Source organism: Paraburkholderia domus, from assembly GCF_905220705.1.
Classification (GTDB): Bacteria; Pseudomonadota; Gammaproteobacteria; order Burkholderiales; family Burkholderiaceae; genus Paraburkholderia; species Paraburkholderia domus.
In genome coordinates this window covers 1-46669 of sequence record NZ_CAJNAT010000044.1, presented here as the reverse complement: position 1 = coordinate 46669, position 46669 = coordinate 1, and the positions used below count along the sequence as shown (strand labels likewise).

At 62.5% G+C, this 46669-nt stretch carries 37 protein-coding genes, 2 pseudogenes and 2 riboswitches; of the genes and pseudogenes, 22 read left to right on the top strand and 17 right to left on the bottom strand.

What is annotated here, in order from left to right; all coding sequences use genetic code 11:
* Window positions 1–279 (bottom strand): annotated as a pseudogene (locus KHO31_RS36485) (ABC transporter substrate-binding protein); the annotation flags it as partial.
* 551 nt (window positions 280–830) lie between these two features.
* On the opposite strand from KHO31_RS36485, the gene KHO31_RS36480 reads away from it, so the two are divergent.
* On the top strand, window positions 831–1724 hold the full coding sequence (locus tag KHO31_RS36480; RefSeq protein ID WP_201078311.1) for a LysR substrate-binding domain-containing protein: 894 nt from the start codon (window positions 831–833) through the stop codon (window positions 1722–1724).
* A gap of 55 nt (window positions 1725–1779) precedes the next feature.
* Here the strand turns inward: KHO31_RS36480 and KHO31_RS36475 are convergent, their stop codons facing one another.
* Entirely contained in the window at window positions 1780–2862 is a 1083-nt protein-coding gene (locus KHO31_RS36475) for a calcium:proton antiporter (protein ID WP_211625717.1), read from the bottom strand.
* Between the two features lie 437 nt (window positions 2863–3299).
* A complete protein-coding gene (locus KHO31_RS36470) occupies window positions 3300–3668 on the bottom strand; it encodes a BON domain-containing protein (RefSeq protein ID WP_201078315.1) in 369 nt (122 codons plus the stop codon).
* 386 nt (window positions 3669–4054) lie between these two features.
* Between KHO31_RS36470 and KHO31_RS36465 the strand changes: the two genes are divergently transcribed.
* Entirely contained in the window at window positions 4055–4702 is a 648-nt protein-coding gene (locus KHO31_RS36465; protein WP_201078426.1) for a DNA-3-methyladenine glycosylase, read from the top strand.
* Between the two features lie 273 nt (window positions 4703–4975).
* Window positions 4976–5320: a DUF4148 domain-containing protein gene (locus tag KHO31_RS36460; RefSeq protein ID WP_201085422.1), complete on the top strand. Its 345-nt coding sequence runs from the start codon at window positions 4976–4978 to the stop codon at window positions 5318–5320.
* A 344-nt stretch (window positions 5321–5664) separates the two neighbouring features.
* Here KHO31_RS36460 and KHO31_RS36455 read toward each other — a convergent pair whose 3' ends face one another.
* Window positions 5665–6108 (bottom strand): CBS domain-containing protein, encoded by a 444-nt coding sequence (locus KHO31_RS36455; RefSeq protein WP_201078319.1) that lies wholly within the window; start codon window positions 6106–6108, stop codon window positions 5665–5667.
* Between the two features lie 280 nt (window positions 6109–6388).
* Between KHO31_RS36455 and ribA the strand changes: the two genes are divergently transcribed.
* Window positions 6389–7039 (top strand): GTP cyclohydrolase II, encoded by a 651-nt coding sequence (gene ribA, locus KHO31_RS36450; protein WP_201078428.1) that lies wholly within the window; start codon window positions 6389–6391, stop codon window positions 7037–7039.
* A gap of 79 nt (window positions 7040–7118) precedes the next feature.
* Here the strand turns inward: ribA and KHO31_RS36445 are convergent, their stop codons facing one another.
* A complete protein-coding gene (locus tag KHO31_RS36445; protein WP_201078326.1) occupies window positions 7119–7532 on the bottom strand; it encodes an SRPBCC domain-containing protein in 414 nt (137 codons plus the stop codon).
* Between the two features lie 339 nt (window positions 7533–7871).
* A complete protein-coding gene (locus tag KHO31_RS36440) occupies window positions 7872–8798 on the bottom strand; it encodes an NAD(P)H-binding protein (RefSeq protein ID WP_211625715.1) in 927 nt (308 codons plus the stop codon).
* 207 nt (window positions 8799–9005) lie between these two features.
* Here KHO31_RS36440 and KHO31_RS36435 point away from each other — a divergent pair, with 207 nt between their 5' ends.
* The 3 genes from KHO31_RS36435 (at window position 9006) to KHO31_RS36425 (ending at window position 12204) form a co-directional block, all read left to right on the top strand.
* The gene (locus KHO31_RS36435) at window positions 9006–9941 is read left to right on the top strand and encodes an AraC family transcriptional regulator (protein ID WP_201108692.1); all 936 of its coding nucleotides are present in this window, start codon (window positions 9006–9008) and stop codon (window positions 9939–9941) included.
* Window positions 9942–10046: 105 nt separating this feature from the next.
* A complete protein-coding gene (locus KHO31_RS36430) occupies window positions 10047–11141 on the top strand; it encodes a triacylglycerol lipase (protein WP_201108691.1) in 1095 nt (364 codons plus the stop codon).
* A 4-nt stretch (window positions 11142–11145) separates the two neighbouring features.
* Complete coding sequence (locus KHO31_RS36425) at window positions 11146–12204, top strand: lipase secretion chaperone (protein ID WP_201085425.1); 1059 nt, start codon at window positions 11146–11148, stop codon at window positions 12202–12204.
* Between the two features lie 28 nt (window positions 12205–12232).
* Here the strand turns inward: KHO31_RS36425 and KHO31_RS36420 are convergent, their stop codons facing one another.
* The 3 genes from KHO31_RS36420 to KHO31_RS36410 form a co-directional block, all read right to left on the bottom strand.
* Window positions 12233–13060 (bottom strand): anti-sigma factor family protein, encoded by an 828-nt coding sequence (locus tag KHO31_RS36420; RefSeq protein ID WP_211625713.1) that lies wholly within the window; start codon window positions 13058–13060, stop codon window positions 12233–12235.
* Window positions 13057–13575, bottom strand: coding sequence for a sigma-70 family RNA polymerase sigma factor (locus KHO31_RS36415; RefSeq protein ID WP_054036380.1), 519 nt, complete (start codon window positions 13573–13575; stop codon window positions 13057–13059). The genes KHO31_RS36420 and KHO31_RS36415 overlap by 4 nt, the downstream gene beginning before the upstream one ends.
* Window positions 13576–13718: 143 nt before the next feature.
* Window positions 13719–14444, bottom strand: a complete 726-nt coding sequence (locus KHO31_RS36410) for an anti-sigma factor family protein (protein ID WP_201078338.1) — start codon at window positions 14442–14444, stop codon at window positions 13719–13721.
* A 258-nt stretch (window positions 14445–14702) separates the two neighbouring features.
* Between KHO31_RS36410 and KHO31_RS36405 the strand changes: the two genes are divergently transcribed.
* The 3 genes from KHO31_RS36405 to KHO31_RS36395 all read left to right on the top strand — a co-directional run bounded on the left by KHO31_RS36405 (window position 14703) and on the right by KHO31_RS36395 (window position 16715).
* On the top strand, window positions 14703–14972 hold the full coding sequence (locus tag KHO31_RS36405) for a DUF4148 domain-containing protein (protein WP_201078340.1): 270 nt from the start codon (window positions 14703–14705) through the stop codon (window positions 14970–14972).
* Between the two features lie 115 nt (window positions 14973–15087).
* Window positions 15088–16179: a catalase family peroxidase gene (locus KHO31_RS36400; protein ID WP_201078342.1), complete on the top strand. Its 1092-nt coding sequence runs from the start codon at window positions 15088–15090 to the stop codon at window positions 16177–16179.
* On the top strand, window positions 16176–16715 hold the full coding sequence (locus KHO31_RS36395) for a cytochrome b (RefSeq protein ID WP_201078344.1): 540 nt from the start codon (window positions 16176–16178) through the stop codon (window positions 16713–16715). Before KHO31_RS36400 ends, KHO31_RS36395 begins: the two co-directional genes overlap by 4 nt.
* Here the strand turns inward: KHO31_RS36395 and KHO31_RS36390 are convergent.
* The gene (locus KHO31_RS36390) at window positions 16712–19207 is read right to left on the bottom strand and encodes a GcvT family protein (RefSeq protein ID WP_201078346.1); all 2496 of its coding nucleotides are present in this window, start codon (window positions 19205–19207) and stop codon (window positions 16712–16714) included. The genes KHO31_RS36395 and KHO31_RS36390 overlap by 4 nt on opposite strands.
* A 152-nt stretch (window positions 19208–19359) precedes the next feature.
* On the opposite strand from KHO31_RS36390, the gene KHO31_RS36385 reads away from it, so the two are divergent.
* The 3 genes from KHO31_RS36385 to KHO31_RS36375 all read left to right on the top strand — a co-directional run bounded on the left by KHO31_RS36385 (window position 19360) and on the right by KHO31_RS36375 (window position 24345).
* Window positions 19360–19761 (top strand): type II toxin-antitoxin system MqsA family antitoxin, encoded by a 402-nt coding sequence (locus KHO31_RS36385; RefSeq protein ID WP_211625711.1) that lies wholly within the window; start codon window positions 19360–19362, stop codon window positions 19759–19761.
* Between the two features lie 104 nt (window positions 19762–19865).
* Window positions 19866–20645: a DeoR/GlpR family DNA-binding transcription regulator gene (locus KHO31_RS36380; RefSeq protein WP_201078350.1), complete on the top strand. Its 780-nt coding sequence runs from the start codon at window positions 19866–19868 to the stop codon at window positions 20643–20645.
* Between the two features lie 241 nt (window positions 20646–20886).
* Window positions 20887–24345 carry a DEAD/DEAH box helicase gene (locus tag KHO31_RS36375; RefSeq protein ID WP_211625708.1) on the top strand — a complete coding sequence of 1153 codons (3459 nt, stop codon included), beginning with the start codon at window positions 20887–20889 and terminating at the stop codon, window positions 24343–24345.
* Between the two features lie 17 nt (window positions 24346–24362).
* Here the strand turns inward: KHO31_RS36375 and KHO31_RS36370 are convergent.
* Window positions 24363–24566 (bottom strand): annotated as a pseudogene (locus KHO31_RS36370) (RcnB family protein); the annotation flags it as partial.
* Between the two features lie 132 nt (window positions 24567–24698).
* Between KHO31_RS36370 and KHO31_RS36365 the strand changes: the two are divergent.
* The 5 genes from KHO31_RS36365 to KHO31_RS36345 all read left to right on the top strand — a co-directional run bounded on the left by KHO31_RS36365 (window position 24699) and on the right by KHO31_RS36345 (window position 33169).
* Window positions 24699–26903: an OsmC domain/YcaO domain-containing protein gene (locus KHO31_RS36365; RefSeq protein WP_201078354.1), complete on the top strand. Its 2205-nt coding sequence runs from the start codon at window positions 24699–24701 to the stop codon at window positions 26901–26903.
* An 848-nt stretch (window positions 26904–27751) separates the two neighbouring features.
* Window positions 27752–28489, top strand: a complete 738-nt coding sequence (locus KHO31_RS36360) for a response regulator transcription factor (RefSeq protein WP_201078356.1) — start codon at window positions 27752–27754, stop codon at window positions 28487–28489.
* The gene (locus tag KHO31_RS36355; protein WP_201078358.1) at window positions 28486–29940 is read left to right on the top strand and encodes a FecR family protein; all 1455 of its coding nucleotides are present in this window, start codon (window positions 28486–28488) and stop codon (window positions 29938–29940) included. The genes KHO31_RS36360 and KHO31_RS36355 overlap by 4 nt, the downstream gene beginning before the upstream one ends.
* A 65-nt stretch (window positions 29941–30005) precedes the next feature.
* Entirely contained in the window at window positions 30006–32537 is a 2532-nt protein-coding gene (locus tag KHO31_RS36350; protein ID WP_211625701.1) for a CHASE2 domain-containing protein, read from the top strand.
* Between the two features lie 32 nt (window positions 32538–32569).
* Window positions 32570–33169 carry a DUF4136 domain-containing protein gene (locus KHO31_RS36345; RefSeq protein WP_236060916.1) on the top strand — a complete coding sequence of 200 codons (600 nt, stop codon included), beginning with the start codon at window positions 32570–32572 and terminating at the stop codon, window positions 33167–33169.
* 22 nt (window positions 33170–33191) lie between these two features.
* Here KHO31_RS36345 and bluB read toward each other — a convergent pair whose 3' ends face one another.
* The 5 genes from bluB to cobA are packed head-to-tail and all read right to left on the bottom strand — an operon-like array spanning window position 33192 to window position 37093.
* Window positions 33192–33851, bottom strand: coding sequence for a 5,6-dimethylbenzimidazole synthase (gene bluB, locus KHO31_RS36340; protein WP_211625699.1), 660 nt, complete (start codon window positions 33849–33851; stop codon window positions 33192–33194).
* On the bottom strand, window positions 33835–35130 hold the full coding sequence (locus KHO31_RS36335) for a cobyrinate a,c-diamide synthase (RefSeq protein WP_211625697.1): 1296 nt from the start codon (window positions 35128–35130) through the stop codon (window positions 33835–33837). The genes bluB and KHO31_RS36335 overlap by 17 nt, the downstream gene beginning before the upstream one ends.
* A gap of 3 nt (window positions 35131–35133) precedes the next feature.
* Window positions 35134–35736 carry a cob(I)yrinic acid a,c-diamide adenosyltransferase gene (gene cobO, locus KHO31_RS36330; protein ID WP_074287655.1) on the bottom strand — a complete coding sequence of 201 codons (603 nt, stop codon included), beginning with the start codon at window positions 35734–35736 and terminating at the stop codon, window positions 35134–35136.
* Window positions 35733–36236 (bottom strand): cobalamin biosynthesis protein, encoded by a 504-nt coding sequence (locus KHO31_RS36325; protein WP_201078392.1) that lies wholly within the window; start codon window positions 36234–36236, stop codon window positions 35733–35735. Before KHO31_RS36325 ends, cobO begins: the two co-directional genes overlap by 4 nt.
* Window positions 36233–37093, bottom strand: coding sequence for a uroporphyrinogen-III C-methyltransferase (cobA, locus tag KHO31_RS36320; RefSeq protein ID WP_201139038.1), 861 nt, complete (start codon window positions 37091–37093; stop codon window positions 36233–36235). Before cobA ends, KHO31_RS36325 begins: the two co-directional genes overlap by 4 nt.
* Window positions 37094–37317: 224 nt before the next feature.
* Window positions 37318–37545, bottom strand: a riboswitch (cobalamin riboswitch).
* Window positions 37546–37624: 79 nt separating this feature from the next.
* Window positions 37625–37905, top strand: a riboswitch (cobalamin riboswitch).
* 185 nt (window positions 37906–38090) lie between these two features.
* Here cobA and cobW point away from each other — a divergent pair.
* The 4 genes from cobW to KHO31_RS36300 all read left to right on the top strand — a co-directional run bounded on the left by cobW (window position 38091) and on the right by KHO31_RS36300 (window position 44739).
* On the top strand, window positions 38091–39200 hold the full coding sequence (gene cobW, locus KHO31_RS36315) for a cobalamin biosynthesis protein CobW (RefSeq protein ID WP_201078394.1): 1110 nt from the start codon (window positions 38091–38093) through the stop codon (window positions 39198–39200).
* A gap of 6 nt (window positions 39201–39206) precedes the next feature.
* Window positions 39207–43007, top strand: a complete 3801-nt coding sequence (cobN, locus tag KHO31_RS36310; protein ID WP_211625695.1) for a cobaltochelatase subunit CobN — start codon at window positions 39207–39209, stop codon at window positions 43005–43007.
* Window positions 43004–44068 carry an ATP-binding protein gene (locus KHO31_RS36305; RefSeq protein WP_201078398.1) on the top strand — a complete coding sequence of 355 codons (1065 nt, stop codon included), beginning with the start codon at window positions 43004–43006 and terminating at the stop codon, window positions 44066–44068. The genes cobN and KHO31_RS36305 overlap by 4 nt, the downstream gene beginning before the upstream one ends.
* A gap of 131 nt (window positions 44069–44199) precedes the next feature.
* A complete protein-coding gene (locus KHO31_RS36300; protein ID WP_201078430.1) occupies window positions 44200–44739 on the top strand; it encodes a vWA domain-containing protein in 540 nt (179 codons plus the stop codon).
* A gap of 35 nt (window positions 44740–44774) precedes the next feature.
* Here KHO31_RS36300 and KHO31_RS36295 read toward each other — a convergent pair whose 3' ends face one another.
* Window positions 44775–45743, bottom strand: coding sequence for a flagellar brake protein (locus tag KHO31_RS36295; protein WP_201078400.1), 969 nt, complete (start codon window positions 45741–45743; stop codon window positions 44775–44777).
* Between the last annotated feature and the right edge of the window lie 926 nt (window positions 45744–46669).

Genomic DNA, 46669 nt, shown 5'->3' with positions numbered 1-46669 from the left:
GCGGTCGCCCGCGGCCTTGACCTTGGCGACCATGCCGGACGTGCCGTCGGCGCGGTCGGCGATCACCTTCGCGCCGGTTTTCGCCGTGAACGTGGCGGCGATGTTGCGCAACGCGGCGGCGCCGGTGTCATCGGACCACGTCAACAGACGCAGGGTCTTGCCGGAGAAATTGTGCTCCTGTGCTCGCAGATTGATAAACGGCATCGGCAATGCGGACGCCGCGAGTGCCGCGCCGATTGTCTTGATGGCCTGCCTTCTACCCCGTTTGATCTCTTGCATGGCGGTCTCCTGTGTTGAACGCCTGTTGCCTGGTGATATTCGCTCTGACCGCTGCCGCTGCATCGCCCATTTGCGCTGCACGTTGCACCCAACCTCATGCGATAGCGGATGCGTTGCGTGTTGATGCACTCTAGGTTTGCCAAAATCCATCAACAAACGAAATATGCGCATGGAGCGCATGACGGAATCTCATGGGCTGGCTGTCGCGCGATGCTAGCGGCGGCTTCGCTGCGATCCGTGGGAACCCCAATCCAGTAGCGTATCGGGGTTAACGTCCATGATTTTTTTGGCGCGGGTCGGCCAGGAGGCGGTATGAGGAAAGCTCGGTTCTGGTGCGGTGTCCGGCAGGATTTGCCCTGAGTCGGTGCAAGCGGGTGCGTTCAGGACGGAATTGGCGGATGATCATGAGCCCAATGCATGCATGTTTGCGCCGCTGGCAACTCGTGCTGGGCGTTCTGATCGCGTATCCTGTGGGCACAGCAGGCGTGACGGCACACAACGCCGCATACCCGTGCAATGATTTTTTCTGATTCCAGACTGGACTCTTCCCGATGCGACGTCTCCCGCCGCTCAACGCGTTGCAGATTTTCGAAACCGTCGCGCGGCATCGCAGCTTTACGCGCGCCGCTGACCACCTATGTCTGACGCAAGGCGCGGTGAGCCGGCAAATCATCGCGCTCGAGGACTACTACAAGTTTCCGCTCTTCAAACGCCATGCGAAAGGTCTGACACTGACCGCCGAAGGCGAATTGCTGCTGCCGGCCGTGAAGGAGAGCTTCGCGCGTATCGAAGAGATATCGCTGCGCCTCACGCGTCAACGTACCGATCTCGCGCTGAAAGTGCCGACCTGCGTGATGCGCTGGATGTTGCCGAAGATCATGCGCTTCCAGGCCGAGTATCCCGATCTGCATGTGCAGATCACGACCACCTGGCAACACGACGTCGATTTCCAACTCGAGCCCTTCGATGCGGCAATCATCTATGGCTCGTCGCCGGGCGTGGACGTGCAGGCGGTGCCGTTGTTCGAGGAGCGTCTGACGCCGGTATGCGCGCCCGATCTGCTGAAAGACAAACCGCTGGACGAGGTTGCGGATCTGGTGCGCCACACGCTGCTGCATCCGACACGTGATCATCGCGACTGGAAGATGTGGCTCGCCAAGGTGACCGAGGCGGATGCAGCGGATACACACGGTATCGACGCTGAACATGGGCCGAGCTTCGACACGCTCGACATGGCGACCAACGCCGCTTTGCAGGGCTTCGGCGTCGCCATCAGCGACCTTGCCTTGATCGACGAAGACGTCGCGGCCAAGCGCCTCGTGCGGCCGTTCGATACGGTGCTCAAGACCGGCTGGCGCTATTACTTCGTCTATCCGGATTCAGTCGCGCATCAGCAGAAACTGAATCTGTTTCGCGACTGGATTACGGATCATTGGGAAGAATAGGAGAGGAGCCCGTTGTCTGCGTTGTCTGGATAGCGCGCGGGCCTCAAACCTGGTGTCAGGGCGCGAAAGACAGAAACAGATACGCCGCGAAGAGTGACAGATGCACGGCGCCTTGCAGAATCGTCGTGCGCCCACCACTCAGCGTCAGGGTGCCGACGACCAGCGTGAGCATCAGCAGCACGGTTTCCTTGCCGTCGATACCGAGTATGAGCGGCTGGGCGGTCCACAAAAACACCACGGCAACGGTCGGAATGGTCAGCCCGATGCTGGCCAGCGCCGAGCCAAGCGCGAGATTCAGGCTGTTCTGCAAGCGATCGGCGCGCGCTGCGCGCACGGCCGCGAGTCCTTCTGGCAACAGCACCAGCGCGGCAATGAAAATGCCGACCACCGCCGGCGGCGCGCCCGCGTTTTTCACCGCGGTTTCGACCACCGGCGAGAGCACCTTCGCCAGCAATACGACGGCGACCAGGCACACCACCAGCAAGCCGCCGCTTGCCAGCGCGACACCCGTGCTCGGTGGGGCTGCATGAACGTCCTCGTCGGGAACCCCGGCAAGGAAGTAGTCGCGATGACGCACGGTCTGGACGAACACGAATACCCCATACAGCACCAGCGACGACACCCCCGCGAACGCCAGTTGCGACGATGACAGAACCGGGCCGACCTTGGTCGTCGTGTAGTTCGGCATCACCAACGTCAACACAGACAACGAGGCGAGGACCGCCAGCGACGCCGCCGCGCCGCGACTCTGAAAGTCCTGCTCGCGATGCCGGATGCCGCCCACCAGCAGGCAAATGCCGACGATCCCATTGCAGACGATCATCACCGCAGCGAACACGGTGTCGCGCGCGAGGCCGGCCTTTTCAGGGCCGGACGTCAGCATCACCGAAACGATCAGCGCGACCTCGATCACCGTCACGGCCACCGCCAGCACCAGCGTGCCGAATGGCTCGCCGACGCGATGCGCGACCACTTCCGCATGGTGCACCGCTGTGAACACGGCTGCGCACAGTGCGACGCCGATCAGTGCGAGCAGCAATCCGTTGCCCGGCAGGGCATATGCCACGCCCAGCACGATCCACGCGACAAAGGGTGCGGCAATGGTCCAGCGGGGTAAAACGGTCGCGGGCGTGGTCATTCTGGGCTTCCTTTTGTTGCTTGATCTCGTTGCTTATATTGGACTGACGCGGCGCGCACGGATGGGCCCCGACGAGATATGGGGCGAGCGCGGGAGCGAGCGAGAATGCTAATCCATTTCGTCAACAACGCCCCCTAAAGCATTAAATTATAAAGGATAGTTCACGGCGAACGAGGCTTTGTCTGTCGGCGGGACGGGTTGTGCCGACGCAGTGGCGAAGGCGGTAATACAACCGACGGTTGTTCGGCTTCTGAAGGATTGAGCCAAGCAGGATTGCGCGGAAAAAGCGGCGCGGTTTCGATGGATGAAACACCATCGGTCCAGAACTGCGGCGTTAGCAGCTTCAGGAAAAAAGAACCCGGATGTGTCGGGCCGGACGCGCCGCCTCGTGAGGAAGCGTTGCGTCCGGATGTGGCGCTACAACTGACTAACGCGGGTTACTGTCCGACCGGACGGATCGACAGTGCGTTCTTGACCGACGTCACGCCCGGCACGGCTTGCGCGGCCTGGGTTGCGAGGTCGACTTGCGGCTGCTCAGGCACCGTGCCGGCCAGCGTCACTGCACCGCCACGCGCACGCACGGTGATGTTGGTCACGCTCAGGCCCTTGGTCTTCGACAGGGCGCTGCGCACTTTGCGTCCCAGCGCACGGTCGGCTGCCTTGACGGACTTGGCGCTAGGCGCCGACGAAGCCGCCATCGGGGCTGCCGGCGTGGCCGCCGCATCGCTGCTTTGCGCGTAGGCACTGACGGACGCCAGAACGATCAGTGCGCCGCCTACCATCTTGATTGCCTGGAATGCTTTCATTCAACTCTCTCCTATTGTCATAAACACGACGGCCCCGGGTGGGGTCGGTGTACTGCACCAGCGGGTACTTCGGGATCAAATCTGAATGGAACGCTGTTGCGGGCCTTGCGATTTTTTCAATCTGTAAGCTGATGGGGCGGGCCTAAGCACACGCATACCGGCAAAGGCTGTCCTGCGGGCCGGAAACACACGATACTCCAATTAGTGCCATGGTGAATGCGCAGCTGCCCGGAAATGAGGTTTTGATACAACGAATGGGCTGATGAAGGCAGGCCCATGGCGCGCTACCGCTTGGTGCGGCGCGGATGGCATGCCCGTCGGAGTGTCTGCTACGCGTTCGCGTCCCTTGAACCCCAGCTTTGTCCTTCACGACCAGTCCGGACCGCATGCCGAATCAGCCGCTGCCCATCCTCCCATTGCTTCGTGACGATTTGCCGCTCGACACGGTCGCGCTAGCGCGCTTCATGGTCGGCAAATACCTCGTGCACGATCTGCCCGAAGGCCGCATCAGCGGCCGGATCGTCGAAACTGAAGCGTATCCGCTCGGCGATTCGACCAGTCACGCGTTTCAAGGTCGTCGCCCGTACAACGGGTCGATGTTTCTCGCGCCGGGCCACGCCTATGTCCGGCTCACGTATGGGCTTTCGTACATGCTGAACATGTCCGCGGAAGCGGAGGAGGTCGGCGCCGGCATTCTGCTTCGTGCTATCGAGCCACTGGAAGGCTTACCCCTGATGGAAGCCCGGCGCCCTGGCGTGCCGCTGCGCGACCTCGCGCGCGGTCCCGGCCGGCTCACCATTGCCTTAGGCATCGATCAGTCATTCGATGGCCGTGATCTTTGCACTGGGCGCGACCTGTGGATCGGCGTGATCGAGACGGGTGATGTGCCGATTGGCGTGACGACGCGCATCGGTTTGTCGCGCGAGATGCATCGGCCGCTGCGGTTTTTCGAACCCGGCAGCGCGTTCGTCAGCGGGCCCCGAAAACTGTTGCTGCCGCCGCATGCCGGCGCTTTGGCGGGCGCGCAGAATTGACCACAAGCCACACGTAAAGCGGCAAAACACACCCAGTGTGGGCGCATTGTCGAAACGTCAGACGCAAAAGGTTACGATCCCGACAATTATTACGGTAAAGCTATGACTTTGAGCGCACGCGGCGGTAAATTTCACCGCATTCTTGCGATTTGAGCAATTGTATATCTCTTAATTAAGGGTTTTCCCTTGATGACCGGATGACTAGACTGAAGTTAATCGCTTCTCACATGGTGTGGCAGGCGAAACAAAAAACAAGTCTGGAGGTAAGTCATCATGAAATCGCTCATCAAGGTATTCGCTATTGCAGCTGTTCTCGCAGCCCCGGTCGCTTCGTTTGCTCAATCGAGCGACCAGCCTGTCACCCGCGCGGAAGTTCGCGGTCAATTGATCCAGTTGGAACAAGCTGGCTACAACCCGGCGACGACCAACGACACGACCTATCCATCCGACATTCAAGCCGCCGAAAGCCGCGTGCAGGCGCAAAACCCGGCCGTCGCGCAAACGCAGGAACCCGTCGCGAATACCAGTGGCTACGGTGGCGCGGTGAGCGGTTCGTCACAGTCGGGTGGCGTTGTACAGCAGATGTCCGGCCCGAAGTCGGTTTATTTCGGTAACTGATTTCTTTAGCAGCCGGCTGCTCTGGCCGGCAGTTGATCGAAGCTGAGCGTGCGTGAATCAGCAGAGCGCACGTGATGCGATCGGCAAGTAGTCAGCAGTTTGATGTGGTTAGGGAAATGCGCGCCTTATGCGGCGCGCATTGAAGAACATTGTGTTTTGCCGTAAGTGGTATGCGCGGCGGTTTGCGCCGTCAGACCAGGAATCCGCCGCGCAGTGTCGCGATCCACCATTCAAGAACCTCCGCTGCCGCAAGGTAGCTTCGCCCAACCTTTTTCGAGGATTGGGCTTTTTTTGCGCCCTGTTTCGACAGCGTTCGTCGCGCGACGTGCGATAGGCGGCGAACCTCAAGGCCGTTCGCCGTGGATATAGAACTCGAGCTGCTGAATCGTGAACTGCTGCTCGGCGATGATGTTCTTCACCAGGTCGCCGATCGATACCATGCCCACCAGGCGGTCGTTTTCGATTACCGGCAAGTGGCGCATGCGCCGTTCGGTCATCAGAGCCATGCAGTCTTCGGTGGTCTGGTCGGGACGCACGAAGCGCACGGCTTTGCTCATGATGTCGCGCACCGGCGTGGCTTTCGACGAGCGGTCCATCAGAACGACTTTGCGTGCGTAGTCGCGCTCCGTAATGATCCCGGCGATGCTGTCGCCGTCCGTCACGACCAGTGCGCCGATGCCCTTTTCAGCCATCAGCTTGATCGCCTCGTAGACGGAATCGTCGGCCCCGACTGTGTAGACGATGGTGTTGTTCGGTTTCGTTTTAAGAAGTTGTGCAACGCTTGTCATGGAGCGGCTCCGTTTCGCAGTGCAGCACGCCGGTGCGGCGCGCTGTCGTGAGGGACAGGCCATTCAAGTATAGGCGCGACGCGCGGCCGAAGTACCTCGGGAATACCTGTGGCGCGCAGCACGGTAAGCCTGGTTTAGCCTTGCGAGTAGCGTGGCGGCACCGTGGTTCCTTGTGCGGCGCATGGACATCCGGGTGCGTTGCGCCGATTAGCGGTAAACTCCCAGTCCATACCTCATCCCCGGTTTGATCGGGTTCATGTCAGCACCATTGTCCAACGCCATGCTCACGTCTCACGATCCGTCGCCAGCACCAGACGGCGCAATCAACGGCGAATGCGTCGTTCTCGACGCTACCGCCACGCTCCCCACGCGCTACGGCACGTTCACGTCCTATGTGTTTCGCGTGTCCGAAAGCGGCGCCGAACATCTCGCGCTCGTGATGGGCGATGTCGCAAACCAGTCATCCGTGTTGACACGCCTGCACTCCGAGTGCCTGACGGGCGACGTGCTCGGCTCGTATCGCTGCGATTGCGGCGAGCAGCTCGATCTGGCGCTGCGTTATATCGCGGCCGAAGGCTGCGGCGTGCTGCTGTATCTGCGCGGCCACGAAGGGCGCGGCATCGGCCTGTCGAACAAGATTCGTGCGTATGCGCTGCAGGAGCAGGGCCGCGACACCGTCGAGGCCAATCTCGATCTCGGCTTGCCCGACGACTCGCGCGAATACGATTCGGCGGCGGGCATTTTGCGCACGCTCAAGGTCACCTCGGTGCGCCTGATGAGCAACAATCCGGAGAAATTCGACACGCTGTCGAAACACGGCATTCCGGTATGCGAGCGGGTCGCGCTGGCGATTCCGATGCGCGAGGAAAATGAGCGCTATATCCGCACCAAGCAGTTGAAGTTTGGGCATTACTTCGACGAGAACGAATAAGCGGCGCATGCGCGCCGGCCGCCTTTTGCAAACGGCGGCCGGTGGTATGGCGTCGATTTTGTCAATCTATTGCGTCTCTTTACTGCCTCGCTTGAACGAACTTTGCAAAATTGTTCAAGATGGCTTGCCACCCTTGTTTCTGCTGTTCGATGGGATTTTCCAATTCAGCATCAAACGCAACACGAACCGTCACGCCTTTTGCTCCCGTGATGAACTCCACCGATGCAGTGCGGTCGCCAAACGAGAACTCGAGCAGTTCCTGAGGGACCACCTTGGTGTAGGTTCCTTCGAAATCAAAGCCGAAGCTACCGTCCTTGGCCTCCATGCGTGAAGAGAAAATGCCGCCGACGCGTAGATCGACAGTCGATTGGGTTGTGTGCCAATCGTCAGACGCCGTGTTCCACTGCTTGATATCGCTCGGCGTCGTGTAAGCACTCCAGACTCTGGCGACAGGAGCATTGACGAACGTTTCGACGGTGATTTTCGTGACCATGATTTTGTCTTTCGTTTGCTGTTGTGAATAGAGTTTCCAGATAATGCCGCAAATGTGCGGCGCTTGAACCGAGATGCCTCAATCCGAGCCGAGTTGCGGCGAATCAGAATAAGCCAAAATCGTCGTTGCTATCGGGAATAGCGTTGAGCGTATCCCGAAGCGCTCGCCAGCCGACCAGTCCCGCAAGATATTCCGAGATCGCAAGGATCGCTGTCCAGTTACGAGTGCTCGTAGTTTCGCGCGCTTGCAGGGGGCGATGCGCCGCGATTTTCCGCGATGCCATAGACGCGCGCAGCAAAGGGCAGGTATGCATGCCGTTTCTCCTATTGCCAGTGCCGTTCAGCGCGCCGCCGTGGTTGCAGTTGAAGTCGCAGTTGACGCTGCACCGGCGCGCGCGAGGATCGCCGCGAATACGTCCGCGAGCGCCGTCGAGCCGAAGCGTCGTTCGCTGATCTCTGTTTCGACGTCGATGCGGCCCGCGTTGTGCGCGTCGTACAGATCCGTGACGAGACGCGCGTGGTTCTCGCCGAGTCCCGCGCCATGGAGCATGGCGGGCCATTCGCCACGCGGCACTTCGTAGGCGGTGATCTGACGGTGTGCCAATTCACCGACCGTGTGTGCGACGTCTAACGCGCTGACGCGCGCCTCTCCTTCGATGCTCACCACCCGTGGCGATACCTTCGCCGGTCTGTCGTCGAGCAGCAGTTCGGCGGCAAGCAGGCCGACATCCTGTGCGGCGACCGTCGGATACAGCTTGCTCAACGGATGATGCAGACTCGGCAGCACGCCTCTCGCGAGCGCGATCGGCAGCACGCGACCCCAGTTGTGCATGTGTTCCGCTGAACGCAGAAACGTCATCTGCGAGGCGACCGGCGCGAGTTGTGTTTCGAGGTAGTGAAACAGCGTCGTGATGCCCGTGCCACTCGCGTGTTCCGCGCCGTAGTCGGAAAGCGCGAGCAGGCGTTGCGGCGGGTTGGCGCGCAATGCGCCCGCGCTCACGTCGATCATGCGCCGCATCGCGGTTGCGGGATCGGCGTCTGAGTGCGGTACCGGACACAGTATCTGTACCGCATGCGCTCCCTCGATAGCGCGCTCGACCGAAACCGGATCGAGCAGATCGGCAATGGCGATTTCGCAGCCGATTTCCGCTAACAGTTCGCCTTGCTTGTTGTTACGGACTACCGCGCGCACTTCACGGCCCGCCCGGCGCAAAGCCGCGGCGCTCACTCTGCCTACATTGCCTGCTGCTCCAAAGATCACAAACATGTTGAGCTCCCTCCTGGATCGGTATGTCGCCATCTTAGGGAGGCGAGGATACGGAAACGCGCGGGCGCGGATCGTCGTGAGCAGATTCGGATGATTGTTTTTCTTTGCGGCAGTGCAGCATGTGAGTTGGGGCGGTGCGAGCCCAAGCGAAGCGACGAAAAACGCAGCACAATGCATACACTTTGGCCGCCATCGACGAGGGAACACATGAATGCCGCGACACCGATACCGCAACCGCACAGCGGTTCCCGCATTGCGTTGCGCTCCAGCAAGGCACTCGGCTGGCAGGGTTTCGGCGCGGATCTGGTCAATGTGTCAGCCGGGCTGCACCGGATTCCGGCGCTCAAGCACCATCGCGTGGGCGTGCATGTCGGCGCGCCGGTCAAGGCGCGTTGCATGTGCAACGAGCGTCGCTACTCGCGGATTCAGGCGCATGGCGATGCCGATGTGATTCCTGCAGGCGTCGACGGGCAGTGGACCGATGAATCCGCTTGCACGATTTTCAGCGTGTGGATCGGCGAGGACTTTGCGCAGAGAACCGTCGAACAGTTGGAATTGAAATCGAGCGAAGCGCAGTTGCGCCCGCAGTTTCAGATGCGCGATCCGCGCTTTCAGCATCTGGCCTGGGCGTTGCGCGCCGAACTCGAAGCGGATGATGCATCCGATCCGCTTTACGCCGAAAGCCTGTGTACGGCGATGGTGGTGCGGCTGATCGGCAGCGTGCCGGTGCTCGACACGCTCGAGAACAAGCGCCGCACGCTTGCGCCGAAGACCGCCGCTCGCGTGATCGAGTTTATCGAAGCGCATCTGGATCAACGCCTTACGCTTGGCGAACTGGCCGCGCACGCCGAGTTGAGCGTGCCGCATTTCAAGGTGCTGTTTCGCGAAACGCTCGGTATGCCGGTGCATCAGTATGTGGTGCAGCGAAGGGTTGAGCGGGCGAGGGCGCTGTTGCTTCATGGCAGGCTGAGTGCGAGCCAGATCGCGCTGGAAACCGGCTTTGCGCATCAGAGTCATATGGCGCATTGGATGGGGCGGTTGCTGGGCGTTACGCCGCGGGAGTTGATCAAGTCAAGCGCGAATCCAGGCAGCATCATCGACCTCGACACCTTCAATGCCCGCCGCATCGCCACACCGCGATAAACCCTGAAAGCGCACCGCAGCATAAACAGTTTGGAGTTCACGCTCTATTGCCCTCACTCGATTTGTATAGCTAAATACGCGGACTTCGCAACCGGAGGCCGTCACATGTCGAAATCGAAGGGTTCTCGCATCGTCGCCTGGGCGATCGCTGCTGCTGTCGCAAATGCTCCGCTCGCCATTCTGCTGACACTCGCCACGCCGGTCGGCATCGATCGCGCGGTCGCCGCAACATCAAACACCAGCGCCGACGATTACGCGGCAACCCGCTATCCGATCATCCTCGTGCATGGCCTCACAGGGACCGACAAATATCTCGGCGTGCTCGACTACTGGTACGGCATTCAGTCCGACCTTCAGCAGCACGGCGCAACCGTGTATGTGGCGAACCTCTCGGGCTTTCAGAGCGACGACGGTCCGAACGGCCGCGGCGAACAGCTGCTCGCTTACGTGAAGCAGGTCCTGGCCGCAACCGGCGCGCAGAAGGTGAACCTGATCGGCCACAGCCAGGGCGGTTTGACCTCGCGCTACGTTGCGGCGGTAGCGCCGGAACTCGTCGCTTCGGTTACCACGATCGGGACGCCGCATCGCGGTTCGGAGTTCGCCGACTTCGTGCGGGACGCGTTGCAAAAGGACCCAACCGGACTTTCGACACCCATCATCGGTGCCTTTGCGAATATATTCGGCATCCTGACGAGTAGCAACAACAACACGAACCAGAATGCGGTGGCCGCGTTGCAAACGTTGACCACGGCCAACGCCGCGGCATACAACTTGCGCTATCCGAGTGCCGGTCTAGGTACGCCCGGTTCATGTCAAACTGGCGCGGCGACTGAAACCGTCAACGGCAACACGCATCTGCTGTACTCGTGGGCGGGCAATGCGATTCAGCCGACTTCGGTGCTTGGCATTCCCGGCGCCACCGACACCAGTGTTGCGCTAATCGATTCCGCCGACGTCCTCGATCCGTCGACACTCGTTTTGTACGGCACCGGCGCGATTATGCTGAGCCGCCAGTCGGGGCAGAACGACGGTCTTGTCTCGGTGTGCAGCGCGCTCTACGGCAAGGTGCTCGGCACCAGCTATAAGTGGAACCATCTCGACGAAATCAACCAGTTGCTCGGCGTGCGTGGTGCGAACGCGGCAGATCCGGTGGCGGTGATTCGTACGCAGGCAAACCGGCTGAAGACGCAAGGCGTGTGAACGGATGCGGCGATTGGATCGGCAGCGGGGCAGCGCACGGAGTCAGTGGCTGGTTTTCGTAGCGGTGGGCGCAGTGTCGGCCGGTGCTGCATTGTGGCTGAACCGCCCGCCGTCCGCGCGTGATGCGTCAGCCTTGCACGCGGTGAATGCAACGAGCTCTGTGCAATCCACGCCCGCTTTGAGCAAGGACGTGGCCGCCGGCACGTCGATGGCCGGCGCATTGCCCGCTTCGCTTGACGGTTCGACGCCGCCGCATCTGCCAACCGATGGACACGGTCACCTCGCGCGCACCCGTGCGGTCCGCGATTTCTTCGATTATTTCCTGACGACGCAAAATGAAATCTCCGCCGCGACGCTCGACGCATTGGTGCGTCGCCAGATCGCCGCGCAACTCGACGGCATACCGGCTGCCGACGAAGCGGTGACCGTCTGGCAGCGCTACAACGAGTATCGCGCGGCGCTCGACCAATTGCCACAAACCGCGCCAACCCCAGGACAGAGCGGCGCCAGGCCGGACCTCGACGCGCTGCAACTTTCGCTCGACCAGCGCGACGCGTTAGGGACCCGCTTGATGGGCGAATGGAACGAACCATTCTTCGGCGTCGAATCGCAGCAGCGACACACGGATTTGGCGCGCCTGCGCATCGCGTCAGATGGCTCGTTGAGCGCCGCGCAGAAAGCGGCGCGTTTCGCTGCGCTAGACGCGGCACTGCCGCCGGAAACACGCGCGGCCCACGAGCGCGCGCGTCAGCAACAGGCCGCACTCGACGCGATTGGTCAGGCGCAGAAACAGGGCGGTTCGCTCGATGCGATGCGTGCGCAGATCACGCAGACACTTGGGCCTGAAGCGGCGCAACGCGTCGTGCAGATGCAGCAAGCCGACGACGCCTGGCAAGCCCGCTATGCGGACTATTCGAACCAGCGCGCGCAGATCGACAAGCAGGATTTGCCGCCTCAACAACGCGACGCGCAGGTCGCACAGTTGCGCCAGCAGTTCTTCACCAATCCGAGCGACGCGATGCGCGCCGCGTCGCTCGATCGCGGCAACGGTTCAGCAAACTGAACCCTTTATCGCGACGCGGCGCGGCATCTCAACCCGGCGCGGCACCGGTCAACTGCGAGTACACGTCATGCGAAAGCTGCAACAACTGCTTGCGATCGATCCCGCCTGACACCGCATAGCCAAAATCGCCGTCCACCCAGTAGAACACGTTCACCGGGCCGTCCTGATACAGCTTGAACGCGGTGGTGTTCGCGTTCACCTGACGATGCGAAATGCACAGCGTCACGCGTTCGCCGTTCGGCCCGCGATACATGAATTGCGCGGTCGGCCCGTCGGCACCCGGCAACAGACGGCCGCCGGACAGGTTGAACCCGCTCTTGGAAAGAATCGGCGGATGCACGTTGGTGCCGAGCCGGTTGGACAGCCACTGCACGAAATCCTGTTCGTGATCGGCATTCATGTCGGCCGGACGGTCGACAGCGGGCATATAAACCACGTGTGCCACCGCGGCTTGCCGTGCGAAACCCTCAGCGCTATCCGCGCTAACAGGGCGCGTGTCCGAGTGCCCGGCGACGGGCGCCATGACGTCCTGCCCCCTATGCGTGCCCACGCCGATGCCGACGCCCAGCACCAGTGCCGCGGCCATCCCGGCGAACTGCGGCCAGTTGGCGGCAATGCGCCAGCGGCGCCTACTGGTCAAAGGCGCCTGCAGCCGTTTGGGCACAGGCTCGCTCAACACGCGGTCATAGCGTTCATGGAACATGTTGTTCAGCGAGAAATAATCGCTGACACGTGTGGCCAACTCGGGGTTCTGTTCGAGCGCGCGCTCCACCTCGACGCGTCGTGCGTCGGACAGCGTGCCGTCCACGTACGCGTGCAGGTCTTCTTCGCCGATCGGCGTGTGTTGGTCGCTCATCGCACCACCTGTAATTTTGCACCGGGCTGCGTGCCCGCCATCAATGCCCGAAGCCGCTCGCGCCCGCGCGAAAGGCGCGACATCACGGTGCCGATCGGAATGTTTAGCGCGAGGGCCACGTCGGCGTAGCTCATTTCCTCGAGACCGACGAGCAGCACGACTTCGCGCTGCTCCATGGGCAGGCGCTGCAACGCGTAGTCGAGGTCACGCATTTCGAGCGAACGGGTCTGATCGGACGGCACGGCAAATTCGCTTTCGTGGACGCTGTCGTCGTCGACCGCCACGTGGACGGCGCGCGCCGAAGCCTTGCGCGCCTGATTGGCGAACACGTTATGCATGATCGTGAACAGCCATGCACGCAGGTCGGTGCCGGGCTGGAACATGCCGGTGCGGCCGAGCGCGCGTTCGAGCGTGTCCTGCACCAGATCGTCGGCGAGATCGCGATTGTTGATCAGCGCTCGTGCATAGCGCCGCAAACGCGGCACATGCTCCATCAACTCGTCACGGACATCCATTTTCTATCCCAGTCGTGGGGCTTCTCGTGGGGCGCCGGGTGGGCGGCCGTCGATTGAACCACCACGCGCATTCGAGGTGCAAACACGCGTGGGCGCATTTTATTCCGTTGTTTTTTGTAGTGTTGCGAAAAGCTGGAGAGGGCTTACCGCATGGTCATGACGTCGGCGGCACGCATCAGGCCGTGGGTGCGGGCGTCGCCGGCGACCACGAAGTGCTGCCGCTGTGCCGTCCAGGTCAGCAGACGGATCTCGCCGATCCGGCGCGCGGCCCACTGCGGCTGGGCCGGCGCCAGCAGCGCCAGGGTGGACATCAGCACGACGGGCCGGTTGTCCCCGTTCAGATAAATGAATTCGCTGGCGCGTTGGAACGGGCCGAGAGATAGAACCCTTTGATCGACGAGTCGCAATCCGATCGCGGCGAGGTTAGGCGCCGACACGTCGGTTCGCGTCGGCGAGGCGGCGGAATACTGGGCGGACGCGGTTTCTGCCAGCGCCATCACAGCGGCATTGTTAAGCGCCTGAAGTGACACCTGGGTGGCGGCAAGCCAGCCGCTCGCGGCCACCAGCATCAGAACGAGCGCCGCGAGCGCATTCACCATTTTGCCGGGGCGCCTTGTGGTCTTCAGCCGGGCGAGTGCGCCGCGCCATCCTTCGGCACGGCTCGAAACGGGCTCGTCAGTTGTTTGGAACGCCTGCTGCATCTGCGCGTTCAGCCTGCCGTAGAAAGCCACACGGCGTGCTTCCGCGGGATCCTTGCCCAGATAGTCCTGCAAAAATGCGGCACGTTCCGGCGTCAGCGTGCCATCGGCGTAGGCCTGAATGTCGGCTTCGGAAAGCGGCGAGTCAGAGGGGGCGTCGGTTGAGATCATGGTGGCGGCGTTCGTCGGATTTCAGCTATCGAGTGGCGAACACGTGCAGCACAGCGTTTATTCCATGCGTTTTCCACACCATTTTCGATGCGCTCACCACGTCGTTATGACACAGCTCAACGACAGGTAAACCAGTTCACATGCTGTTTTCTTCCACATTCGGGATATGTTTTTTCTGAAGTGAAAACGCAGGAATAAAAGCCGGCAGAACGTGGTTCTCCCTCATGCAAACCCGCACAAAACTCACTGGAGTTCATCATGAAGAAGATCGCTTTTGCCGCATTGTCTGTCGTCATTCTTGCCGTTTCGTCGAGCGCTTTTGCAGAAGGCAAGACACGTGCTCAGGTGTACCAGGAATTGATCGAAGCCCAACAGAACGGTCTTGATTACGTGACTGATGCATCGTATCCGGATGTGAGCCCTGTCTTCGCGCAGCAGGTCGAGCAGCACAAGGCTGCACTTGCTGCAAAGGCGGCCGCCGCGAGCCACGTCGCAGGCGGCGGCGCGGCGGCCGGTGGCGTCAATTGAAGAGATCGATATCCGGCGCGCGCAGCGGATGGACGCGCCGGATATCGGATTGGAATAGATCGCTGAATTCGGTGTTAGCCGATGAGTGCATCTATCCGAGAGTCAAGGAGTTGTCGTGACAAAACCATCCGTTCCCAATGCTGAGCCACTATGCGTGCCTTGCCGGCTCGCCGCGATCGGCGCCGTCGTTGCGGTTCTTGCTGGCGGCTTTGCCTATACGGCGGGCTGGCTGACGCCCGCGCGGCTCACTGCGCCGCGTTTCATCAATACGTTCGAAGCGGTGGCAGGCCAGCCGCATCCCGGCTACCGCCGCAACCATGCCAAGGGCCTGTGCGTGGAGGGCTATTTCGACAGTAACGGCGACGGTGCGGTACTGTCGCGCGCGACAGTGTTCGCCGCTGGCCGCACGCCGGTCACGGGCCGGTTTGCGGTGCCGGGCGGTAACCCGTCGGCGCCCGACACGAGCTCTCCCGTGCGCAGCATGGCGTTGCTGTTCCAGTTGCAGAATGGCGAGCAATGGCGTACCGGAATGAATTCGACGCCTGTATTCGCTGTTCATACGCCCGAACAGTTTTATCAGCAACTGCTTGCGGCGAAACCCGATACCGCGACCGGCAAACCGGACCCGGCCAGACTGAAAGCGTTTTATGCCGCGAATCCGGAAACCAAACCGTTTCTGTCATGGGTCAAAGCGCATCCGCCGTCATCGAGTCTGGCGAATGGCGCGTACTACAGCATCAATGCGTTCCTGTTTACCGACAGGACAGGCAATACGCGCGCCGTGCGTTGGGCGATGGTGCCTGAAACGCCGTATGCGCCGATCTCTGATGCGCAAAAGGCAGAGAAAAATTTCCTCGAGGCCGACCTCAACAATCGCCTGCAAAGTGGACCCTTGCGCTGGCATCTGATCCTGACGGTCGCGCAGCCCGGTGACCCAATCGACGACGCGACGATGCAATGGCCCGACGATCGTCAGCATATCGACGCCGGCACGCTGGTGATCGATCACACGACCTCGCAGGAAGACGGCACGTGTCGCGACGTCAACTTCGATCCGACCATCTTGCCGACGGGCATCCGGCCTTCGAACGATCCGTTGCTCGCCGCACGCTCGGCTGCTTACGCGCTGTCATACAAGCGACGCACGCGTGAAGAAGCGCTGCATCCGGCGATTCATCAAACGCAGACTAACGGGAGCCGGTCATGAAACCGACATACGCACATTTCAGTCCGCTCGCGCGACTTCTCCACTGGACGATGGCGCCACTGATCGTGGCGATGCTGTTCGTCGGGGTGGGGATGGTTGCGACCGTGTCGCGTGCGCATACCACGCTGATCGCGATTCACAAGCCGCTCGGCATTGCGTTGCTGCTGCTGGTGATACTGCGCGTAAGCGTGCGTATCAGGCGCGGCAGTCCGCGGCTGCCGGTAGACATGCCAGCGCCGCAGCGCATCGCCGCCAGGATGTCGCATCTCGTCCTCTATGCGCTGATGGCGGCGATGCCATTGATCGGCTGGGCGATGCTATCCGCAGCGGGATATCCGGTGACGCTATATGGACCGCTGCATTTGCCGCCGATCGCGCCGCACAACGTCGAACTGTTCGCCTTGCTGCGTGCACTGCATACATGGCTCGCATTCGCGTTGTTCGCCACGGTGCTGTTGCATCTCGCGGCGGCGTTGTTTCATGGCTTGATCCGCCGCGATGGGGTGTTCTCGAGTATGGCGCGCGGCGGCCGTTAGCTCTTCACCCGTTCCGAGCGCGGATCGTAAGGCGCCTTCAGATGCACGGTCGCCGGCAACAGATCACCGGCGACATCGATCATGTATTGACCGCCGTTCAGATACGCCGCATCGGCAACACCGTCCGGATTGTTGATATAGCCCATCACCACCGGACAACCCAGCGTGTGGCCGAACGCCGCCGAACTGACGAAGCCGACCGGCTTGCCGTCACGCAGAATGGCTTCGCCGCCCCACAGCATGCGATGGGCGGCGCCGTCGGCGGTGAGCACCACCATCCGGCGGCGCAGCGGTTCGGCACGCAGTTTCAGCAACGCATCGCGGCCGCGGAACGGGATGTCCTTGTCGAGCTTGCAGGCAAATGACAGGCCCGCTTCGAACGGATTCGTATCCGGCGTTAGTTCGCGGCCCCACGCGCGGTAGCCTTTTTCGATGCGCAAAGAGTCGATCGCGTAGTAGCCCGCGTTGACGAGACCGAACGCCTTGCCTGCCTGTTGCAACGTTTCGTACACGCCGACTGCGAACTCGACCGGCACATACAGTTCCCAACCGAGTTCTCCGACGTAGGTGAGGCGGGTGGCGCGCAGCGTGGCATAGCCGAGATCGACCTCGCGGCTTTGGCCGAAAGCAAACGCTTCATTGCTCCAGTCGGCCTTCGAAACGCTTTGCAGCAACTCGCGTGAACGCGGACCCATCACGGCGAGCACGGCGTATTGACCGGTGACGTCGACCAGCGTGCAGTGCTTGTCGCGTGGAATCGCTTTTTCGATGGTGTCGAAATCGCGCGTGGTTTGCGCGGTGCCGGTGACGAGCAGATATTGATCGTCGGCGAGGCGCGTGAGCGTGAAATCCGATTCGTAGGTGCCGCGCTCGTTGAGCATGCCGGTGTAGATGGTGGTGCCGGGCGGCACCGCCACATCGTTGGCGACGATGCCTTGCAATACGCTCTCTGCATCGCGTCCTTTGATGAGAAATTTGGAGAACGACGTCATGTCGAATAACGCGACGCCTTCGCGACACGCGCGATGTTCGGCGCCGCTCCACGGCAACCAGTTCTGCTGGCCGAACGCATAATCGATCTGAGCCTCGGCAGGTGTCGGCGCGAAAAAGTTGGCGCGTTCCCAGCCCATTTTGCTGCCGAAACAGGCACCATCGTCACGCAGCAGCGAATAGAGCGGCGAGCGGCGAAACGGCCGCGCGCTGTCGAGTTCGCGATTCGGCCACGGCATCGCATAGTGCAGGCCGAGCGTTTCCTTCACGCGATCGTGCAGCCACGTATCGTTGCCGTTAAAGCGCGCAAAGCGGCGGATGTCGACCGGCCACAGGTCCATCGTGGGTTCGCCCGCGACGATCCATTCGGCGAGCGCCATACCCGCACCGCCTGCCGACGCGATCCCCATCGAATTGAAACCCGCGCCAACGAAAAAGCGCCGTAACTCCGGCACTTCGCCGAGCATGAAGTTGTTGTCCGGCGTGAACGATTCGGGGCCGTTGTAGAACTGCTTCACCTGCGCTGTTTCGAGCGCGGGCACGCGCTGCAGGGCATTTTCCATCAGGATTTCGAACTGATCCCAGTCGTCGGGCAGCAACTGGAATTCGAAATTGTCCGGGATACCCTTCATCCCCCACGGCTTCGCGTTGGGTTCGAAGCCGCCCATCACGAGGCCGCCTACTTCCTCCTTGAAGTAGATGAAGCCGTCCGGATCGCGCATCACCGGCAGGTCCGGATGCACGCCGGCAATGCGCTCGGTGACGATGTAGTAGTGCTCGGCCGAGTGCAGGGGCACGGTCACACCGCACAGGCGGCCGACCGCCTTGGCCCACTGACCCGCGCAATTCACGACGATGTCCGCGCCGATCGTGCCTTCTTCGCCGTCCTTGTTGCGCCACGCGAGGCCGCTGACTTCGCGCGCGCCATTCGCCTTGTCGTCTTGCGCGGTGCGCGTGTGAATCGCCGTGACGCGGGTGTTCTCGACGATGCGTGCGCCGCGCGTGCGCGCGCCGCGGGCGAGGGCCTGGGTCAGATCGGTGGGATTCGCCTTGCCGTCGCCGGGCAGCCAGACGGCGCCGAGCAGGTCGTCGGTGCGCATCACCGGCCATAGGTCGCCGGCTTCCTGGGGGCTGATCACGTCGCACGCCACGCCGTAGGCGCGCGCGACGGCGGCAGTGCGCTTGAGTTGCGTCATCCGCTCGGCCGTGCGGGCCACCGAGAGCGAACCGCATTGCTTCCAGCCGGTTGCGAGGCCGGTGTCGGCTTCGAGTTCGGCGTAGAGGGCGGTCGAATAGCGGATCAGTTTGGTCATGCTTTCCTGCGCGCGCAACTGGCCGACGAGGCCGGCCGCGTGCCAGGTCGTGCCGCATGACAACTGGCCCTGCTCAAGCAGAACCACATCGGTCCAACCCAGTTTGGTGAGGTGGTAGGCGACCGAGCAGCCAATGATGCCGCCCCCGATGATGACGACGCGGGCGTGGGCAGGAATGGGTGTGGACATGTGTTGAAATGAGTTGAATTAGTGTGCGTAGATTGCAACAAAAATTGGCAAAAAGCAACGATCGATTTGGCTGATCTGGGATCAAAAGGCGCGGTGAACGCAATGACCGTGGTTGATGGCGTCCTCGTCGTGTCATTCAAGGAGTGGTAAGCATGAAATGTCCGAACTGCGGAGCGGCAGAACTGGTGCGCGATACGCGCAATATGCGCTATGTCTACAAGGGGGAGACGGCCATCTTCGAGGCCGTCACTGGCGACTATTGCCCCGCATGCGACGAAGCGGTGCTCGACATGGACGAAGCGACCCGCACGGGGCAAATGATGCTGGCCTTCAACAAAGAGGCGCATGCGTCGCAAGTGGATCCCGCATTTATTGCTGCCGTACGCAAGAAACTCGATCTGGGCCAGCGCGAGGCAGCGGAAATTTTCGGCGGCGGGGTGAACGCCTTTTCGCGGTACGAGAATGGCAAGACGAGGCCGCCGCTCGCTCTCATCAAACTGTTGAAGGTGCTGGATCGGCACCCGGAGCTGCTGGCCGAGGTGAGGGCGGGCTGAGCTTCAGAGTGCCGTATGTGGGTTTGTATGGGAATAGGTTGAGATTTCTTGGCGATTGATGAGGTGTTTGCTAGACTGGGCGCCGTCATCCTTGCCGCCATCCTATGTTCTCCACCGAACGCCAAGCCGAAATCCTGCGACTCGTCCGCGAGCAGCGCACCTGCACGATCACCGATCTCGCCGGCCGCTTCGAGGTTTCCGACGAGACCATCCGCCGCAATATCAAGCCGCTGATCGCCGATGGCCTGCTTATCAAGGTCCACGGCGGCATCATGCTGCCCGAGCGTCTCGACGAGCCGCCGTTCCAGCGGCGTATGGTGGCAAGCCGTGAGGGTAAGCAGGCGATTGGCGCACGCGTCAGCGAATTGGTGCGGGATGGCGATTCGCTGATTCTCGAGGGCGGTACAACCTGCCTGCATATCGCCCAGGCGCTCGCGGCTCGCTCGCGGCTCACGGTGGTGACCAATTCCATCGAAGTCGCCCGCGTGCTGGCGCCACGTAACGGCAATCGGGTGTTCATCGCAGGTGGCGAACTGCGCGCCGACGACTCCGCCGCTGTTGGCGACAGCGTGCTTGCCTTCCTGCGGCAGTTCCATGTGCGCTACGCGATCGTCTCGGTTACCGCGATCGACATGCAGGGCCGTTTCATGGACGCGCTGCCCGCTGACGTCGCATTTTCGGTCGCCGCATTTGCACAGGCCGAGCGGCGCGTCGTCGCGGCGGATCACGCGAAATTCGGTCATAGCGCGCTGGTACACGCTTTCGGCCCGGACGCGGTCGATCTGCTGGTCACCGACGAGGCGCCGGCGCCCGCGCTTGCCCAGGTGTTTGCCACAGCAGGTCTGGAAGTCAGTGTCGGGGCGCCTACCGGCCCGGCGCGCTAGGCCAAGCCAAGCCAAGCCAAGCCAAGCCAAGCCAAGCCAAGCCAAGCCAAGCCCTTCGTCCCATACGCCGCCTTCGAATCCGCCTCCACAGCCAATTGCGTTCAACGCGTAAAATGGCGGGTTATCACACGCAATCTGTGCCGGACCGAAACTGCGCGGGCAGTCGTCATTCATCGCCTGCCGCGCCGCTTCTGTGTCGGCGCATGGCCGCCTTTGGCGGCTTGAAAAGGAATGGACCCTGATGTCGTCAGTTTTCTTCGATCGGGAACGGATTACGGAATGGCTGGGTGACCACACTGTCGCGAAGGCGCGTTCGGTCGGCGCTGTCACGAGCGTGAAATGGGACGGCGCCACGCTCAGCGGCTACGTGCAAGGCACCCGCGTGCTGCCGTACCACACGCGAGTGCGGTTTCGTACCGATGGCGGCAGGCCGTGGGCGCAGAGCGACTGCACTTGCCCCGTCGGCCGCAACTGCAAGCATGTCGCCGCGCTGCTGCTCGCCGAGCTCGAGTATCACGACGAGATGGACCACATCGCCATCGTCGACATCGACTCCGATGAACACCCCGCGCAGGCACCGTCCGGAGCGGCCGTGCAGCCGCCGTCCGGTGTGCGCCCCGAACTGGTCAGCTGGCTGGAGCGTTTTCGCGCGCGTGCCGAGGCCGCCGATGCGGTCGTCCAGAAGGCGGGCGCCGCGCGTACCCAAACGCTGGCCTATCTGCTGAACTGGTCCAAATTCCACATGCGTCATGAGGTCGTGTTGTACCGGGCGCGCTGCAATCCGGACGGCACGATCGTCGAAGTCGACGAGCCTTGGGGTAACGTGGAAGCGGCTCTGCTCAAGCAACCCAGGTTCGTCTCCGACGAAGACCTGTCGATCCTGCGCGGCCTGTGGCTCGGACGTTCCCGTGAGGACTTCGGCCAGTTCGTTCTGCGCGGCACGAGCGGCGCGGAGATGTTGCAAAAGCTGATCGCCACGGGGCGTTTGTTCTTCGAGTTCAAACCGGCGCCGGGGCATGACGGGCCGACTCCGCTGTCGCGCGCCGCCGACCGTCCCGGGCGGATCGAATGGGAGCCGCTGGCGGAAGAACGCCTGCGGCCCGTGTTGTGCACTGAGCCGCGCGCCACCATGGTGCTGCCCACCGAGCCGGTCTGGTACGTGGACGGCGTTGCCAACGAAGCAGGCATCGTCGAGTCGTCGTTGCCGTTCCAGCAGTTGCCCGATTACCTCGCCATGCCGCCGATCTCGCTCGCCGAAGCGCCGCTCGTCGCTTCGGTGCTGCGCGAGATTGCGCCCGATCTGCCGCTGCCGCCCACGCACGACGCTTCCTCGATTCGTGTAATCGACGTCGATCCGGTGCCGGTGCTGATGCTCAACAGCCATGCGCTGCCGTCTACGGCCAAGGCGGGCCAACGCAAATCCGAGGCCGTTGAACTGGCCGGCGTCAGCTTCGATTACGACGGCGTCAGCATCAATGTCGACAGCAGCGTCACACTCGTGCCGGTGCCGGGCGGCGACGTCATCCAGATCCGCCGACGCTACGAAGCCGAGAAGAAGCGTTTGCTCGAACTGCGCAAGACCGGGCTGCAGAAGGTCCCGACCAGCCGCGTGTACGCGTCGCGGCTTCTGCCTGACACGATGCTCGGCTTGCCCGATGCCGAATCCTGGTCCGGCTTCGTCAACGACGCCGTGCCTGAGCTCGTGAGCAAAGGCTGGCGCGTGACGATGGCGCCGGACTTCCGCTACAACGTCATCGAGATCGACGCGATCGACGGCACTGCGCAGCAGGCGGGCGACGGCTGGTTCGATCTGGAGATGGGCATCCGCATCGGCGAGCGCAATGTGCGGCTCGAACCGCTGCTTGCCGATCTGTTCCGGCGCGACCGTCGCTGGCTTGGCGGCGCGCTCGAAGCCATCGCCGACGACGAGCCGATCGAATTGAAGACCGAAGAAAACAAGCGACTGCGTCTGCGCGCCGACCGGCTCAAGCCGGTGGTGCGCGTGCTGGTCGACCTGTTCGACGCACTGGGCGGCTCGTTAGCCGACGGCGCGCCGCTGCGCGTGCCGTCCGTCGATGCCGGTCGTCTCGAAGCATTGAGCAGCACGGGCCGCTGGCAATTTCAGGGCGACGACTCGATTCGCCAGCTGGCGCGGCGTCTACAGGCCGGCCCGGGCTTGCACGAGGTGCCGGTGCCGCGTGGCCTGAAGGCGGAGTTGCGCGCGTATCAGCAGCAGGGCCTGAACTGGATGCAGTTTCTGCGCGAACATGATCTGGCCGGCGTGCTCGCCGACGACATGGGGCTCGGCAAGACCGTGCAAACGCTCGCGCACATCCTCGCGGAGAAAGAGGCGGGGCGGCTCGACCGTCCCGCGCTGATCGTCGTGCCGACTACGCTCGTGCACAACTGGCGCGAGGAAGCGCGCCGCTTTGCACCTGAACTGAAGGTGCTGGTATTGAACGGGCCGCAGCGCAAGGAACGTTTCGAGCAGATCGGCGAGCACGACCTGATTCTCACGACGTACGCGCTGCTGTGGCGCGATCAGAAGGTGCTCGCCGAGCATGACTATCACCTGCTGATCCTCGACGAGGCGCAGTACGTCAAGAATGCCACCACCAAAGCCGCGCAAGCGATTCGTGGATTGCGCGCGCGGCATCGACTGTGTTTGACGGGAACGCCGCTGGAGAATCACCTCGGCGAACTGTGGTCGCAGTTCGATTTTCTCTTGCCGGGTTTTCTCGGCAGCCAGAAAGACTTCACCAAACGCTGGCGCAATCCGATCGAGAAGAACGGCGACGGTGTGCGCCGCGCGCTGCTGGCGCGCCGCATCCGGCCGTTCATGCTGCGCCGTCGTAAGGACGAAGTCGCGAAGGAGTTGCCGGCCAAGACCACCATTGTGTGTTCAGTCGATCTGGAAGGCGCGCAGCGCGACCTGTACGAAACGGTGCGCACGGCGATGCAGGAGAGGGTGCGCGCGGCAGTCAGCGCCCAAGGTCTCGCGCGCAGCCACATTATCGTGCTCGATGCCCTGTTGAAACTGCGCCAGGTCTGCTGCGATCCGCGTCTCGTGCGGAAAATCAAGGTTGACGAGACACAGGGCGAACCGGGTGAGAAACGCAGCAAAGCGGAAAAAGCGGAAAGGGTCGAAAAGGGCGCGCGCATTACGCGCTCGGCCAAGCTCGATTTGCTGCTGTCGATGCTGCCTGAACTGATCGAGGAAGGACGGCGCGTGCTGCTGTTCTCGCAGTTCACCGGCATGTTGTCGCTGATTGCCGACGCGCTCGAGGAAGCCGCGATTCCCTATGTCATCCTGACCGGCGACACGGCGGACCGCATCACGCCGGTCGAACGCTTCCAGCAAGGCGAGGTGCCGCTGTTCCTGATCAGTCTGAAGGCCGGCGGTGTAGGCCTGAATCTGACCGCCGCGGATACCGTGATTCACTACGACCCGTGGTGGAACCCGGCCGCCGAAAATCAGGCGACCGACCGCGCCCATCGGCTGGGGCAGGACAAGCCGGTGTTCGTCTACAAGCTGATTGCGGCGGGCAGCATCGAAGAAAAGATCGTGGAGTTGCAAGAGCAGAAGGCGGGACTTGCCGACAGCATTCTCTCCGAAGACGCCGCCGGCGCCGCCAAGTTCTCGGACGACGATCTCGACGCGCTATTTGCGCCGATGCCCGAGATCGAAAGCGGGCGGTGAAGTTTTCGAGCCGACGCGGCAAGCAGGACGTTGGCAATGACGCCCGTCGCGACGGCGGCGAGTACGTGGTCCCCGTCGACTCCTACCCACTGATACCCGCGAGGCGGCGCTTGCAGACCGAGCTCGCGCCAGTTGTCGACAACGTAATGACGATCACGGTACGCCGCCGGAAGCCGCTCACCCTTGTTCCAATCGTTGTGAGGAACGGGACCGCCCGGCCCCGGCGGGTGGTTGTCAATCGAGTGGGAGTAGAATTCCCGCCAGGAAACATCATTTGCCAGTTGACTGGCTAGTAAAGCGCTGTTTTTTACAGCGCTTTATATTTTTTTGAGCACCATTTTTGGATTTTCCCCATGGAAATTAAAGTCAACTTTCTCGACAAGCTACGTCTTGAAGCCAAGTTCGATGACTTCACGGTAGTGGCCGACCAGCCTATCCGCTATAAGGGCGACGGCTCGGCGCCAGGTCCCTTCGATTATTTTCTGGCCTCATCGGCCTTGTGTGCAGCTTACTTTGTGAAGTTGTACTGCGTAACTCGCAATATCCCTACTGAAAATATCCGCCTGTCGCAGAATAATATTGTTGATCCGGAAAACCGGTATCAACAGATTTTCAAGATTCAGGTTGAGTTGCCGGCGGATATCTCTGCCAAAGACCGCCAGGGAATTTTGCGCTCCATTGACCGTTGTACGGTGAAAAAAGTGGTGCAAGCCGGGCCCGAGTTTGTAATTGAAGAGGTTGAGAACTTGGATGCCGATGCTCAGTCGTTGCTGACGTTGAGGCCGGCTTCTGACGTCAGCACCTATATTGCGGGCAAGGATCTGCCGTTGGAGCAAACCATCGCCAATATGTCGGGCGTTTTAGCGGCACTGGGCATCAAGATTGAAATCGCTTCGTGGCGCAATCTTGTTCCCAATGTGTGGTCGCTGCATATCCGCGATGCGCACTCGCCGATGTGTTTTACCAATGGCAAGGGAGCGACCAAAGAAAGCGCGTTGGCGTCGGCGTTGGGAGAGTATATCGAGCGACTGAATTGCAACCATTTCTACGCCGGCACGTTTTGGGGCGAAGACATCGCCAACGCGGCGTTTGTCCATTACCCGAACGAGCGCTGGTTCAAACCTGGCGCTAAAGATGCACTGCCGGCTGGGATTCTGGATGAGTACTGCCTGCAAATTTACAACCCCGATGGCGAGTTGTATGGCTCGCATCTGATCGACACCAACTCCGGCAATGTGCAGCGCGGTATCTGTTCGCTGCCGTATGTGCGCCAGTCGGATGGCGAGGTGGTGTATTTTCCGTCCAACCTGATCGAAAACCTGTACGTCAGCAATGGCATGAGTGCCGGTAATACGCTGGCCGAAGCGCAGGTGCAATGTCTGTCCGAAATTTTCGAACGGGCGGTAAAGCGCGAAATTCTGGAAGGTGAAATCGCATTGCCTGATGTGCCGCACGAAGTGCTGGCGAAATACCCTGGCATTCTGGCCGGGATTCAGGGATTGGAAGAGCAGGGCTTTCCGGTGCTGGTAAAGGATGCGTCGCTGGGCGGGACCTATCCGGTGATGTGCGTCACCTTGATGAACCCGCGGACAGGCGGTGTCTTTGCCTCGTTCGGCGCGCACCCAAGCTTTGAGGTGGCGCTGGAACGGAGTCTGACGGAATTGCTGCAGGGGCGCAGTTTTGAGGGTCTCAACGATTTACCTCAGCCCACCTTTGTCAGTAACGCGGTGACTGAACCAAATAACTTTGTTGAGCACTTCATTGATTCCAGCGGTGTGGTGTCGTGGCGCTTTTTCAGCGCCAAAGCGAATTACGAGTTTGTTGAGTGGGATTTTTCGGGCCAGGGTGAAAACTCCAATGCCGAGGAAGCAGCAAGCTTGTTCGGTATTCTTGAAGACATGGGCAAAGAGGTGTACACGGCGGTGTATGACCAGCTGGATGCCGTAGCCTGCCGGATTTTGGTGCCCGGTTATTCGGAAGTTTACCCGGTAGAGGATTTGATCTGGGATAACACCAACAAGGCGCTGTTGTTCCGCGCCGATATTTTGAACTTGCATCGCCTGGACGATGCCGCCTTGGCAGCATTGCTTGAACGGTTGGAGAACAGTGAGCTGGACGAGCACTCCGATATTGCCACTTTGATCGGCATCGAATTTGACGAAAATACGGACTGGGGGCAGCTAACCGTTCTCGAGTTGAAACTGCTGATTCATCTCGCCTTGCAGCAATTTGAGGAAGCGCAAGAGCTGGTCGGAGCTTTTCTGCAGTACAACGACAACACGGTCGAGCGCGGATTGTTTTACCAGGCCTTGAATGTGGTCCTGGAGGTGATGCTCGATGATGACCTTGAACTGGACGACTACGCGGTCAACTTCCGTCGGATGTTTGGCAACGCTCGGATGGACGCGGTACTGGGGACAGTGGACGGCAGCGTGCGCTTCTTTGGGCTGACGCCAACGAGTATGAAGCTGGAGGGGCTCGATAGGCACCACCGCCTGATCGACAGCTACAAAAAATTGCATAAGGCGCGGGCCAACGTGGCGGTTACAGCGAGTTAGGGTTACGAGCTATGGCTGGGCGCGATGATGCCGTTCATCCCCCGGCACAAACGCATGTTTGATACCGGAGCGACCATCTGTGCCGGCGTGCATCAGTGTTGATGCCGCCAGCGTTGATGGTCAGATACCAAGGGCAGATCAAGGGCCCTCAACATGAATCTCATCTTTGGATCATGTCGCCGGCCGGAAGGTCAACCCTTTCCAGCAGGTCGAATGCCATCCTGCGAGTGACGGTTTCAGGAAGCGTGTCCAGGATCGGTTCGACGGGGCTGCCGAGTGCGTATCGAGTATTTGTCTGCACTGCGGGACTGGCGCTTTGACAATCTTTAAACGATTTATTTTGAGACTGTTCCTATACTGACTCGCAAATTGTCAAATCGCTGTTTCCCGAATGCTGGGGGCGCAGCCCTATAGGACAAAAGGCAGGCGGGGCCACCAATCACCGTGCGAGCGAGACCAGCCGGACTAAATAACGACCCATGGAGGTCGATATCAATAACAGGCAGAGCCTGAGAGAAGTTAGGGAAAATCCCCCCGAGCGGCTCGCAATACCCGAGCCGGGCCGGATCGCCAGCTTAATCGCATCCGGGAAAGAGAAGGGCCGTTTTCGATTATCATGATCTGCCCCCTCGGTAATCAGCGCTCTAAAGCCAAAATACGCGCTAATTTCGAGACAAAGCGGCAGCAGAGCTGAACAGGGCGCAAGGCAAGGGACCATTAGTCGAAAAAGAGTGCAGCCGAAAGATGAAAACAGGAAGCTGGATCGTCGGTGCTAGCGCCGTCATCCCGGCCATCTGCCGGTTCACCGGCCACCAGTTACGAAGGATGATGTCGCGTTGCGGGGTTCTATGAGAATTGCAGTTCTGGATGACGATTCGGCTCAGGCCGATCTTGTTTGCCAAACGCTGTCGGCGGCCGGCCACGTCTGTCACGCTTATGGCGCTGGCCGCGAACTGGTGCGGCAGCTGCGCCGTCAGACCTTCGACCTGCTCGTGCTCGACTGGAACGTCCCGGACATGTCGGGCGAAGAGGTGCTGCGCTGGGTGCGCGAAAGCCTCTCCGAGCGCTTGCCGGTCCTGTTCATGACGAGCCGCGGCCGCGAAACCGATATCACCTCGATCCTCAACACCGGCGCGGACGATTACGTCGTCAAGCCGGTCTCCGCGGCAGTCCTGCTGGCGCGCGTCGGTTCGCTGCTGCGCCGGGCGTATCACCTGAAGCCGCCAGCAGCGAAAGAAGTTTTCGGCGAATTCGAGTTCGATCTGGGCGCGAAACACGTGGTGGCGCGCGGCGCGACCGTCGCCGTGACGCAGAAGGAGTTCGAGCTCGCGCTGCTGCTGTTCCAGCACCTGAGCCGGCCGCTGTCACGCGCGCACATTCTCGACGTGATCTGGAAGCAGGCGACCGACATTCCGTCGCGCACGATGGACACGCACGTGTCGATGCTGCGCAGCAAGCTCGGCTTGCGCCCGGAGCACGGCTATCGCCTGACGCCGATCTACGGCTATGGGTACCGGCTCGAGCGGATCGAATCCGACACGCCGCCAGCGGCGGCCGAAGGACGCCCCGAAGCGGGGGATGCGTGACGGTTTCTTTTGATGGGGTAGCGGCGGGCGCCGCTGGTTCACCGGGCCGTCGCGTCGGCGCGCTACTCGCGGCGACTGGCCTGATCGCGATGACGTGCTTCGCGCCGGCATCCGCGGATGCGCAATCGTCGGGCGCGCCGAAGCAACGCACCAGAACGGCCGCGCCAGCCTATGTGTCCTACGTGACCCGCGACGGCGACACGTTGTACGAAATCTCCGGCCGCTATCTGCGCGACTCCGGCGACTGGGCCATGTTGAGCCGCCTGAATCATGTGCCCGCGCCACGCCGCATGCCGGCCGGGATCGTGCTGCGCCTGCCGGCCGACAGGCTCAGGCAGGATCCCGAGTCGGCGCGCGTGATCGCGACGAGCGGTCCGGCCGAGCACGCTTTCGGCAAGGGTCCTTATACGCCGCTTTCGGCGGGCACGACGCTCGGCGAGGGCGACCGCATCCGTACCGGCCACAACGGCTTCGTCACGCTGGAGTTGCCGGACGGCTCGCGCATCACGGTGTCGCAAGACGGTGCCCTCGACATCGGCAAGCTGCGGCGTACCGTGCTGACCGGTTCGGGCGATCGCGTGCTCGATTTGCAGCGTGGCGAAGTCGACAGCCAGGTTACGCATGCCACCAAAAAGGACGACCGCTTCCAGATCCGCTCGCCATCGGTTGTAGCGGGCGTGCGCGGTACGCGCTTCAAGGTCGCCTACGACGGCGACGCGCGAACCACGGCGGTGGAAGTGCTGGACGGCGCGGTCGGCATCGACCCGGCCGCCGTCAATGGTCAGGCCTCAGCGCCGCTACCCGGCGTGCCGTTGCAGGCGTCCGCGCAACTCGTCAAGGCACGCTTTGGCAGTGTCACGCGGGCAGGCGGCGCGATCGGCGGGCCGGTGGCATTGCTGCCCGCGCCGTCGCTCACCGAACCGGCAAAAGTGCAGGACGGCAAAACCGTTGCTTTCGACCTCGTCCCCGCCGAGCGCGCAGTGGCGTATCGCGTGCAGATTGCGCGCGATGCCGATCAGCTCGACCTGATCCGCGATCTGCGCGTGAGCGCGCCGCATGCGGACTTCGGCGATCTGGCCGACGGCACGTATTTCGTGCGTATCGCCGCGATCGACGCGAACGGGCTCGAAGGCTTGCCGCAGGTGTACGGTTTCGAGCGACGCCAACTTGGGCTGGCTGCGTCGGCGGGGCCGCGCGCCGGCAGCCGCGACTACGAGTTCCGCTGGTTCGTCAGCCGCTCCACGGTCGAAACACGCTTTCGCTTCGTGCTGGCCACAACCGAGGACCTGCGCCATCCGCTCGTCGATCGGACCGATCTGACGGGCGGTCAGCTCGTGGTAAGCGACCTGCCGGGCGGCGTCTACTATTGGACGATCGTCGCCGAGCAGTTCGAAAACGGTCGCTTCTATGAGAAGAGCAGCGCCGTCCGCTCGTTTACGCTTGCCCGCTGACGCTGGTAGATTCAGGGGCCGGGCCGACGACCAGCCCGTTCCTTAGCTCTCAACCACGCCACGCTTTGCCGAACCCACACACGCGTCTGAGCCTCGACCCGCGCGCCCGCCTCGGACGGCGCGCGGGCCGCCGCTTCCTGCTTGAGTGGGTGGGAATCGGCTGCCTCGGCATTGCGGTGATTCTGCTCAGCTCGCTCGGCCGGCTGACCGCAAGCGTCGACAATCTGGTCTACGACCGTTTTTTGAGCCTGCGCGCGCAACCGTTGCTGCGCGACATCGTGGTGCTCGAAATCGACAACACCAGCATCGCGCAGCTTGGCCGCTGGCCGTGGCCACGCAGCGTCCACGCCAGGTTGCTCGAGCAGATCGCGAAGGCGAAGCCCGCCGCGGTGATCTACGACGTGCTTTTCACGGAGGCCAATCCGGAAGACGCCCAGCTCGCGCGCGCGATCGCCCTGAGTCCGACCTACCTGCCGGTGCTGCTTACGCCGCCGGACAGCGCCGGCCGGCGTGTCGCGGTCGAACCGGTGGCGCCGCTCGCGCATGCCGCGGCCGGACTGGGGCATATCAATCTTGAAGTCGACAGCGACGGCATTGTGCGCAGTGTCGCGCGGTTCGAGGGCGACGCGGATTCGCGCTGGCCGCAATTGATGGTGCCGGTTGCGCAGGCCGTCGAACGTGGTGCGCTGCAGTTGAATGAGTCGCCGCACGGGCAGGCTTCCAGCGGGGCCGCGACGCAGTCCAATACTAATGACGAAGGCGAAGGCCGCTTTCTGATCCCCTTCGGTCTGAATGCGCAGAACTATTCGACGCTGAGTTTTGCGAGCGTCCTCGCGGGCGATGTTCCCGCGGACATGCTGCGCGGGCGCATCGTGCTGATCGGCGTGACCGCGTCCGGCTTGTACGACCGCTTTGCTACGCCGGTGTCCGGTGAGCTGGGGCCGCTGCCCGGTGTCTATATTCACGCGAACGTGCTTGATACGCTGCTGACCGGTCGCGAGCTCGAGCCCGCGGAGCCCTGGGTGCTGCTCGTCGCGTCGCTGGCGCCGCTTGCTGCGCTGCTCGCTGGTTTTCTGGTGCTGTCGCCGCGCCGCTCGCTGGTGCTGACCGTCGCGTTGGGTGCGCTCGCCACGGCCGGCAGCGCGGCCTTGCTGTACGGCGCGCGGCTATGGATGTCGCCGGTGCCGGCGATCTTCGGTTTGATCGTGGTGTATCCGATCTGGAACTGGCGGCGCCTTGAAATGACAATGGCTTATCTGCGCGAAGAGTTGCAACGCCTCGCCGACGAGCCGCACCTTCTGCCGGAAACACCGCAGCGCCGCCGCGAATTCGGCGGCGACGTGCTGGAGCAGCATATGGCGTTGATGGCGCAGGCCGCGCAGCGCGTGCAGGACATGAAGCGCTTCGTGTGGGACAGCCTCGACAGCATGCCCGAGCCGATCCTGGTGAGCGACGTGCAGGGCATCGTGCTGATCGCGAACCATGCCGCCAAGGCGCATTTCGCGCGCCTTGGCGCGCCGCTGCCGGAAGGCCGGCCGATGCGGACGGTGCTGGGCGGGCTGACGCTGGTCAAGACCATCGACAACGGTGCGGCGTCGGACGCCGAACACAATCTGCTCGCGCATGCCCAGTGGCCGGCGCTGCTCGATCCCGCGCGTCACGAGTTCGCCTCGCTGATGGCGCAAGGCGTCGAGGTGCGCGACGCCTACGAGCGCGACCATCTGCTGCGCTACGCGAATTGCACGAACGAGCAAGGCGAGACGACGGGCTGGATCGCTGGCCTCGTCGACGTATCGGCTTTGCATGCGGCGGAGCGCCAACGGGAAGACGCATTGCGGCTGCTGTCGCACGACATGCGCTCGCCGCAGGCTTCGATTCTGGCGCTGGTGGAGATCGAGCGGGCGCGCAGCGAGCCGGTGCTCGCGCGTGAGCTGCTGGAGCGCATCGAGCGCTACGCCCAACGTGCGCTGACGCTCGCCGACGATTTCGTGCAGCTCGCGCGCGCCGAATCGCAAGCCTATGTGCTCGAGCCGGTGAGCATGACCGAACTGATGATCGACGCCAGCGACGAGGTCTGGCCGCAGGCCCACGCCAAACGCATTACGCTGCAAACCGATACGGACAGCGAGACCGCTGCCGACGAAGGCCACTGGATCTGCGCCGACCGTTCGCTGATGACGCGCGCGCTCGTCAACATTCTGAACAATGCGGTCAAGTACAGTCCGCCGGACACGCGGATCACGTGCAGCCTGAAGAGCGTCGGTGGCCTTGGTGGCCTTGGTGGTCTCGCTGGTGCCGCGCAGACCGCCGCACCCGGCGCAACAAAACGTGTATCGTGCACGATTCGCGACGAAGGCTACGGCATTCCCGAGGAGCAACAGGCGGGTCTGTTCGAGCGCTTCCGGCGTTTTCACGAGACGGAGCGGCCGGAAGTGGGCGGCGCGGGCCTCGGCATGGCGTTTGTCAAAACCGTTGTGACGCGGCATGGGGGCGAAGTCGATGTGGTCAGCGCGCCAGGCAAGGGAACGGTATTTACGATTTCCCTGCCGGCACTCGACGAAGCGCAGACCGATGCGTCTGCAACGCCGCGCTCATGACGTATGAACACTCACCTTATCGAAGCGAGAAAATGGCGAAAGCGATATTGATCTGTGCCGTGCTGGCCGCATTGAGTCTGACCGGCTGCGCGGGTCTGAGCGCCGACGTGCACACGGCGAACCCTTCGGCCGTGCTGCAGGGCGAGCGCACCTATACGATTGCGCGCATGCCGTCGCAGGATGCCAGCGCGGATCATCCGCAATTCGAAACCATGCTGCGTGATGAGCTCGCGAAGAACGGCTTTGTCGATACGGCGGGCCAGTCCGCGCACTATTTACTGTCGATCGCGTATGACACGCGGCCGGCGGCGGTCGGCGTGGGTGCGAAGGATTGCGTGCCTGGCGCGTGCGAACGCTCGCCCGAGCCGCCGTTTTCGCTATTCGGCGGACGCGTTTATCAGCACGCGTTGACGCTGCGGTTTTTCGAGCGGTCGAGCGGACAGGAAGTCTACAAAGTGAGCGCGGCCAGCAGCGATCGCGATGCCGATCCACTGCATGCCATGCCGGCGCTCGTAAAGAGCGCTCTGGCAAAATTTCCGTTCGATGCGCCGCCCAACTGGCGAGTGAAACTGCGCACCGATGAAACGGGCGGCGTGCCGGATGTAGTCTCGGTCAAGCCTCTTCAGCCGTAGCACTAGGACGCTTGCGCCCGCTTTATTCCTGCGCTTTGTCGTCGTCCGGCCAGCGGTTTTCGAACACGCAATCGGCGAGCGGCATGCGGCTTGCCCAGCGCTCGGATTCCAGCATCGGCTCGCTGTAGAACTGATCGACGTGGCCGAGACACAGGATCGCCACCGGCCGCGCGCCCTCGGGCACGTGCAGCAGCGTACGCACCGCGTCGACGTCGAATAGCGACACCCAGCCCATTCCCAGACCTTCCGCGCGCGCGGCCAGCCACAGGTTCTGGATCGCGCACGCCACGGAAGCCAGGTCCATCTCCGGCAAGGTGCGGCGGCCGAAGATGTGACGCTCGCGGCCGTCCATCAGCGCCATCACCAGCAGTTCGCCGCATTCCAGCATGCCTTCCACTTTCAGCTTCATGAACTCTTCGCGACGCTTGCCGAGTGCATCGGCGGTGGCGAGGCGTTCGCTTTCGACCGTCGCGTGCAAGGCCGTGCGCAAAGCCGGGTCGGTGATGCGCGCGATGCGCCACGGCTGCATGAAGCCGACGCTCGGCGCGTGATGCGCTGCGTCGAGCAGGCGTTGCAACACGGCGGGGTCGACCGGGTCGCGCACGAAATGGCGCATGTCGCGCCGTTCGTAAATCGCGCGGTAGACGGCTTCGCGCTCGGAATCGTTAAAAGGCTTCGCCATGGAACAGGGCGGCCGTGAAGGCCGGGTTGGAGGGCCAATAAGCATGCATATAGGTTGCCACGATCGACCCGGCGCGGTACACGGCCTCGCCGGGGGCATCGCTATTTGGCCGGGTGGCTGAACGTAGCGGCGTGAGCGGCGTCGTCAGCTTCGAGTAATGGAAAGTGTGACCGGTCATCGGGCCGTGCAGGCTGTCGATCTGTTGCATGCCGAGCGCAGTGAAGCGCGTTTGCATTGTTGCATGACCGGGCAGCAGGCCGAGCATCGGCGTGCTGGCGCCGTGCGTGTCGGTAAGCTGGTCGAGCAGGTAAAGCATGCCGCCGCATTCGGCGACGACCGGTTTGCCCGCTGCCGCGTGCGCGCGAATCGTCGCGGCACTGCGCGTGTTGCCGGCGAGCGCTGCCGCGTGCAGTTCGGGGTAACCACCTGGGAGATACAGGGCGTCGGCATGCTCCGGCAGGGCTTCATCGGCGAGCGGTGAGAAATAGTCGACGTGCGCGCCGAGTATTTCTAACAGCGTAGCGTTGGCCGGATAGATGAACGAGAACGCGGCATCGCGCGCAATGGCGATGCGTTTGCCTTCCAGAAGACGCGGCAGTGTTTCCGGCGCGGGCGCTCCGAATTCGACCGGCGGCGGCAACTCAGCCAGCGCGGTTTGCGCGAGCGCATCGGCGGCGCGATCCAGACGCGTGTCCAGATCGTCGATCTCCGCGGCCTGATGCAATCCGAGATGACGATCGGGCAACTCGATTTCGTCGTCGCCAGTGATGTGCCCACACCAGCGCAGCGCCGGCGGCAACGCTTCTTCGAGCATCTGCGCGTGCCTTGGCGAGCCGACGCGATTGGCGAGCACGCCGTAAAACGGCACCTGCGGCCTGAATTGCGCGAGGCCGAAGGCGACCGCTCCGAAGGTCTGCGCCATCGCTTTCGCCGAAATCACCGCGAGCACCGGCACGCCAAATGTGGTTGCCAGATCGGCACTGCTCGGCGTGCCGTCGAACAGACCCATCACGCCCTCGATCAGGATCAGGTCCGCTTCCGCCGCCTGCGCGAGCAGGTTCCGGCAGGCCGACTCGCCCACCATCCACAGATCGAGCGACAGGACAGGCGAGCCGCTGGCACGCGCCAGAATCATCGGGTCGAGAAAGTCGGGGCCCGTCTTGAATACGCGTACGCGTCGCCCTAGCCGCCGATGGTAGCGCGCCAGACCCGCGGTAATCGTGGTCTTGCCTTGACCCGATGCGGGCGCGCTAATGAACAGGGCCGGACAGGCGGACATTGCTCAGAACTCCACGCCGCGCTGCGCTTTCACGCCTTGCTCGCGATACGGGTGCTTGACGATACGCATTTCGGTGACGAGATCGGCGGCTTCGATCAGCGCGTCCGGCGCGTGGCGGCCGGTCACCACCACGTGCAGCATCTCGGCGCGCGCGTTCAATACCGACAGCACTTCGTCGAGCGGCAGGTATTCGTACTTCAGCACGGTGTTCAGTTCGTCGAGGATCACCATCTGATAGTCGCCGCTCTCGATCATGCGGCGCGCTTCGTCCCAGCCTTTGCGCGCGGTGGCGATGTCGGCGTCGCGATTCTGCGTGTTCCAGGTGTAGCCGTCGCCCATCGTGACGAAGTCACAATTGGCGATCGCGCCGAGGAAATCGCGCTCCGAAGTGTGCAGCGCACCTTTGATGAATTGCACGACGCCGAGGCGCATGCCGTGCCCAAGCACGCGCACGGCCATGCCGAACGCGGCGGTGGTCTTGCCTTTACCGGTGCCGGTGTTGACGATCAGCAGACCTTTTTCGACGGTGGCGCTGGCCTGCTTTTTCTCGTGACCTTCGCGCCGGCGCTCGGTCATGCGTTGATGCGATTCGGGATCGGTCTTCATGGAAGGTCCTGTTCTTGAGTGTCGCGGTTTGTCTGTTCGCGGGCGGGGTGGGCGGTGGTCGATGCAATCGCCACCGTGACGCTGTCGTGGATGGTTTTGCGCACGAGTAGCTGTGCGTTTGGGGTATCGGGGGCAATCGATGCGCCTGGCGCAACCGATGCTTGGACAGCACCAGGCGCGCTGGCCGCAAAAGGTTCGGCGGCCGCGGCGAGCAAGGCGCACGGCTCGCAGACGCCGTCTATGCCGAGATGCTCGCGTGCGGCCGCCGACCGTTTGTCCACGGCTATCGCCGCAATCTGCTCGCGGCTGAACAGCTTCAGCGGCAGCGCATGACGTGCGCAGAATTCGAGCAAGCCGGCTTCGTGGGCTTTGATGTCGACCGAGGCAATTGCGCTGATTTCATCGAATGCATGCGAGCCGAGTGTGGCACGCACAGCCGCTTCGATCTGCTCAGCGGAGCTATGCAAGCGGCAACCGATGCCGACGGCTAGCGTTTTCATTGGACGTCCGCTGGGTTCGCGGTGTCTGATGCGTTTGCGGCGTCCCGCGCGTTCGCCGTCCCCGCCGAGTTCGTTACGTTCGCCGCATCCACCGCATCCACCGCATCCACCGCGCCGACCGCGGCAGCATTCGCGGCATCCCGCGCCAAAGCCAGCGACGCCACGCCGCCGATCACCACGATCGCCGGCGAGCCGAGCCCGGCGCGCGAGACCGCATCCGCGAACTCGCCGAGTCGTGCGAGCGTATGCCGTTGCTCCGGACGCGTGGCCGATTCGATCGCCGCACATGGCGTGTCGGCGCTCATGCCGGCTACCTGCAACGCGCCGACGATATCGTTCAGCCGCCGCATGCCCATGTAAATCACCAGCGTCATCCGCGTGGCGACGAGCGCGGCCCAGTCCGGCTCACCGCTGCCGGCGCCGTGTCCGGTGACGAACACCACGCCTTGCGCATGATCGCGATGGGTCACCGGAATGCCGATCGCGGCGGGCGCCGCAATCCCCGCCGTGATGCCGTTGATTACTTCAACCTCGATGCCCGCTGCATGCAGCGCCTGCTGCTCTTCACCGCCGCGGCCGAACACAAACGGATCGCCGCCTTTCAAACGCGCGACGCTTCGCCCGGCCCGCACGTGCTCGAGCATCAGCGCGACGATCCCGGCCTGCGGCGTCGACGGATGCCCGCCGCGTTTGCCGACGTACACGACCAGCGCGCCGGTGCGCGCGAACTGCAGCACGTCCGGATTGACCAGATCGTCGACCAGCACCACATCGGCTTGCGCCAGCGCGCGAGTGGCCTTGAGCGTCATCAGTTCGACGTCGCCGGGGCCGGCGCCAATCAGCCAGGCGCGGCTCATCGCGGCATGCATGGCGCGCGCCATGTCGTAACAGGCAGGAACGGGTGAGGCACGAAGAGGCCCGGGGCGGTGGAAATTGAAATCATGCGGCACTACGGATTACGCGCGACGAACAACGCTGCTCGCAGCGTTTCCCGCGGGAAAACGCTGACGGCCGCGCCACGTCGTGCTTCAGCGCCTTCACATCCGTCCCTCGCGGATTCCGGCGGCCGGCAGCGTGACGTTCGCTGCCTCCGCGTCTGGCCGGTATCCGGGCTGGCGGCCTCATGCGTTTTGCCTTCCCGTCCGGAATCGTCAGACAGTGGCATCAAAAACGCATGCGCGATGCGCAAGCACCGCAGGTCGCGTACCGTTGCGGGGACAGCACAGGTTGAGCGCAGCGAGCGCGGCCTGTTTCCCGTTTAACTGCACATGCGAACGCATGTGCGGGCACCAAACGCGCGCATACGATAGCACACGGCAGGCCGCGTCGGCAGGGCGGAAAGCCCCTGCCGCGGCCCGCGCTTCCTTGACGGGACGGGGCTCTCGGCCTAAACTCGCACGCACTTTTGGTGCTCGTGTGCGCGCTCGTGCGCATGCAGTTAAACGGGAAACAGGGGCCCCGCCTGCTATGGATCGGGTCAACCTGTGCTGCCCCCGCAACGGTAAGCGAAAAGCGGTTCCAGGTTGATTGCCTGGCGCCGCGGAGCCGGCTTCGATGTCCACGCGCAAGGCCGCGTCGGCATATAACCACTGGGCGAGAAACCACTCGCCCGGGAAGGGGAAGCGGCGCTTTCGCCAGCCCGGATACCGGCCAGAATACGAAGAATGACCACCGCGGGGATGCGGCGGCGCGTTCATGACCTCACTCCCGTTTTCTGTTTTTCTGTTGCCGCGGTAACGCCGTTGTTCGTCCCCGTGTCTGGTTATTGTCGTGGCTTGGGGCATGTGCCCCGTTTGTCCGACCTGTACACAATGCGCCGGCGTGCACGTGCAACTCCTACGGATAGACCTCACGATGCAAACTCAAATGCGCAAGATCCCCGTCACCATCGTCACGGGTTTTCTCGGCAGCGGCAAGACCACACTGCTGCGGCACATTCTTCAGCATGCGGGCGGCAAGCGCATCGCGGTGATCGTCAACGAGTTCGGCGAACTCGGCATCGACGGGGAAATCCTCAAGGGTTGCGGTATCGGCTGCGATGAAAACGGCGTCGAGACCGAAGGGCAACTGTATGAACTCGCGAACGGCTGCCTGTGCTGCACCGTGCAGGAGGAGTTTTTCCCGGTGATGGAAAAGCTGGTGGAGCGCCGCGAGCAGATCGATCACGTGCTGATCGAAACCTCCGGTCTCGCGTTGCCGAAGCCGCTGGTGCAGGCGTTCAACTGGCCGCAGATCAAAAATAGCTTTACCGTCGATGCGGTCGTCACGGTGGTTGACGGCCCGGCCGCGGCGAGCGGCCAGTTCGCCGACAATCCGGTCGCCGTGGATGCACAACGCAAGGCCGATCCGAATCTCGACCACGAATCGCCGCTGCACGAATTGTTCGAAGATCAGTTGTCGGCAGCCGATCTGGTGATTCTGAACAAAACGGACTTGCTCGACGAATCGCATCAAGCTTCTGTCGAAGCCACCATCCGCGCGGAAATTCCGCCGCAAGTGAAGATCGTGCGCGCGCACATGGGGCAGCTCGATCTGCATACGTTGCTGGGCCTCGAAGCGGCATCGGAAGAAACGATTCATCTGCGTCACGACCATCACGGGTCGGCGGAAGATGCTGATCACCATCACGACGAGTTCGATTCGGTGGTGGTGCACGCGAATGTTTCGTCGCGCGAGGCCGTGATCGCCGCGTTGCAAGGGCTCGTCGAAGCGAACACGATCTACCGCGTCAAAGGTTTCGCGGCGTTGCCGGGTGCGGCGATGCGTCTGGTGATCCAGGGCGTGGGCCGTCGTTTCGATAGCTACTTCGACCGCCGCTGGCAAGCGGGTGAGGCGGGTGAAAAGGGCCAAGGCCTGCAAAGCCGTTTCGTGCTGATCGGCGAAGACCTCGACCAGGCCGAGCTGCAACAGGCATTCGACGCCGCCTTGGGTGCCGTGGCAAGCGCCCAGCCGCAACAGGCGTAACCAGTCATGCATCTGCTGCGCACCACGCCGGGCGGCTTTGTCGACGATACGCAAGGCGTGATCCGTATCGACCAGCAACCCGCCGATATCGTGGTGCTCAGCTCCGCGGATACCACGCTGTCGCTGCTCGCGAGCGTGTTTCCTCGTCTGGGTGAAGGCTTTCCCAGCGTGCGGCTCGCGAACGTCACGTATTTGCGGCAACCGGCTTCAGTCGATTTCTATGTCGAAGACGTGTTGCAGCATGCGCGTGTCGTGGTGGTCGATCACCTCGGCGGCGAAGCGTATTGGCCGTACGGGATCGAGCAGGTGGTCGCGCTCGCTGAGCGCAACCAGCAGACGCTCGCGATGTTCTCCGGCGATCTGCAGGAAGATCCGAACCTGCTCGCGCGCAGCACCGCCGACGCGGATCTGTGCCATCAGCTGTGGCGCTATTTGCGGGAAGGCGGACCGCAGAATGCGGATGCGTTCCTGCGTTGCATCGCGTACCGTTCGCTTGCTTGGGGGCGCGAGCCTGCGCCGCCGCGTGCGTTGCCTGCCGCGACGCTCTACTATCCCGAGCGCGATACGCCGACCGTGACGGACTGGCAGGCGCGTTGGCGTGAGGGCGCGCCGGTCGCCGCGATTCTGTTCTACAAGGCGCATCTGCAAGCGGCCAACACGGCAGTGTTCGACGCCCTGATCGATGCGCTCGAAGCACAAGGCCTGAATCCGCTGCCGATCGCGATTACCTCGCTGAAAGATGCGATGAGCCGCGACGTCGTGCAGCGGCTGTGTGCGCAACATGATGTGGCGCTGGTGCTGAATACAACCGCCTTCGCCGCGTCTGCCATCGACGACCCCGAGCCGCTAGCGCTTGCCGGTGACGCGCCGGTGATGCAGGTGATCCTGAGTGGCGGCAATCGCGAGGATTGGGTCAAGGACAATCAAGGTCTCAACTCGCGCGATATCGCCATGCATATCGCGCTGCCCGAAGTGGACGGCCGCATCATCACGCGTGCGATCAGTTTCAAGGGGCTCGCCTATCGTTGTCCGCACACCGAGGTCGATGTGGTCCGCTATCAGCCGGACCTGGAGCGCGTCGGCTTTCTCGCCGAACTGAGCCGCCGCTGGTGCCGTCTGCGCACCCTCGATAACGCGGACAAGAAACTCGCGCTGATCCTCGCCAACTATCCGATGAGCGAAGGGCGCATCGGCAATGGCGTGGGGCTTGATACGCCAGCCTCGGTGGTGGGCATTCTGTCCTTGTTGCGCGCCGAGGGTTATCGGTTAGGCGATTTGCCCGCCGACGGCGACGCACTGCTGAAGAAGCTGACCGAAGGTGTCACGAACGATCCGGTCGTGCGCGATTTGCGGCCTGCGCTGCAAAGCCTTGCGCTCGACGACTATCTTTTGTATTTCAACGCGCTGCCCGCCGAAGCCCGCCACGCGCTCAACGCGCGCTGGGGCTCGCCCGAACAGGATCCGACGTTGCGGCGCGGCCGTTTCATGATTGCGGGCTGGCGCTGCGGGCAGGTGTTCGTCGGTATTCAGCCGTCGCGCTCTCGTGAACAGGGTGATTACGCGAGCTATCACGACGCTGAACTTGTGCCGCCGCACGCCTATCTGGCGTTCTATTTCTGGCTGCGTCATCAGTTCGGCATCGACGCGGTCGTTCATGTCGGCAAGCACGGCAATCTCGAATGGCTGCCGGGCAAAAGCGTCGCATTGAGCGATGCCTGCTGGCCCGATCTGATTCTCGGGCCGATGCCGCATCTGTATCCCTTCATCGTCAACGATCCGGGCGAGGGCAGTCAGGCGAAACGCCGCGCGCAGGCCGTCATCATCGATCATCTGATGCCGCCGCTCACGCGCGCCGAAAGTTACGGGCCGTTGCAGGACCTCGAACGCCAGGTCGACGAATACTATGAAGCGCTGATGGTCGATCCACGCCGCTCGAAGCTGTTGAGGCGCACGATTCTCGCGACTATCGTCGAGCATAAGCTGCATGAAGAGTTGAGTCTCGCGGCGCCGGACGGTCAGGACGATGAGGATGTGCTGTTGACGCGCGTCGACGCCTGGCTGTGCGAGTTGAAGGAGGCGCAGATTCGCGATGGTTTGCATACGTTCGGGCAATCGCCCGCTGGGGTGCAGCGGCGCGATACGCTGCTGGCGCTGGGACGCTTTCCGGTCGGCGATGGCCAGGGCGGCAAGGCGGGTTTGATCGATGCATTGGCGCGCGACCTGCAAATGGATCATCTGTTCGATCCGCTGTCGGTGGATTGGTCGGCGGCGTGGGATGGTCCGCGGCCTGACGTTTTGCAGCGTGTGAGCGATGCGCCGTGGCGCCACAGCGGCGATACGCGCGAGCGCCTGGAGTTGTTGGCGGCCGAGATGTTGCGTGGCATGTGTGGTGATGAGACGTCCGATGCGGTGCCGGCGGCTGGGACGTTGCCCCAGGCCGAACGTGTGATCGAGCGCTTGCGCAACGACGTGCTGCCGCGGCTCGACGCCTGTGGCCCGCAGGAAATGTTGCATCTGAAGCGCGGACTTGAAGGGCGCTTTGTGCCGCCGGGGCCGAGCGGTTCACCTTCGCGTGGACGGCCCGATGTGCTACCCACGGGCCGCAACTTCTATTCCGTCGATACGCGCGCGGTTCCGACCCAAGCGGCATGGTCGCTCGGTTTGAAATCCGCGCAGCAGTTGATCGAACGGCATCTGCAGGAAAAGGGCGACTACCCGCGAGCGATCGGGCTCTCGGTATGGGGCACAGCGACGATGCGCACCGGCGGCGACGATATCGCCCAGGCACTTGCTTTACTCGGTGTGCGGCCGAAGTGGGCGCCGGGCAGTCATCGCGTGACCGACTTCGAAATCATGCCGATCGAGGCATTCGACCGGCCGCGTATCGACGTCACGTTGCGCGTGTCCGGTTTTTTCCGCGATGCGTTCGCGAACGTGATGCATCTGTTCGACGCCGCCGTGCAGGCCGTGGCCGAACTCGACGAGCCCGAAGACCTGAACCCGATCCGCGCGCGCGTGCTACGTGAACGCGACGAATTGATTGCGCGCGGCATGGACGCCACCGAGGCGCGCAAGCGCGCCGGCTGGCGCGTTTTCAGCGCACGGCCCGGCGCTTATGGCGCGGGTCTGCAGGACATGATCGACTCGCAGCAATGGCAAACCGACGCCGATCTCGCGAACGCCTATCAGGCGTGGGGCGGGTACGCCTACACGCAGAAAGCTGCGGGCGAGGAAGCGCGCCACGCGTTCGGCACGCGTCTCGCGGCGATGGACGTGGTGCTGCAGAACCAGGACAACCGCGAGCACGATCTGCTCGATTCGAACGATTACTACCAGTTTCAGGGCGGCATGGTCGCGGCGGTGCGGCATCTGGCGGGCAATCAGCCGCAGATCTATCACGCCGATCACAGCAACCCGGCCGCGCCGCGCGTTCGCACGCTGCACGAAGAGATTGCGCGTGTGGTCCGCTCGCGTGTGGTCAATCCGAAATGGCTCGATGGTGTGAAGCGCCATGGCTACAAGGGCGCCGCTGAAATCGCGGCGACGGTCGATTACCTCTACGGCTACGATGCAACCGCTCGCGTGATCGCCGATCATCAATATGCGCTCGTCACCGATGCCTATCTGAATGACGCCGATACACGCGAGTTCTTGCAGCGGCACAATCCCCATGCCATGCATTCGATTTGCGAGCGTCTGCTCGAAGCGATGCAGCGCGGTCTGTGGCAAGCGCCCGGCGGCTATCGCAAGCAAGTCGAACAGCATCTGCTCGCGAGCGAGCAGCAGATCGAAGGAATGCAAACATGAATGCAGCGACCCAGCGGCCCGCTTTTCCATTTGCTGCGCTGATCGGCCAGACGCCGTTACAGGAGGCGCTGCTGCTGGCGGCAATCGATCCGGGCCTGGGCGGCGTGCTGGTGAGCGGGCCGCGCGGCACGGCGAAATCGACTGCGGCACGCGCGCTCGCTGAGTTGTTGCCGGAAGGGCAATTGGTGAATTTGCCGCTCGGCGCAAGTGAAGACCGCTTGATCGGTACGCTCGATATCGAAACCGTGCTGCGCGATGGCTCGGTGCGTTTTTCCCCGGGCCTGCTCGCGAAAGCTCATCGCGGTGTGTTGTATGTCGATGAAGTGAATCTGCTGCCCGATGCGCTCGTCGATGCATTACTCGATGCTGCTGCCAGTGGCGTGAATACCGTCGAACGCGATGGTGTCTCGCATAGCCACGATGCAAGCTTCGTGCTGATCGGTACGATGAATCCTGAAGAGGGCGAGTTGCGGCCGCAACTGATCGATCGTTTTGGTTTGATGGTCGAGTTGCAGAACTGTTTTGAGCCGCAGGTGCGTCAGCAGATCGTCAAGGCACGTCTGGCGTTCGATCTCGATCCGCGGGGTTTTCGCGCGGGATATGCGCAGCAACAGGAGGCGTATGTTCAGCGGATTCGTGCGGCGCGTGAAGCGCTGCCGCAACTCGCCTTCGACGACGCCGTGCATGCGCATGTCAGTGCGCTGTGCATCGATGCGGCGGTCGATGGGTTGCGCGCCGATCTCGTGATGTTGCGCGCAGCGCGGGCATTGGCGGCGCTGGAGCAGGCGTCTGCGGTTACGGCGGAGCACGTCGAGCGGGTCGCTGAGGCGGTGCTGATGCATCGGCGCCACGATTGCGAGACGCGTGCAGGTGGCGACGCACATGAGAGCGAGGCACCGCGGCAGGCTGCCGGCGATGCGGATGCAGCGCCTTCGCAATCTTCCCGAGAGACAGCGCCGGGCACCGCTGCTGGCGATAGCGATTGGGGTTACTTGCCCCCGCAGCCCGCGGGCGTCGCGCAGGTCAAAGGCGTGATTCCGCTCAACGCAAAAAAACGCTGAGCCATCGGAAGGGCGCCGCCGCTGCCTCGCACAGCGGTTTTCGATGGCGGCAAGGTGCCGGCGCAGGTTCGTATAGCCGCTTGCAAGGCGCAGCGAGCAAGCGCATTGCATGGCTGCCGACGCTCACCGCGATGCGTCAGGACCGACTGCGTGCCGCGCATCTGCGCTTCGTGCGCGAGGCGCCGCGGGGCGGCGTACTGCATTGCTTTGTGCTCGATTGTTCTGGTTCCATGCTTGGCGGGCAGCGCCTTGCACTTGCCAAAGGTTTGTTGATTGCGCTGTTCGATCGCGCCAGCGCCGCGCGTGCCGAGGCGGCGCTGGTGTGTTTTGGCGGTGCTGGTGCGGATCTGCGCTTCGGTCCGGCCGTGCCGCGCTGGTGGAACGAGCGGTGGCTAAGGCCGGTGGGTGGAGGCGGTGGGACGCCGCTGGCGTCCGGTGTGCGTCAGGCCGCACAGGTACTGGAGCGCTGCGCTCGCCGCAAACCCGCGCAGCAGCGCTGGCTGTGGATTCTGACCGACGGCCGCAGCGGTGATCAACCGGCGCGACCGCTCAACGCCGACGAAGTGGTATTCGTCGATTTCGAGCGGGAAGCGATACGACTGGGCCGTTGCCAGACGCTTGCCGACGCATGGGGTGCGGCGCTTTTTACGCCGGAAGAACTGATCGCCTGAGAGGCGGGCGCGCCATGCAGCGCGTTTCCGTGCGCTTAATTCGCACTGTTGGACCAATACTGCACATCGTCCTGGCGGTCGAATACGAAGACTTTCATCGCCATTTGTTGTGCTGCATCGAGTTGGTCGAGTTCGAGGCCATGGGCTGACGGCTCGCCCGGCGCACTGCCTTTCTGCACATTGCGGATGACTGCGGTGGTTTCGATCTCGGTTTGCATTTCTGCCGATTTGAGGCGGAATGCGACGCGTAGCCGTTCGCCGACTGCGCCTAGCGTCCATGAGGCGGTCAGCGACATGCCGACAGCGCTGATGCTTTTGGCGAGGCCCAGACCTTCATATGAATCGCCGGTTTCGCCGATGCCGAAGCGCACCGGGAGGTGCGCGTGGACGCGGATCGACTTGCGTTCGCGCAGGCGGCGGATCACGCCGGGTTTCGAGAGCACGATGTAGTCGAATGGGGCGTGGCAAATCGCCTCGACCGTGCAGACGAAACGAAACACCGCATGGCTCGCGATGGCGACGATCTCAACGTTTTCACCGAGGCCTAGCGGGAGGAGGCGGCCATCTTGCAGGGGCGGCGTGACGAAGAGCGCGTGGTTGGGCGCGAAGCCGATGATGCGGCAAGGATGCATCGGGGCGCCGCTGCCTAGCTGGGAGCGCACGCCCATTAATGCACCTATCGTCAGATGCATGTCCTTTAGTGTGAGCTTGCCGGTGGTGTCGGCGGAGTGGTCGGGGTGGGATTCCGGTTGCGTAGCCGTGTCCAGCCGGTCGCCGCGTTGCGGGTGGAAGTGGTCGAAGAGGAATTTGCGCTCGTCCGTGGTCGCCAGGATGGTGCCGCTGGCGAAGAGGAGTGTGCCGTCGGAGTCTGCGATCGGCCAGTCGAGCGGTGTGCCTATTGGGACTGACTCCAGAGTCAGGTGCCGTGAGGGGAGGTCCGGTGTTTGGGGTGCAGTGTTGGGTTCTGCTTGAGCTTCTGCCAGGGCTTCTGACGGGTTTTCCATAGTCGGCGGCTGAATATGTTGCTGGATTACTTGTTTACGGCTGCGCCGGTAGGGAGCTTTAGGGGTTTTTGTTTGCCTGCGAGGTTGGCCTTTCCTTGAGTTGTTAGTGGTCTATTAGTGTTGCCCCTGTGCGGGGCGGCACTTACTTTCTTTGCCGCGGCAAAGAAAGATAAGCAAAGAAAGCCGCTTCACACCGCTAGCTCATAAGCGGGGCCCCTGGCTAGGAGGAGGCAGTGGTGTATCTGGAATCCGTGCCTTCGCACATTCAGCGTCAGTGACAAGGGAGTCATACTTCCGGCAGCGCTGCGCGCGCCGAAGAGTCACTCACAAAACCATTCTCCGCGTTCGCGCTTCTTGTTTGTCTTTATGGCTTGCGTGCAGTTTCTGCTGCGCCCCCCCGTGCCCTCTGCCTTCTCCGTCTCCGTCTCCGTCTCCGTCGCCATGCCTTCTGCGTATCGTGGCGTGAGATTGTTCGATAGCGTCTCTGCTTGCAAAAAATCGCAATCGCTGCTATCAGCCGGAAATTAACTCGGATACCTAAGTATTTTCCTGGTGCCACGGGCAAGGGCTGCTTCGGTGTCTCTCAACTTTTTGAAAATAATTGCACAAGGGGGATTGACGACACGCCGACCGATCTTCATAATCTCGTTTCTCTGCTGCTGATGCAGCGACGCAGAACGAAGCGGTGCCGGGTAGCTGGAAGTCTGGTGCGGTTTTGGTAGTGAATGCGTAATCGATCTTTAAAAATTAACAGCCGATAAGTGTGGGCGCTTGATGCAAGACGCGCCGGTGGATCCTTCGGGGTCTGCCGGAAAGCGAAAGTATCAAGTCTCACACTAGTATTAAAGGAAGGTTTTCCTGTTGGGGTGGATTCACTTCGGCAGGAGGATCATTCGTCAGTACGTTGAGTGAGCGACCGGTCTCGG

Coding starts and splice junctions, on each gene's coding strand:
- KHO31_RS36480 (WP_201078311.1), top strand. CDS start 831: ATGCGACGTCTCCCGCCGCTCAACGCGTTGCAGATTTTCGAAACCGTC.
- KHO31_RS36475 (WP_211625717.1), bottom strand. CDS start 2,862: ATGACCACGCCCGCGACCGTTTTACCCCGCTGGACCATTGCCGCACCC.
- KHO31_RS36470 (WP_201078315.1), bottom strand. CDS start 3,668: ATGAAAGCATTCCAGGCAATCAAGATGGTAGGCGGCGCACTGATCGTT.
- KHO31_RS36465 (WP_201078426.1), top strand. CDS start 4,055: ATGCCGAATCAGCCGCTGCCCATCCTCCCATTGCTTCGTGACGATTTG.
- KHO31_RS36460 (WP_201085422.1), top strand. CDS start 4,976: ATGAAATCGCTCATCAAGGTATTCGCTATTGCAGCTGTTCTCGCAGCC.
- KHO31_RS36455 (WP_201078319.1), bottom strand. CDS start 6,108: ATGACAAGCGTTGCACAACTTCTTAAAACGAAACCGAACAACACCATC.
- ribA (WP_201078428.1), top strand. CDS start 6,389: ATGCTCACGTCTCACGATCCGTCGCCAGCACCAGACGGCGCAATCAAC.
- KHO31_RS36445 (WP_201078326.1), bottom strand. CDS start 7,532: ATGGTCACGAAAATCACCGTCGAAACGTTCGTCAATGCTCCTGTCGCC.
- KHO31_RS36440 (WP_211625715.1), bottom strand. CDS start 8,798: ATGTTTGTGATCTTTGGAGCAGCAGGCAATGTAGGCAGAGTGAGCGCC.
- KHO31_RS36435 (WP_201108692.1), top strand. CDS start 9,006: ATGAATGCCGCGACACCGATACCGCAACCGCACAGCGGTTCCCGCATT.
- KHO31_RS36430 (WP_201108691.1), top strand. CDS start 10,047: ATGTCGAAATCGAAGGGTTCTCGCATCGTCGCCTGGGCGATCGCTGCT.
- KHO31_RS36425 (WP_201085425.1), top strand. CDS start 11,146: ATGCGGCGATTGGATCGGCAGCGGGGCAGCGCACGGAGTCAGTGGCTG.
- KHO31_RS36420 (WP_211625713.1), bottom strand. CDS start 13,060: ATGAGCGACCAACACACGCCGATCGGCGAAGAAGACCTGCACGCGTAC.
- KHO31_RS36415 (WP_054036380.1), bottom strand. CDS start 13,575: ATGGATGTCCGTGACGAGTTGATGGAGCATGTGCCGCGTTTGCGGCGC.
- KHO31_RS36410 (WP_201078338.1), bottom strand. CDS start 14,444: ATGATCTCAACCGACGCCCCCTCTGACTCGCCGCTTTCCGAAGCCGAC.
- KHO31_RS36405 (WP_201078340.1), top strand. CDS start 14,703: ATGAAGAAGATCGCTTTTGCCGCATTGTCTGTCGTCATTCTTGCCGTT.
- KHO31_RS36395 (WP_201078344.1), top strand. CDS start 16,176: ATGAAACCGACATACGCACATTTCAGTCCGCTCGCGCGACTTCTCCAC.
- KHO31_RS36390 (WP_201078346.1), bottom strand. CDS start 19,207: ATGTCCACACCCATTCCTGCCCACGCCCGCGTCGTCATCATCGGGGGC.
- KHO31_RS36385 (WP_211625711.1), top strand. CDS start 19,360: ATGAAATGTCCGAACTGCGGAGCGGCAGAACTGGTGCGCGATACGCGC.
- KHO31_RS36380 (WP_201078350.1), top strand. CDS start 19,866: ATGTTCTCCACCGAACGCCAAGCCGAAATCCTGCGACTCGTCCGCGAG.
- KHO31_RS36375 (WP_211625708.1), top strand. CDS start 20,887: ATGTCGTCAGTTTTCTTCGATCGGGAACGGATTACGGAATGGCTGGGT.
- KHO31_RS36365 (WP_201078354.1), top strand. CDS start 24,699: ATGGAAATTAAAGTCAACTTTCTCGACAAGCTACGTCTTGAAGCCAAG.
- KHO31_RS36360 (WP_201078356.1), top strand. CDS start 27,752: ATGAGAATTGCAGTTCTGGATGACGATTCGGCTCAGGCCGATCTTGTT.
- KHO31_RS36345 (WP_236060916.1), top strand. CDS start 32,570: ATGGCGAAAGCGATATTGATCTGTGCCGTGCTGGCCGCATTGAGTCTG.
- bluB (WP_211625699.1), bottom strand. CDS start 33,851: ATGGCGAAGCCTTTTAACGATTCCGAGCGCGAAGCCGTCTACCGCGCG.
- KHO31_RS36335 (WP_211625697.1), bottom strand. CDS start 35,130: ATGTCCGCCTGTCCGGCCCTGTTCATTAGCGCGCCCGCATCGGGTCAA.
- cobO (WP_074287655.1), bottom strand. CDS start 35,736: ATGAAGACCGATCCCGAATCGCATCAACGCATGACCGAGCGCCGGCGC.
- KHO31_RS36325 (WP_201078392.1), bottom strand. CDS start 36,236: ATGAAAACGCTAGCCGTCGGCATCGGTTGCCGCTTGCATAGCTCCGCT.
- cobA (WP_201139038.1), bottom strand. CDS start 37,093: ATGAGCCGCGCCTGGCTGATTGGCGCCGGCCCCGGCGACGTCGAACTG.
- cobW (WP_201078394.1), top strand. CDS start 38,091: ATGCAAACTCAAATGCGCAAGATCCCCGTCACCATCGTCACGGGTTTT.
- cobN (WP_211625695.1), top strand. CDS start 39,207: ATGCATCTGCTGCGCACCACGCCGGGCGGCTTTGTCGACGATACGCAA.
- KHO31_RS36305 (WP_201078398.1), top strand. CDS start 43,004: ATGAATGCAGCGACCCAGCGGCCCGCTTTTCCATTTGCTGCGCTGATC.
- KHO31_RS36300 (WP_201078430.1), top strand. CDS start 44,200: ATGCGTCAGGACCGACTGCGTGCCGCGCATCTGCGCTTCGTGCGCGAG.
- KHO31_RS36295 (WP_201078400.1), bottom strand. CDS start 45,743: ATGGAAAACCCGTCAGAAGCCCTGGCAGAAGCTCAAGCAGAACCCAAC.